We start from the raw sequence: 49735 nt of genomic DNA, 5'->3' as shown, positions 1-49735 counted from the left end.
GACGATGCGCGGCCTCATCTCGGGCGCGGTCCTGGTGGCGCTCGTCGTCATAGGATCCACGCAACTTCAGGCAGGGGACATCATGAAGACGGAGCTCAAGCCGTACAACGTCACCATCCGCGTCTTCGACCCGACCAAGGGACTGGAAAGCGGCCAGGAGTACGTGCTGCCGGTCGACAGCCCGGACGTCGAGCACGCCATCGCCTCGACCACCGCCAACGCCGCCTCGTTCACGCGGAAGGCGGAGGGCGGCAAGGCCCTGCCGGTCGCCTTCACCTGCATCAGGGTCGAGGCGCGCTGAAGCGACGATGGGCGGGGAGAAAAACGATGTCGACGGAATCGAACAAGGATCTCGTGCGGGCGTACTTCGTCGCGTTCCGCGACCGCGATGAGGCGTGGTGGGACCGCTTCATCGCCCCGGACTTCGTCCGACACGACCCCGGCCTCGACTTCGAGGTCCGCGGGCCGGCCGGCGTCGCCAAGCTCGGCGAGGTGCTGCATGGCGGCCTCTCGAACATCGAGATGCCCATCGACGAGGTCATCGCCGAGGGGGACCGCGTGCTTGCCCGTCTGCGCTTCCAGGGCCGGCACACCGGTGAGTTCCAGGGCGTGCCGGCGTCCGGCAAGGCGGTCGACATCGTGGTGATGGACTACTTCCGTGTCGCGGACGGCAGGCTAGCCGAGCACTGGGCGCTCATGGACAACTTGACGATGCTCAAACAGATCGGCGCGGTCGCCGCCTGAGGCCGCCTGAGGCCGCCTGCCCCACGAGACCACGAACCGTTACGAGGGAACGACGCATGATCAAGGCCCTGGGTTACGCCACCAAGCATTCCTTCACCGGGCTGAAGCCGCTGGCGTTCGAGCGTGAGGAGGCGGGGCCGAGCGAGGTCGAGATCGAGGTCCTGTACTGCGGCGTCTGCCACTCCGACATTCACCAGGCCGAGAACGACTGGGGCAACACCGTCTACCCGTGCATGCCCGGTCACGAGGTCGTCGGACGGGTCACGAAGGCAGGGTCGAGCGTCACGCGACACAAGGTCGGCGACCTCGTCGGCGTCGGCTGCATGATCGACAGCTGCCGCGAGTGCGAGCCGTGCACGGACGGCGAGGAGCACTACTGCCAGGGACCGAACAGCTGGCTCGCGACCTACAACGGTCCGATGAAGCCCGCCGCCCAGGCCCCGGATGGGAAGAACTCGTACGGTCGCGACAACACCTTCGGCGGCTACTCCAACGTCGTCGTGGTGAAGGAGGATTTCGTCCTCAAGATCCCGGCGACGCTCCCCGTCGAGGCGGCGGCACCGATCCTGTGCGCGGGTGTCACGACCTACTCGCCGCTCAAGCACTGGGGGGTGAAGGCCGGCAGCGTCGTTGGCGTCGTTGGGTTCGGCGGCCTCGGCGACATGGCCGTGAAGCTGGCCAAAGCGATGGGTGCGGAGGTGACCGTATTCACCACCTCCAAGGAGAAGGTCGCGGACGCCGAGAAGCTTGGCGCCAAGGGCGTCGTCGAAGGCGATAAGGACGCCTACGCCGCGCTGGCCAACACCTTCGACTTCATCCTCTCCACCATCCCCGAGAAGCACAAGGTTGACCCCTTCGTGCCGCTCCTGAAGCGCGACGCCACCTACTGCGCCGTCGGGGCGCTCACGCAGATCCCCGGTTACAACAACATGCAGCTGGTCATGCAGCGCAAGAGCCTCGCTGGCTCGCTGATCGGATCCATCGCCGAGACGCAGGAGGTGCTCGACCTCTGCGCCGAGCACGGCATCGCCCCGGACGTCCAGGTGATCCCGATCCAGGAGATCAACCAGGCCTACAAGCAGGTGAAGGAAGGCGACGTGCGCTTCCGCTACGTCATCGACATGGCCAGCTTGAAGCAAGAGATGGAAGCCGCCTGAGGCTGCCGGACAACGAAACCCACGCCCGTCCCGCGGGCGGGAAACGGCCATCGTTCCGGCTTCCGACGTTGCTTCCTTTCCAGACCTCGGTCTGGGGAACGGCAGGTAAGAGAGGTGGTCGGTGCGGTCGCGGGTCGAGCAGCGATCCCAATTCATCCGATTCAACACAAGGAATTTCCATGCAGGTACGCACCAAGACGCATCGCATCGCCGCGCTTCTCGCCGGCACCACCCTCCTGACGGCGTCCTCGGCCTGGGCGCAGGAGACGCCAACGATGAAGGATCGCCTCGACGGCGCCGTCTCGACGGTGACCGGGTCGCCGATGGCCGACCTCGACCTCGACATGAAGCACGTTCTCGACGCGATGAAGACGCTCGATCCGAAGCCGATCCCGAACCTGTCGCCCCAGGAGGCCCGCCAGCAGCCGAGCGCAGCCGACGGCGTCAAGGCACTCCTCAAGGAGCAGGGCAAGAGCACCGCCCCCGAGGCTGGTGTGAGCACGAAGGAACTCGCCTACGAGACCGCGGGCGGATCGCAGAAGGTCCGGATCTATACGCCCGACGGTGCCACCGGTCCGTTGCCGGTGGTGGTCTACTACCATGGCGGCGGCTTCGTGATCGCCGACATCGACACCTACGACGCGACGCCCCGCGCCATCGCCAAGGGCGCGAAGGCCGTGGTCGTCTCGGTCGAGTATCGCCACGCGCCCGAGGCCAAGTTCCCCGCCCAGCAGGAGGATGCCTTCGCCGCCTACAAATGGGCGTTGGCGAATGCCAACAGCTTCGGCGGCGACCCCTCGAAGCTCGCGTTGCTAGGCGAGTCCGCCGGCGGCAACCTCGTGACCAACGTCGCCATCGCGGCCCGCGACGGAAACGTCGAGAAGCCGCTCCGGGTCGTGGCGGTCTATCCGATGGCCGGAACCAACCTCGACACCCCATCCTACAAGGACAACGCGTCCGCCAAGCCGCTCGACAAGCCGATGATGGGCTGGTTCTACGACCAGACGGTCCGCAACGACGCCGACCGCTCGGACCCGCGCCTCGACATCGTCGGCAAGGCCGACCTGAAGGGTCTGCCGCCGTTCACGGTCGTGACCGCGCAGATCGACCCGCTCCACGACGACGGCAAGATGCTCGCCGACAAGATCAAGGCGGCCGGTGGGCAGGTGACCTATCGCGACTATCCGGGCGTCACGCACGAGTTCTTCGGGATGGGCAACGTAGTCGCAAAGGCCATGCAGGCCGAGGACGCCGTGATCGGCGACCTCAAGGCGGCCTTCGCCGGAACCGCCACGGGCACGACGGCACCTCGCTAGGTCGACGCGGAGAAAACCGGCGAGCAGGTTTGGAGGTGACATCGGGGTCTGCCTAGATGATATTCGGGCTGACCCCTCATTAAACAAACGTAAGACGCGTCTTTGCAGTGGGATGCGATCTGCGCTGATGGTCGTAAGATACATTCATGGCGATTTCCCTGAGACTGTGTCGGGGTGGCAGTTGAGTCTCGTCCTGATCATTCGGACTTGAACGGAGTTGGGTGATGGCTTCCCAGACGCCCAAGCTTCTATTGAATGACCAACTCTGCTTCGCGCTTTATGCCGCAACCAACGCGGTGGTGCGCGCCTACCGCCCCATGCTTGCAGAACTCGGCCTTACCTACCCGCAGTACCTCTTAATGCTGGCCTTGTGGCAGGATGGGAGCGGGTCGGTTCATGCACTGGCCGAACGCCTACGGCTCGGCCCCAATGCCATTACCCCGCTCGTCGACCGGCTTGAAGCAGCAGGTTTCGTGACCCGCGCGCGGGGTACCGACCGGCGTGTGGTGCTCGTCACCCTGACGAAGACCGGTATCGGGCTTGAGGCCAAGGTGTCGGTGGCGCAGCAATCTGTCGTCTGCCGTGTAGGTCTTGCCGACCGGGATCTAGCCGCCCTTCGTAAGGAATTACATGATCTGACTGACCGCCTTACCGCCACTGGCGAGGCACGCGAGAACGAGGCAACGTGACGGCAGGCTTGCACGACCGGTGCTCAGACTACGCCCTCCGGGGAGGCCATCAATCCGGAGCCCCTTGTTGACGCCCATGGCATTGGTATCCTGCTGGTTCAGAACGACACCGATGTCGGCGCCTAGGCCTCCCGCCATTGGCGGATCTGAGCTGTGATGGTCGAGATCGCCGACCAAGCGTTTGCCGAGCGTAGCGTCTATACTGCCCCGACGTTCGCCGGGTCGATCTCGCCCGACATAAGCCTATACCACCGGAACGGATGCTCGCCGCGGCGACGGCAAGAGAGAGCAATAGCCCGAGCTCCAACATGGCTTGCCCTGGTCCGCCCTGCGGCGGAACCATTCTGGGCGTCGTCACCACCCATGCCGAGGGCCGGGAATTCCAAAATGCCGGGAGGGTTGAGTTGCTCGAATATCGCATAGGTGGGACCGAGGATCCTGTTCTCCTACCCCCGACCGTCAGCTTGCCCGCCTTGTCGTCTTTCTTCTTAGGGCGTGTCGACAAATTTCCGACAGCTGCTTGTAGATGCAGGCCTCCCTTTCCTCCCCACCGCCCATCAATGCCGTCACAGTAGATCGTTGCCGCGCCGGTGCACTTGCGCGGGAGGTCTTTCTATTCGGGGGCGACGCGACGAAGGCGACGTCGAGGACAAGCGCACGTGACAAGGTTGTGTTGGCTTCGAAGGATTGATCACGGCTGTTACACACAAGCATAGAGGCCAATTAGGCGCGGACTTGCTCGTAGTATCGCGTGACGCCGCGAAAGCTGCCCATGCCCGCTTCTTCGGTCCTCTACCGTCCGGCTCCCGTGACGGCCCGGACCGGTGCGCCCACAAGGTCGACCGTCGATCCAACCGTATCTTTGAAACCGCTGCCGACGTTCGAGAGGTGCTCGCCATAGCTCTCCCGGGTCTGCGGATCTACGAGGGCAACGGGCGCCGCCACCGCCAGCGCGGCGCCCGTTGCCACTGTCGAGGCCGCGCCCGCCGCCGTGCTGACGAGCTTGTCCCCGATCCCGACCTTGCCGTCCGAGATCGGCTGGCCGTCAGCGAGCCGCTTGCCCAGGAGCGCGACCACGTCCCCGGAGGCGAACTTGCCGTGGTTCAGGGCGTCATCCGACTTCACGGAGGACAGGTTGAGGACGCCGATGTTCTCGCGCGCCAGTTCCGACTTGTACGGTTCGGCGTCCGGGTCGATGGCCCCCAAGCGAACGCTGTCGCCCCAGACGAGCCGTGAGACAGCCAATGCCTGGTCGTCGCCCGACACCATCAGCGTCAGCCTTGGGTGGTCCTTGCCCATGTCGTGGAAGGCACCCCGGGCGAGGTCCATGTCTACGTCCGGCGCCGCCAGGATGACGTTCCTGATCTTTGGCGCCACGCGCTTGTCGCGGATGGCCATCTGCCGGAGGCTTTCCAAAGTGAGCCAGTTACCCATGGAGTGGGCCAGCACGGTGATCTCGCCGACGTTCGGGTCCTTGGATAGGTCGCGCAGCAAGGTCTCCAGGCCGTTGCGGGAGAAGTTAGTGCTCTCCCGGTCGTACCCGTAGGCGAGCACCGAGCCGCGGGACGGCCAAGTGAACAGCACCGGCGCGACCTCGGCTCCAGAATCGTGCACGATCTGCGCGAACCGGAAGACGGCATCCTCGAACTTGTTGTTGAATCCGTGTACGAACACGAGGACATGGCGCTTGCCCCGCCCCCTCACAGCCCTGCCGGTCCAGGCCGCGACATTGTCGTGTTCCACCGGTTCGGCGCGTAGGGCGACGAAGTCGGTGGCGGGATTGCCAGGTAGGCGTTCAGGCCATTGCACCGTGCCGGGCTGCCGGGTGGCATCGGGCGGTATGGATACCGCCAGGTCGGTGTAGGTCACCGCCTCGCCGCGCTCGCCGGAGAACAGCACGCCGCGGTCTGTGGCGGACTTGCGGGTGGTGGCGACGAGCATGTCGACGCGGGAGGCGCCGGTAACGTGTGTCGCGTCGGCGATGGGCAGGAGTACGCCGGTCGGTCGGCCACCGCAGGCCCCAAGTCCCAAAAGGGTCCAAAGCCCAGCGCAGGCGGCCATGGACCGCCCGATACATCCGATACTATGAAGCACCCATAACCCCTAAGCACTGGCCTAGGTGGGTGACCAACTCACACTTCCCCAGGTCGGATATGTCTACGGGACAATTGCGGCGGGGAACTGACGACAGCCAGAGAAACGGTGCCCGTGAGCATTCGACGACGAGCCCTGCGATCCGGCCTCAGTTGCCGTAGGGCGAGGCGAGGACGACGCGCACCTTCTTGGCCGAAGCCGCCTGGGCGGCGGGTGCGGGAACGACGTCCACCACGGCGGCCATCCGAACCGGCTCGGGATTCCTGGGAGCGGGTTTAACTCTTAGCGTCCCGGATGCGGAGGCCGGGGCGACGATCAGCGAGGAGATGGCAAAGGCGGCGAGGACTGTCTTCACGGCGGCCGTCCAAGGCTTGACTGTTTGATCGCCCAACAACGGTCAAGCTATCGCCTGGTTCCGCCCCTATGCCGCATTGGCCGCGACGGACGTCCCACCGCCCGTCGACGAACCATCGGCCACCTTGAGGCAGGCCTCGACCGCCCCACGCAGCGACGACACGTAGGCGTCGGCCCCGACCTGCCGGCCAAGCGCGGCATCGGTCAGCACCCCCTCGCCCACGGGCCAGAGCCCGACGAGCACCGGTACGCCAGGTGCCCGCCGCTTGAGGCGTTCGAGCAGGTAGCGCAGGTGCGACGGGTTGCCGGTGATGTCGAGGTAGGAGATGCACACCATCGCCACGCCCGAGAGATCGAGGTTGCGGATGCCCTCGCGCGAGGCGGATTGGTAGGCGGTCACACGGGCCCCGAGCCCATGCTTACGCAGGAGTTGCGCCAACATCGCCGAGGAGGCTTCGTCGAGGGGGCCGCGTCCGGCAAGGCAAAGTACCGGCGCCTCGCCGCGCCACGCCTCGGGCAGCGTCTCGCGTGACGGGGCCTGGCCTGGCACGGCCTCGGTCTTCGGATGCGCGCGCTCGGCGAGCGTCGGGGTGTCGTTCGGGTTGACCGTCGTGTCGGTCCCGGCCGGCTCGACGTCGGAATGGTCCTCGAAGTCCTCGACCAGGGACCTGGCCGATGCTTGGATGTTTTCTAATTGCGCCGGTGTGACCACGCCCCGCGCATAATCGTTGGCGGCGAGCTGCAGGCCCTTGAGCGCGACCTCGTCGTAGTACGAGGACAACGAGCGCTCCTTGAGCATGGCCTCGCCCAGGTCGCGCGCCTCGTCAGGGTCGCCGGCCAACATGCGCTGGTAGAAGTTCTCCACAGGGGTCAGGGGCGGCCGGTCACCGAGCAGGATATCGAGGAATTCCAGGCTGTCGACGTGGCGGCCGAGTACCACGAGGCAGACCGTGAAGGGCGTGGCCAGGATCAGGCCGATCGGACCCCAGAGGAAGCCCCAGAACAGCGTTGAGACGATGACCGCGAAGGGTGAGAGCCCGGTGGAGTGTCCGTAAAGAAGTGGCTCGATGACCTGCCCGAAGATCGGTTCGGCGATCAGGAACAGGGCGGCGGTGGCGATGACCATGCTCCAACCCGGGTCCACCGCCGCAGCCAGGGCGACGGGCAGGATGCCGGAGATGAAGGCGCCGATGTAGGGCACGAAGCGCATCAGCGCCGAGAACACGCCCCAGAGGATCGGGTTGGGCACACCTATGAACCACAGGCCAACGCCGACGATGACGCCGAACGCGGCGTTCATGCCGAGCTGGGCCAGGAAGTAGGTCCCGAGCCGGCCGGCTGCGTCGTCCATCGCCACCGTCGTGCGGTGCAGGTCGCTCGACCCGAACAGACGGATCATGCGGTTTCGTAGGTCCTCCCTCTGAAGGAGCAGGAACACGACGACGACCAGCACGATGCCGACCGTTGTAAGCGGCTCGAAGATCGGACCGAGCACCTTCTCCGCAAGTGCGAGAGGCGAGATCTCTGGTTCCTGTACCCGGACGAGCTGCGCCTTCGGTGTGTCGCCCCCCGGACCGGTTGCCGCGGTGGTGCCGGCCGCGTCGGCCTTCTGGGTGGCGTCGTGGACCTGGTGGCTGAACTTGGCGATGACTCGGTTGGCATCGCCGAGCCAGCCTTGCTGCAGGCCGGCGAACTTCTTCGAGACCGTTGCCTGGTACTGCGGCAGGTTGCCGGCAAGCCCCGCCACCTGCGTGCCGAGGACCGCGCCGATGCCTCCGATCACTCCGAGCGCGAGCAGCACCGCGACGATCACGGAGGGCACGCGACCCAACTTGATCCGCCGCAGCAGGTTGACCACCGGGGCGAGGACGAAGCTGAGGAGCACCGCCAGCACGAGGGGAATGAACACCTCGCGCCCGAAGTACAGCGCCGCGATCAGAACGACCCCCACGGCGAGCGTGAGCAGACCGCGAAGGCCCGGCACCAGAGGCGGCGGCACCTGGGCGGGTGGACGCGGGACCACAGCATCATCGTTGGGCATACGGCATCCCTAGGCACGCTCGATTAGTGTTGCGCACCGCCCCATAACGTTGCCCGGAGCGATTGGTCCCAGGAATCCCGCATCCACTTCCGGGGAACGTCCGGCGGCTGGATGGGGACACTTCCCGTCGGGCATGTTACGCTGCCGGACCTTGGCCCGACGATGTCATCGCGCGCGATGTGTCGGTCGTGCCCCGGGGGGGGCGATCATGAAGGCCAAGGTCACCCCGCCCCTAGCGGCGCCCGAGGAACGAAGCCCCGCCGGCCACGAGGACGGAGCACCCCGGGGACGGATCGAGGGCGGCCACGGCCGCGAGAAGGGACCGGTCGCGACCGACGCCAACCGCTCCGAACTCCGGCAACTCGTCGCCGGGATGAGCGAGGGCGTGATCCTAGTCGAGCCCGACCAACGCATCGCCTGGGCCAACGACGCGGCCTTGGCCATGCACGGTGTCGCGGCCCTGTCCGACCTCGGCAACACGGTCGACGCCTACCGGGCCCGTTTCAGTTTGCGCTACCGCAACAACCAGGCACCGGGCCGTTATCCCATCGAACGCGTCGTCGACGGCGAGACCTTCCGCGACGTGGTCGTCGAGGTCCGGCACGCCGACCGCCCGGGCGTCGACTTCGTGCATTCCCTCCGAAGCCTCGTCGTCACCGACGCCGGGGGGCGCCCGACCTTCCTTGCGCTGATCATCAAGGACATCTCGGCGCAGTTCGAGGCCGAGGAACGCTTCGAAAGCGCGTTCAACGCCAATCCGGCCCCGGCCGTGATCGTGCGCCTGTCCGACCTGCGCCTGGTCCGCGTGAACACCGGCTTCCTGGAGATCACCGGGTACACACGCGACAAGCTCGTCGGTCGCAGCGTGTACGAGGTCGATCTCCTCGCCGAGGCTCACGGCCGGGAGAGGGCGCTGGAACACCTGAACGCCGGCGAGCCGATCCCTCACCGCGAGGCACTCCTGAAGCGCCCCGATGGCGGCACGCACGCGGTCATCGTCGCGGGCCAGCCCATCGCGATGGCCGACGTCGCCTGCATGCTGTTCACTTTCGCCGACCTCGAACCGCGCCGCATTGCGGAAACGGCGTTGCGCCAGAGTGAGGAGCGCTTCGCCAAGGCATTCCGGCTCACTCCGGTCCCGACCGTGCTGACCCAGGCCTGCGACCATGAACTGACCGCGGTCAACGAGGCGTTCGTCCGGGTGTTCGGCCGAACCGGGAAGGAGACCGTCGGACGGACCGTGGCGGAGACCGGGCTATGGGTCGACGACGTAGCCCGTGAACGGTTCGAGGCGACCTTGGAGCGCGAAGGGTCCGCCCTCGGCATCGAGACCTGCGTCCGCGACGGTGGCGGGGCGTCCCTCGACTGCCTGGTCTCGGCCGAGCGCATCGTCATCAACGGCGAGGATGCGGTTCTGATGGTCCTGCAGGACATCACCGAGCGAAAACGGTCGGAGCGCGAACTGTATTCAGCCATCGAGACGGTGATGACCGACGCCTCGTGGTTCAGTCGAGGCCTTGTCGAGAAGCTTTCGGTCCTGCGCAATCCCGGCGAGGCAGGGAAGCCCGCGATGCCCGACCTTACTTCCCGCGAGCGTCAGGTATTGAACCTGATCTGCCGGGGGGACAGCGACAAGGCCATCGGCCAGGCTCTCGCCCTGTCGGGCAGCACGGTACGCAACCACGCCGCCGCCCTTTACCGTAAGATCGGCGTAAACCGCCGCACCCAGGCCGTCGTCTGGGGACGCGACCACGGCTTCCCGGCGACCTAACCGCTAGACGAAAGGCCCGGACCGGTACGTAAAACGTACGAACCGGTACGTTTCGACGATGTGCGCGAGACGGAACGCAAGCCATCTTACTCAACGGCGCGCCACGGGCGTCGATTGGGGACCGAATGGCTGAGGAACCCAAGCCCACCCTGGAACAGGTCAAGGCCTCAGTGCGTGACGCGCTGAGGAAGCTCACCGGGGACCCGGGACCGGCGCCAGAGATCAAAGCGCTTAAAACGCGGAAGAAACCCTCGACAGGCCCAAATCCGAAAACTGTTCGGGACTGAATGATGCCCAATTCATCTCCCTAGAACTCAGGTTCGGATCGAAAATAAGCCGGACCGGCGATATTAATTGGCGGAATATCGCGATCCTAGGCCACTTGTCGCGCATTGGTACTGTCCGCCGAACCGATCACAACAGGCCGGTACAACGGGGTGCACCCGACGTGCCTCGACCCCGACGCCCGAGAGAAGACCGAACCCCGAAATTTCCCGCGTGGCTTCGGCACCGTCCGATCCCGCATGCCCGGAGCCCGCCTATGTCCCTCCTCGCCTGGATCGTGCTCGGCCTGATCGCCGGCTTCATTGGCTCGAAGATCGTCAACAACACCGGCCAAGGCCTGCTCGTCGACATCCTGCTCGGCGTCGTCGGCGCCGTCGTCGGCGGCTTCCTGTTCAACCAGTTCGGCCAGCCCGGCGTCTCGGGGGTGAACCTCTACAGCCTGCTCGTCGCCGTCGTCGGCGCCGTGATCGTGCTGTGGCTCTACCACGCCCTGGCCGGCCGCCGCCGGGTCCTCTGACCCGGTGCACCCCCTTCCGCCGATTCTCGGCCGAAGACCGACCCGACCACTCCCGACGAAAGAGCTTCCACGATGGCGTTGTCCCCCGATACCACCCGTCCGGCCTATGACCGCGACCTGCCGACCACCAGCCTGGCCACCCCGGCCGAGGACATGCGCACGATGGCGCTGCATTCCATCTCCTGGGGGGCTGTCATCGCCGGCGCCGTGATCGCACTGGTCGCCCAGGTCATCCTGAACATGGTCGGGCTTGGGATCGGTCTCTCGACCGTCGACCCGGCCGGCAACGGAACTCCGACGGCGGGCAGCTTGTCCTCAGGTGCCGGGATCTGGTTCGTGATCTCCGGCATCCTCGCCTCCACCGCCGGCGGCTGGCTCGCCGGGCGCCTCTCGGGCAAGCCGGCTCGGACCACCACCGCCTATCATGGGCTGATCGCCTGGGCGGTCTCGACGCTGGTCGTCGTGTACCTGCTGTCCTCGGCGGTCGGCGGCATCGTCAGCGGCGCGTCGAGCGTGGTGTCGAGCACGCTCGGTGGTGCCGGCAACCTGGTCGGTGGCTCGGTAAAGACGGCAGCCCAGGCCGCGGCCCCGTCGCTGCCGGGCATGGACAACCCGTTCTCCAACATCGAGAGCCAGGTCCGTGGCACGACCGGCAATGATCCGGAGGCCCTTAAGAACGCTGCCGTCAGCGCCATGCGCGCCGCCGTGACCGGTGACGCCGCCCAGCAGAAGGACGCGCAGGAGAAGGCCGCCCAGGCACTGGCCAAGGCTCAGGGCATCCCGGTCGATCAGGCCCGGACCCAGGTCGCCCAGTACGTGAAGCAGTTCAACGACACGGTCGCCCAGACCAAGGAGCAGGCCAAGCAGGCGGCTGACACCGCCGCCCGCGTCGGCTCGCAGGGCGCGCTCTACGGCGCCCTGGCATTGGTCCTCGGTGCACTGTCGGCCTTCTTCGCCGGGCGTGGTGCCGCCGTCGACCCGGTGCTCACCCGCACCGCCTCCGCCGTCACGACCCAGCGCCGGGTCTGACGATGAGCGACCCCGCCGCCATCGAGCCGCGTCTCCTCGGGACGCGGGACAAGCAGGCGGCGGAGGTCGCGCTCGGTGAGACCGTGACGCTTCCGCTGATCGCCGAGACCGCCCGCATCGACAGGCGGGCGGTGGAGACCGGGCGGGTGCGGGTCTCGACCCGGACCGAGACGGTCGAGGAGGTCCTGCGTGAGACCCTGCGCAGCGATCACGTCGGGGTCACCCGGGTGGCTATCAACCGGACCCTGGCCGAGGGCGAGATGCCCCCGGCAGTCCGCGAGGAGAACGGGGTGACCATCATCCCGGTCCTGGAAGAGATCCTTGTCGTCGAGAAGCGCCTCGTCCTGAAGGAGGAGGTGCACGTCCGCCAAACCACGGCGGGCGAGGACGTCGAGGTCCCGGTGACGCTGCGCAGGCAGCACGCCGTGATCGAACGCGTGTCCCCCGAGGGGCACGTCACGGCCCTGCCCCACGCACTGCCATCGGAGATCGAACCATGACCCAGACCATCACCGCCATGTACGACACCTACCCCGAGGCTACCGCCGCCAAGGCGAAGCTCGTTGCCCTTGGCATTCCCGAGGTTGGGGTTCGGATCCTGTCCGGCAGCGAGGTCGGCACGACGACCAGCGCCGCCACGACCCACGAGGGCGGCATGTGGGGCTCGCTGAAGGAGTTCTTCATGCCGGAGGAGGACCGCCACCTGCACGCCGAAGGACTGAACCGCGGTGGCACCATGCTGACTGCGACGGTCGAGGACAGTTACGCAGAGCGGACCTACGACATCCTGGAGGAGCACGGCTCGGTCGACATGGACGAGCGTGAGGCCTCCTGGCGCAAGGAGGGTTGGAGCGGACAGGCCGCCGGCGCGCCGGTCATGGCCGCCACCCCCGTCACCTCGACGGAGACCACCGGCCTCCACGCGGCGGGCGGGACCGAGACCGTCGCGGCCCGGGGGACCGCGCAGGGCACTGACTATATCCCGGTGGTCGAGGAGCGCCTCAACGTCGGCAAGCGCATGGTTGACAGCGGTCGTGTCCGGGTCCGCTCCTACGCGGTCGAGAAGGCCGTCAGCGAGAACGTCACCCTGCACGACGAGACCGTGCACGTCGACCGCCGCGTGGTCGACCGGGCGGTGACGCCGGGGGACATGGCCCTGTTCGAGGACAAGGTCATCGAGGCCACCGAGATGCGCGAGCAGGCTGTGGTGTCGAAGGAGGCGCGCGTCGTCGGCGAGGTCGGCATCCGCAAGGAGGCGTCCGACCGCGTCGAGACCGTGACCGACAAGGTGCGCCACACCGAGGTCGAGGTCACTGACGAGCGCGGCAACGTCGAGCGCACTGGCACAGCCGGCACCACCACCGGGACCGCCCCGCGCAAGCCGGTCTGATCAAGGGATCGGGAGGGGTCCCGTGGCCCCTCCTTTCCGAAGAACGAACCCCAGGCAAGCATCGAGCACGGCCCCCGCCCCATGATCCGCATCACTCGCTTCCTTTTCCTTTCCTTCGTCATGGCGGCCGGCTCCGCCGGTGCCCAGGGCAACGATGCCGCCACGGGCCATCTCCGGACGTTCTGCTCCGGGGACTATCTCAGCCTTTGCAACGGCATGGATCCGAAGGGGTCGGAGGTGGTGGCGTGCTTCCGCAGGAACATGGGCAAGCTCTCGCCCGGCTGCCGGACCGCCATCGACGAATACAAGGCGTCCAAGGGAACCGGTTCGAGGTCCTGAGCCGCCAGGAACCCGTACCTCGCACACCCGAACGGGAGAACGAACATGAGTGACGGCTTTCCCTCCATGACCGCCCTGCTCGGCCTGCTCGCCGTGCCCGGCCAGGCCGGCCTCGGGGGCCTGCTCGGCAACATCGGCGGTGCGCTCGGCGGGGCCGGCGTCGGCAACGTGCTCGGCGGGGGCCTGGGTCAGATGGTCGAGAGCTTCCGGCAGAACGGCCACGGCGCGGCCGCCGATTCCTGGGTGAACCACGGTCCCACCCACGAGATCGCCTCGCCCCAGCTGCGCCAGGCCATCGGTCCCGATGTCATGGACGCCCTGTCTCGGCAGACCGGGCTGTCGCACGACGAACTGCTTTCCAGGCTCTCCCGGGAGCTTCCCTCGGCGGTGGACCGCTACACCCCCGACGGCAGGCTGCCCGCCCTCTGAGGCGGCGCGCCTGAGGACACCCCGCACGCCGGTCGGGATCCGTCCCGTCCGGACGCGCCGGTCGACACGACCGTAACGAGCACCGTGACGGTGCCATCCGAGGAAAACCACCATGGCCAAGACCGCGCACGACGAGGCCGCCAAGCACCACGAGGCCGCCGCCAAGTCGCACAAGACCGCAGCAGAGCACCACGAGAAGGGCGACGAGGAGAAGGCCGCCAAGCACTCCAAGGAGGCCCACGGCCACTCCGAGAAGGCGCACGAGAGCTCGACCAAGGCCCACGGCAAAAGCGCCAAGAAGTAACGCGACCCCATGCAACCGCCGGACGCGCATCCCGCGCGTCCGGCCTCACTCAGGAGAACACCCATGGACGAGAACCGCATCACCGGTGCCGCGAAGGAGTTCGGCGGCAAGGTCCAGGGCGCCGTTGGCGACGTGACCGGCGACCGCGAGACGAAGGCCAAAGGCGCCGCCAATGAAGCCAAGGGTAACGTCGAGAACCTGTACGGGCAGGCTAAGGACGCCGTCCGAGACGTGGCCGACCAGGCCGGCGATCTTGCGCAGGGCGCGCTCAAGCAGGGCCGCGACGCCTTCCCCGACGCCGAGCGCGCCTACCGCCAGGGCGCCGACACGGTCACGAGCTACGCCAAGGAGTCCCCGCTGATGATGGCGGCGATGGCGGGCGCACTCGGCTACCTCCTCGCGATGGTCGTCCACGGTCGCCGCTAGGTCGGTCCCCCGTTCCAACATCGTCCCGCAGGTCCAGAGCAGCACCATGAACGATCCGACCCGATCTGTGGGACCATCACCCGCCGCCGACGGCCCTATGCAGGCGGCGCGCTCGCCGGCGGGCCTGGCAGACGCCGTGCGTGATCAGGCGAGCGGCTATGCCGACCGGCGCAGGACCGAGGCGGCCGGCTTCCTGTCCGAGCTCGCCAGGGCGCTGCGTTCAGGCAGCGACGAGCTTGACGGACAGGCGCGGGCGAAGCCCTTCGTCCACAAGGTCGCCGACAACCTCGACGCGCTCTCGGACCACGTCGCACGCCGTGGCTTGCGCGAACTCCTTCGCGACGCCGAAGCGGTGTCGCGAGGCAACCCGCTGGCGACGGCCCTGGTGGCTGGTGCGCTGGGGTATGGCACTTTCCACCTCCTGCGGTCCGGGAACGGCGATGCGCTCATGTCCCGTGGTGAGCCCAGGCAGCCCTGGGGCGGGTATCCGTGAGCGCCGTTCCCCCGCCGTCCGGCGGACTCCAGGGCCTGATGGCCGAGGCACTCCGCGGTGCCGGCGATGTCCTGCGGGGCGAGATCGCCCTGTTCCGTCAGGAGATGGCGGACAACCTGCGCCGCCTGATCGTCGGCCTCGCGTCGATGGCCGGCGCGGCCGTGTTCGCCGTCGTCGGTTTCCTGGCGTTGGTCGACGCCCTGATGAAGTGGCTCGCCACCGTCGTCGGCTCGGAGGCGCTCGCCGCCCTGATCGTCGGCACTGCCTTCCTCGTCATCGGCGTCGTCATGGCACTGATGGCCAAGAGCCGGTTCACGGTCGACGGGCTCATCCCGACGCGGACGGGCCGGCAGCTCCGGCAGGATGCCGTCGTCATCAAGGAGCACGTGACGCATGACGAGTGACGCAGATGGCTTGGAGCGTGAGATCGAAGCGAGCCGTGGCCGCCTGGACCGGACGCTGGACAGGCTGACCCAGCGCCTCACCCCCACCGGGATCGCAGAGGACGTGCTCGGCACCGTCCGGCGCGACGCGACAGGGGCCGGCCTCTACGACGGCGCGTTGGCGGCGGTCCGACGCAACCCGGTGCCGGTGCTGCTGATGTGCCTCGGTGCCGTGATGCTGCTCAAGGGCATGGGGCCGCGTGCGTCGACGACCTACCGCGCCGTGCGCGATCCCGACCGGTACGCCGCGGCGGCGGTCACCTCCACCCCGATGGACTCCCGCTGATGCGTCCCTACCTCGCGGAGTTCATCGGCACCTTCGTCCTGGTGTTCAGCGGCTGCGGCAGCGCCGTCTTGGCAGCCGACCACATCGGCTACGCCGGGGTCGCGCTGTCGTTCGGCTTCGTCTTGATGGCGATGATCTACGCGTTGGGTCCGATTTCGGGCTGCCATCTCAATCCCGCTGTCACGCTGGGCCTGACCCTGAGCCGGAAGTTCGATGCCGCGCGCCTGCCCGGCTACCTGGCCGCCCAGGTCCTCGGCGCGGTCGTCGCCGCCTCCCTCCTCTACGTCGTCGCGCAGGGCCATCCGGGCTTCGACGTCGCCTCGGGCTTCGCTGCGAACGGCGACGACACGCGCTCGCCGGGCCACTACAACATGACGGCGGCGTTCATCGTCGAGTTCGTGCTGACGGCGCTCCTCGTCCTGACCATCCTCGGGGCGACCGACCTGAAGGCGCCGGTGGGCTTCGCGGGGCTCGCCATCGGCGCCGCCCTGACCGTGATCCACCTCGTCTCGATCCCGGTGACCAACACCTCGGTCAACCCGGCCCGCAGCATCGGGCCGGCCCTGTTCGCCGGCTGGGACGCGGTGGGGCAGCTCTGGCTGTTCGTACTCGCCCCGCTCCTCGGTGGGGCGGCCGCGGCCGGGCTGTACTCGATGATGCGCGCCCTCGACCCCGTGGTGCAGATGCCCGTGCGGCAGGCGGTACAAGCCTTGCCGGCCGAGCTTGAGCAGCGCCTGGAGAAGGCCGGCATCAAGCCGACAGAGTTCTAGCGCCACCACCGGAGGGGCCCGCCGATGCCGACCATGCGAACGCAGATCCATGCCAGTGGCAACGACGACCGGTGGTTCCTCTGCCACGGCGACGACACGGCCGACGTGTTCGTCTTCCACGAGCCGAACGGACCGTCCGGGGGCTCGCCGTCCCGGATCGAGCTCACGGCCTTCCTCGCCTCCGGGAACGGATCGCCGGAGCACCGCGCTCTCCTGACGATGATCGGCTCCCTGGTCGAGGCGGCACATGCAGGCTCGGTCCCGCCCGTTCGCGGTCCCGAGCCGGGCGCCGCAGCCACCGAACCGACCCCGGGCGAGGCCGCCTCCTCGATCTGACCCCAAACCCTCCAAGCCCGCGAGACCGCAATGGCTATCGACTATCGCTCGGAACTGCGCCGACCCCTCCCGTTCAGCCTCGCCGTCATCGCCGCGGTGCTGCTTCTCTGGCTGGTCGTGGCCTCTATCGCCGGCGCCAGGCAACGCGGCGCCAGGGACCACCGCATCGGCGAGTTGGAGAGCCAGCGGACGGCCCTACAGACGGACCTCGACCAGCAGCGGTCGACTGCCGGCACTTTGGCCGCGCTCCAGGCCAGGATCGCCACGGCCCAGCAACAGGACCGGGACGCGACCCAGGCCGGCGAGCAGGCCAAGGCCAAGTCAGTGAGCCTCGTATCGGAGCGGCAGGCAGCGGAGGGCAAGGCAGTGGAGGCGAAGGCGGCATCCGAGGCGGAGGCCAGGAAGTTGGCCGACCTTCAGGCGCAGGTCACCCAGGCCGAGCAGAAGCTCGCGCCGATGAGGGAAGCCACCACCGCGGCCGAGCAGGCGGCGACGGCACGCACGAAGGAGCTCGCCGACGTCGGGCGCCGCCTGGAGGAGACGCGCCAGCAGGAGGCCAAGCTGCGTGCCGACATCGCCGCGATGTCCCAGGAGGCGACGGCCAAGACCACCGATCTCGCCAAAGCCGAGGAAAGGCAGCAGAAGGCCCGGGAAGGTTCAGCCTCGGCTCAGAAGGAATTGGCCGACGCCAGGACCGCCACCGAGCAGGCCGGGAAGCAACGGGACGACCTGGCGCAGGCCATCGCCGGCCTGAACGCCAGTAGGGACAAGCTGACCGCCGAGATCGCCCAGGTCGGGCAGCAACTGCAGCAGGCCAAGGATGGGCTGGCGTCGACCCAGGCCGATCTGGCCACCGCCGAGTCTGAGAGGGACCGGGTGATCTCCGAACGTGGGCAGGCCGAGCAGACCATCCAGAAGCTAACGACCGACCGCAACGCCGTGACCTCGGCGGTGGAGGCGCTCCGGAAGCAGCAGGCCGACGCCCAGGCGCAGCTCGCGACGTTGACCGAGACGCTCGCCGGCCGCAACAAGGAGATGGCCACCCTCGACGACCGCCTCGGGACGACCCGGCAGGAACTCTCGGCGGCGCAGGCTCAGCTCGCCGATGTGCGTCAGCGGCTTTCGGATCAGCCCCCGCCGACGACCGTGCCCCCCGCTCCGTCCCAGCCGCCGGCGCCGGCCGCCGCACCTAGGGCGAACTGAACCGCATCCGTATGACGGTATCCATCCTGGTCCTCACCACTCTTGCGGCGGTCGTGCTCGCGGTCGTGCATGTCGTGACGCCGTCCTTGCGGTTCCTGGACGGCTCGCCCAGGAGCGTCTGGCTGTCGGCGGCCGGCGGGGTCGCGGTGGCCTACGTCTTCGTGCACTTCCTGCCTGAGTTGGCCAGCGGCGAGGCCAGCGTCGGCCGCATGGCCGGCGGCACCCTCGGGGGCTTCTCGGAGCGGCATGTCTACCTGATCGCGCTCGGCGGCCTGATGGCCTTCTACGGGCTGGACAGGCTGGCCAAGGTCGACCGCTCGCGCCGTGCCGGCATCCCGGTCACCGACGCCCGGGGTTCCGACCCGACGGCCGAGGTCGGCACCGGGGCCGGGGTGTTCTGGATCCACATGGGGTCCTTCGGCCTCTACAACGCGCTCGTCGGCTACCTCCTCCTGCATCGCGAGACGACGGGCGTCGCCTCCCTGGCGTTCTTCACCGTGGCGATGGCCCTGCATTTCGTGGTCACCGACTACGGCTTGAACGACGACCACAAGGCGGCATACCGCAGGACCGGACGTTGGGTACTGGTCGCCGCCGTAGTCGCGGGGTTCCTCGTCGGCGCGGTGACGGTGGTGTCGGACGCGGCCATCGCCGCACTGACGGCCTTCCTCGGCGGCGGCGTGATCCTGAACGTCCTTAAGGACGAGGTGCCGAGCGAGCGGCAGAGCCGGTTCTGGGCCTTCGCGCTCGGGGCCGTCGGGTACGCCGCGTTGCTGCTCACGCTTTGAGCCGGTCTTCCCCGGGCTGGGCACGGCCCATGCAGGCATCGCCGGACACCGCCGAACCGAAGATGCGGCGAACCTCCCAACCACGGGGACGAACATGAGGATCAGGGCCGGATACACCATCGGCTACGACACGTTCGGGCCGACCCCACTGATCTACCAGCTCAACGTCCACCCCTCCCGCACCCACGACCTGCTGACCTCTGACACGATGCGGGTCGACCCGCAGGTGCCGACGCGGACCTACACGGACGGGTTCGGCAACACCTGCGTGCGGCTGCTCGCGCCGGGCGGTCGCGTCACGGTCTCGGCCGACTTCCTGATCGCCGACAGCGGCGAGCCCGACGCCTACGCACCCGACGCCCGGCAGATCGCCGTCCAGGACCTACCGGACGAAGTGCTCGTCTACCTGCTGGGCTCGCGCTACTGCGACACCGACAAGCTCGCCGGCACGGCCTGGTCGCTGTTCGGCAATGCCCCCGAGGGCTGGGGCCGGGTGCAGGCCATCGTCACCTGGGTGCACGAGCGCATCCGGTTCGACTACCAACTCGCCGACGCCACCCGCTCGGCCTTCGACGGGTACCGCCAACGGGTCGGCGTCTGCCGGGACTTCGCCCACCTCGCCGTCACCCTGTGCCGGTGCATGAACATCCCGGCGCGGTACTGCACGGGCTACCTCGGCGACATCGGCGTGCCCGTGGACCCCAACCCGATGGACTTCTCCGCGTGGTTCGAGGTCTACCTCGACGGCCCGCAGGGACCTCGCTGGTACACGTTCGACGCCCGGCACGACGCCAGAAGGATAGGGCGGGTCGTCATCGCCCGCGGGCGTGATGCCACCGACGTCGCCATCTCGACGAGCTTCGGCACGACGCTGCTCGCGCAGTTCGACGTCCACACCCTGGAGGTCGCCGACGACTTCGTGCTGCAGCCCCGGGGCTGACGATCGCATGCCGTGAGGTCGAAAGACCCCTGGCGGATCGGCAGGCATTGCGTGTGGGCAAGCCTCGGCGGACAGGCCCCTCATCCCGTGCTATGGGACGGTTCGTTCGGAAAGGCGATCCATGACCGACACGAACGCGACCCGAGCCATCGACGTCGAGGCATCCGTCGCTCGCTGGCACCTGACCCTCGCCAGGCTCGCGGACAACGATAACGAGCCGCGGGGCATGCGGGCCAGGGCCATGGCCACGATGCTGGGCCTGCCGCTCGCTTCGACGGCCGCCGTCGCAGCCTGCCTTCGGTTCCTACTCTAGGACGTTTGCGCGGGTCACGCCGTCGGCGTTGATCGGCAGCGACCCAGGCACCTCGGCCCGGGTCGCCCCCTCGCGTGGCTCAGTCGATGATCTCGACGATGCGGCCGCTGCCGCGCTCGACGAGCACCGTGCGGCCGTTGACGACCGTGTAGCGGCTGCCGCGGGCGCCGTATTCCTCCGGGACGTCGTAGTAGCTCACGCCCGCCGACGGCAGCACCGTGCCGACCCGGACGTCGCCGTCGTAAGCGTAGGAGGCGCGGCGCTCGCCGCGGACGTAGGTGCGGAAGCGCGGGCGGTCGTCGACGCCGAGAATGCCGTTGACGGTGCCGGTCGCCGCGCCGATGGCGCCGCCGACGATCGCCCCGATGGGACCGCCGGCCGCGCGTCCGTCGTCGGCACCTTCCTGCGCGCCGCGTACGAGACCCTGCGCCTGGGCGACGGCCGGGAGCGCGAGGGCGAGGGCCGCCGCGGCGAGAATGGACTTGGTGTTCATGGAATCCCCCTGATGCCAATCGCGGCCGCTGGATGCCGGTCCTTGCGATTGTTTCGATGCCGGGACGTACGTCCCGACCGCCCCGGGATACGTGCTACGATGCCGGCGGATTTGCGTCCGGATGGCCGCGGGACCATCGAATCTACGGATCACCGTCGTGGCTGATGGACGGTTCTCTTCACGAATGGGCGATTGCCGCGATACCGCTGTGTTTTCGTGCCATGTCCCCGCGGGAACGCACCTGGAATTCCCATGGTCCATACCGGCTACGACCCAGCCCTCGTCGCGCTTTCCATCGCCGTCGCGGTGTTCGCGTCCTACACCGCGCTCGACCTCGGTGGCCGTGTCCGCGGGGCCGCGGCCCGCCTGCGCTGGGCATGGGTCGCTGCGGCCTCGCTGGCGATGGGCGGCGGCATCTGGGCGATGCACTTCGTCGGCATGCTCGCCTTCGAGATGGGTATGCCCGCCGCGTACGACCCCGGGATCACCGTGGCCTCGCTGCTGCTCGCCATAGCCGCCACCGGCGCCGCGTTCGCCTGGGTCAGCCGTAAGGGGGCGGGACGGCGCGACGTCCTGGTCGGCGGCCCCCTGATGGGTTTCGGCGTGGCCGGGATGCACTACACCGGCATGGCCGCGATGCGGGTGCCCGGCAACCTCGCCTACAGCCCGCCCGTCGTCGCGGTCTCCGTCGTCATCGCGGTGACCGCCGCGACCGTCGCGCTGTGGCTGACCTTCCGGCAAAACGGCGTCTGGCAGAAGCTCGCGGCGGCCGCGGTCATGGGGCTCGCCGTGGCCGGGATGCACTACACCGGCATGGCGGCCGCGACCTTCACGGCCGAGGACGCCGGGGCACACGCCGCTCACGCCGTCGGCGTCGGCATCGGCCAGCAACACCTCGCGCTTTCGGTGGCGGGGGCGACCTTCATGATCCTGTTCGCGGCCATCGTCGCCGCTTCCTTCGACCAGCAGCGGGTCCAGCGGCACCTCCATGCCAGCGAGGGCCGCTTCCGGGCCGCCGCCGAGGCGGTCGGCGACATCATTTGGACCGCCGATGCGCGCGGCGCGATGACGGGCTCTCAGCCGTACTGGCAGGCCTATACCGGGCAGTCGGAGGCCGAGTGCCAGGGGGTGGGATGGGCCAGGGCCGTCCACCCCGACGACGTCGAGCCGACCAAGGATGCCTGGCGTGAAGCCGTCGCCGCGGACCGGGGCTATGAGCTCCGGCACCGCGTCCGGAACCGGGATGGCGAGTACCGCCTGTTCGCGGTCAAGGGGCGTCCGGTGCGCAACCCGGACGGGACGATCCGCGAGTGGGTCGGAGTCCACGCCGACATCACCGAACGCGAGGCGTTCGAAACGACGCTGAAGGAGGCGCGGGATGCGGCCGAGGAGCACAGCCGCGCCAAAAGCCGGTTCCTGGCCAACATGAGCCACGAGCTGCGCACGCCGCTGTCCGCGGTGATCGGCTACTCCGAAATGCTGGAGGAGGAGGCGGAGGAGCTCGGCCAGGACAGCCTCCTGAAGGACCTTGGCAAGATCAAGTCGAACGCCCAGCACCTGCTCGGCCTGATCAACGACGTGCTCGACCTGTCCAAGGTCGAGGCCGAGAAGATGGAACTCTACCCCGAGGACATCGACGTCGCCGCCTTCGTCGCGGATGCGGCTGGCACCGTGGAGGCGCTTATCGCCAAAAAGGGGAATATCCTCGCCCTGGACGTCGCCGGCGACGTGGGCCGGGCGCGCACGGACGCGACCAAGCTGCGCCAGTGCGTGTTCAACCTGCTCTCGAACGCGGCCAAGTTCACCGAGGGCGGCACCATCACGCTGACGGCGGCCCGGGAGGTCGACCGGGCCGGCGACTGGCTCCGGTTCACGGTGCGGGACACCGGCATCGGCATGAGCCCCGAGCAGGTCGGGCGCCTGTTCGAGCGCTTCACCCAGGCCGACGAGAGCACCACGCGCAACTATGGCGGCACCGGCCTCGGACTGGCTCTGAGCCGCGCCTTCGCCCAGTTGCTCGGCGGCGACATCACCGTCGACAGCGTCGAGGGCGAGGGGACGAGCTTTACCCTACGCGTCCCGGCGGCGGTCGCCGAGCAGGCCGTCGAGGCGGCACCGGCGTCTCCCGAGAACCAGATGACGGTGGGCGACCTCGTGCTGGTCATCGATGACGAGGCCAACCAACGTGAGCTGATGACCCGGTTCCTCGAACGCCAGCGCTTCGCCGTCCGCACCGCGGGGGACGGGCGCACCGGGCTCGATCTCGCCAAGTCGCTCAACCCACGGGCGATCCTGCTCGACGTGATGATGCCCGAGATGGACGGCTGGTCGGTGCTGGCTGCCTTGAAGGCAGACCCGGAGACCGCCGCCATCCCCGTGGTGATGGTGAGCTTCGTCGCCGACGCGGCGCTGAGTGCCTCGCTCGGTGCGGTCGAGGCGGTGCCGAAGCCGGTGGACTGGGTCCGGCTCCGCACGATCCTGGACCAGTTCCGGGCGGCGGACGGCGACGTGCTCGTGGTTGACGACGACGCCGACATGCGCCACCGGCTCCGGACGGTGCTGGAACGCAATGGCTGGAGTGTCCGCGAGGCCGGGGACGGCAGCGAGGCGCTCGACCAGGTCCGGCACGGCGTGCCGCGCCTCGTGCTACTCGACCTGACCATGCCGGTCATGGACGGGTTCTCGTTTCTCGACCGGCTCCGGGTCCTTCCCGGCTGCGCCGAGGTCCCCGTGGTGGTGCTGAGCGCCCGGGACATCACGGCGGCGGAGCGCGACCGTCTGTCCGGGGCAGATCAGATACTGCGCAAGGGCGACACCAGCCTGCAGGACATCGCCACGGAGCTGCGCAAGATTGATAATCGACATGTCGATGATGGAGAGGTCGGTACGGCCGGGGAAACACTCGACGTCCGGAGATAACCCGGAATCCCCGGTCCGGTCGCCGGGAAATCCCATGGTCGTGCGCCCCTTTCGGAGGTAGTCGAGATGCTTCCGGGGCGCAGCCGAGGACGTGGGCCTCCGAAGGGTTGGGAAGCCTATCGCAGGGTGGAAGACTCACCATCCTGAAGCGGGCGATCCTCGCCATCGCGTCCCCCGACCGAGACGTGGGAGTTCAGGCGGTCCAGGTGCTTGAAGACATGCTCGAAGGCGCTCGTGACGGCCTGCTCGAAAGAGCCGTCACCCTTTCCAATGGCAGACTTGAGCCCGCTTAGTAGCGCGTGGTGCTTTTCGGTATCGCTTGACATGGCGTTCCTCGTTGCCGGTCGGACGCCGGCGTCGATAGGCAAGCCCCGCTCCCGCCGAGGGTTCCGATGTCCTTGCCCGCCGCCTCCGTGGTCCGCGGAGGGGACGTATCCCTAGCATCCTGACGTGATCGTGTCGCCACCTGCCAATTGTAGGATTGTGGGCGTAGGAAACCCATGGCAGGGATAGCCCCGTCGACGACCCGCCGTCGGCTGGATTTCCCCTCCCATGTCCAGCGACCCCGGTCACCCGTTCGCGGGCAACCTGCTCCTCGCCGCGCTCGCGGCGCCCGACGTGGCCCTTCTCGCGCCGCATCTCGTCCGACGGGAGCATGCCCGGGGTGACGTGCTGTTCCGCGTCGGCGAGGACGTCGCGCACGTCACCTTTCCCCTCGACCGGACCGTCGCCACCCTGCTGGTGCCGATGGGCGGCGACCGTACCATCGAGACGGCGACGGTCGGTCGCGAGGGCGCGATGGGCGGCGTCGTCAGCCACGGCTACCTGCCCGCCTTCACCCAATGCGTGATCCAGGTCGGGGGCGCAGTCCTGCGCATGGAGGCGGACCGGCTGCGCGAGGCCAAGCGTGCCTCCCCGACGCTGAATGACCTGTTCGTGCGCTTCGCCGACTGCCTGCTCGCGCAGGTGCTGCAGTCGGTGGCCTGCAACGCGGCCCACCCCATCGAGCAGCGGGTCCTGCGCTGGCTGCTCGGCCTGCAGGACCGGGTCGGCACCGACGCCCTGCCGGTCACCCAGGTCGTGCTCGCCGGGATGCTCGGCATCGGTCGGACCTACGTCACCACGGTGCTGACCAGGCTCCAGGACCAGGGCCTGATCCATGTCGGGCGCGGCCGCATCCACATGCTCGACCGGGCGCGGACGGAAGCGGCCTGCTGCGACTGCCACGCCCGGGTGCAACGGCACTTCCGCACCGTGCTCGGGGCGATCTACGCGCCGGAGGGCGGGATCGTCGCCGTCGAGGCGACGGAGCCCGGAACGCCACCGCCGCCCCGGCCCGAAGCCATCCTTCCCGAGCTCCGGGAGGCCGGCCGATGACCGCCCAAACCGCCATCCCGTTCGAGGTCTCCCTCCCGTCCAGGCTGGCGGCGCTCGACGCCTACGGCATCCTCGACACCCCGCCCGAGAAGGGTTTCGACGACATCGTCGCCCTGGCCCGGAACGCCTGCGGCACGCCCGTGGCGCTGGTGAGCCTCGTCGCCGGCGACCGGCAATGGTTCAAGGCCCGCTCCGGGTTCGAACCCTGTGAGACCACGCTCGACAAATCGGTTTGCGCGCACGTCCTCGGGCAATCCGACCTCCTCGTCGTCCCCGACCTGAGGCAGGACCCTCGCACCCGGGACAATCCGCTGGTCACCGGCGACCCGTTCATCCGGTTCTACGCCGGCGCCCCGTTGCAGGCCGCCGACGGCGTGTGCATCGGCTCCCTATGCGTGATCGATGTCGAGCCGCGCCCCGACGGCTTGACCACGGACCAGGCCGACGCCCTCCGGGCCCTTGCCCGCCAGGTCATGGCGCAACTGGAACTGCGGCGGTCGCTCGTCGAGCGCGACGGCCTGCTCGCCGCTCAACGCGCGGCGATAACCCAGCACGAGGCCCTGCTCGAAGCCCAGGCCACCGTCATGGGATCGAGCGGACGGTTCGACGACGTGCTCGACGCGGTCGTGGGCGGGGCACTTCAGGCGCTGCCGCAGGCCGAGGGCGGCGTCGTCGAGATGCGCGAGGGCGACGAGCTCGTCTACCGACGCGCGGCCGGCAACCTCGCCCGCCATGCCGGCCTACGCCTTCCGCTCCACGGCAGCCTGGCGGGGGCGTGCCTGCTCTCGGGACGGGCGCGGGCGGTATCTGACGTCCTCGACGACCCCGACGTGAAGCGCGACCTGATCGAGGATCTCGGTTTGCGGTCATGCGTCGTGGTCCCGATCACACGCGACGGCGAGGGCATCGGCGTCCTCAAACTCCAGTCCAGCCTGATCGGCGCCTTCTCGCAGCGCGACGTCGAGGTCGCGGGATTATTCGCCGGCTCCGTCGCCGCCGGGCTCTATCGGGTCGGCGAGGCCGAGGCCCGGCGCAGGGCCAAGGCTACCGAGGACCGCTACGAGGCGGTGTTCAACAGCGCCATCGACTACGCGATCATCGTGATGGGCCTCGACGGGCGCGTCGACGACTGGAACGAGGGCGCCACCCGCATCCTCGGGTGGTCGCCGGCGGAGATGGTCAAGCGGCCGGCCGACGTGTTCTTCACCCCCGAGGACCGGGCGAACGGCATCGCCGAAAAGGAGATGCGGGCCGCGCTCGACCACGGGCGCGGCGTCGATGAGCGCTGGCACATCCGCAAGGACGGCACGCGGTTCTGGGCCAACGGAGAGATGATGACCCTGCGCGACGACGCCGGCGCCGCCATCGGCTTCCTCAAGATCCTGCGCGACCGCACAGAGCAGCGCGATGCCGCCGCCCGGCTGCAGGAGAGCGAGGGCTTCCTGCGCAGCGTGCTCGATTCCTCCGCCGACTGCATCAAGGTGCTCGATCTCGACGCCCGGCTCGAATTCATGAGCGAGGGCGGCCGGACGGTCATGGAGGTCGACGACTTCGATGGCATCGCCGGGGCGGACTGGACCGGGTTCTGGGACGCGGCCGGCAAGGCCGAGGCCCGGGCGGCCGTCGATGCCGCCTCGGCGGGCGGCGTCGGGCGCTTCACCGGGCCGGCCTGTACGATGAAGGGCACCCCGAAGTGGTGGGACGTCCAGGTTACGCCGATCCGCGACGGCAGCGGGACAGTCACCAAGCTGCTGGCGGTCTCACGCGACGTCACCGCGAACCGAAAGGCCGAGGAGGCGCTGCTTGCCAGCGAGACCCGCTACCGCGACCTGTACGAGAGCATCGACGCGGGCTTCTGCGTCATCGAGGTCAAGCTCGACGCGACCGAGCGTCCGCTCGACTACCGCTTCCTGGAGGTGAACCCGGCGTTCGAGCGCCAGTCGGGACTCAAGGGCGTCCTCGGCCAATGGATGCGGGGTCTCGCCGACGGCCACGAGGAGCATTGGTTCGAGATCTACGATCGCATCGCCCGCGGCGGCGCGCCGGAGCGGTTCGAACACGTCGCGAACGCGCTCGGCGACCGCTGGTTCGAGGTCTACGCCTATCCCTTCGGCGAGCCGGGATCGCGCCAGGTCGCGGTCCTGTTCAACGACATCACCGCGCGCAAGCGCACCGAGGACGCGCTCCGGGCGAGCGAGGCGAGCCAGCGCTCGATCCTGGCGACCGTGCCGGTGGGCATCCTGTTCGCCGAGGCGCCCTCGGGCCGCGTGGTCGGCGGCAACGCCTTCATGGAGACGGTGATCGGCCGGCCGACCATCGAATCGAAGGACGTCGAGAGCTACGGCGAGTGGGTTGCCTACCATGCCGACGGGCGCCGGGTCGGGCCGACCGAGTTCCCGGTCGCACGGGTCATCCGCGAGGGGCTGGACCGCTCCGAGCTAGAGGTCGAGTTCGAGCGTCCGGACGGCAGCCGCGTGTGGTCGCAGATCGTCGCCACGCCGGTCCGGGACGCGGCCGGGACCGTCAACGGGGTGGTCGCGGCCATCTCCGACATCGACGCGCGGCGGCGGGCCGAGGAGCAGCGTGAGTTGCTGAGCTCCGAGCTCAGTCACCGGATGAAGAACCTCCTGGCGATGGTACAGGCCATCGCCTCGAACACCCTGCGCGGGGCCACCGACATCGAGGTCGCCAAGGAGGTCCTCGCCGACCGCCTGATCACCCTGGGCAAGGCGCACGATCTCCTGCTGGGCGGCGCCGCCGAGCACGCCCCCATCGAGCCGGTCATCCGCGGCGGGGTCGGCTTGCAGGACGACGGCTCGGACCGCGTTCGCTACCGGGGGCCGTCGGTGGAGATCGGCGGCAAGGCCGCGCTCGCCCTCGCGCTGATGACGCACGAGCTCGCCACCAACGCCGCCAAGTACGGTGCCCTCTCGACGCCGGAAGGCCGCGTCGAGATCGACTGGACGCTGCGCGAGGAAGGTTCGGGACCGCTGCTTACAATATCCTGGCGCGAACGCGGCGGGCCAGCGGTGGTGCCACCATCGCGAAAAGGGTTCGGGTCCCGCCTGATCGAGCGCGGCCTCGTCGGCGCGGTCGACGGCCGGATTGCGCTGACGTACCCGTCCGAGGGGGTGTGCTGTGTTGTCGAGGCACCACTTCGTAACTTCCAGGATGTCCTGTGAGGCCGCGCCGCAACACGGGACGCGTCCCGCGGTTGTCGCTCCGGCCCCAATTTCCAGGACGGCCAAGAACCCTTCCGCATGCTCGCTGAACCGACGTCACGGACCTATGCCTTCCCGCGCAACGGCGGCGAGACCGGCGCCCTCATGCGGGCCCACGATTGGGAGCGCACCGCCCTGGGGTCGCCGTCGGGATGGCCTGCCGCGCTGAAGGTGGCGGTCAACCTGATCCTGGGCTCCCCCGAGAGCATGTTCCTGGCATGGGGGCCGGACCTCGCGTTCCTGTTCAACGACACCTACCGTCCGATCCTCGGACCGAGGCTTTCGCATGCCCTGGGCGCACCGATGCGCGAACTCTGGTCGGACGTCTGGGAGCAGGTCCGGCCGATGGTCGAGCTGGCGTTGACCGGCTCCGCGAGCCGATACGACGACCTGCCCCTGACCATGGCCCGGCACGGGGTCGAGGAACAAACCTGGTGGTCGTTCTCGTACTCGCCGCTGTTCGACGAGGGCGGCGCGGTCGTGGGGTTGTTCTGCGTCAGCAACGAGACCACGCAACGCGTGCTGTCCGAACGCGCCCTGCGCGCCCGCGAGGCGGAGCTCCTGCTCGTCACAGACACCTTGCCGCTACTGATCGCCTTCATCGACCGAGACCTCACCTACCGGTTCGCGAACAGGGCCTACGAGGACTGGTTCTACAGGCGCCCCGAGGACGTGGTCGGGTGCCATGTCAGCGACCTTCTGGACAACGAGGGCCTCGCGGCGCGCCGGGCCGCCTTCGAGGCCGCCTTGGCAGGGGATCAAGTACGGCTCGAACTCGACTGGCCGCATCGAGACGGGCGTCCCCGCATCGCCGATATCCGCTACCTCCCGCGTCGGGCGGAGGACGGCCTCGTCGACGGCTTCTACGTCTTCGTCCTCGACGTTACCGACCGCAAGCAGGTGGAGCGCCTGCTGCGGGAGACCAACGAGACCCTCGAACGGCGGGTCGCGGAACGGACGTCGGACCGCAATTCCCTGTGGCAGCTCTCCTCCGACATCATGCTCCGCTGCGGCTTCGACGGGACCATCGTCGCCGTGAACCCGGCCTGGACGAGCGTGCTCGGATGGTCGGAGGAAGAGCTCGTCGGACGCAACCTGTTCGAGCTGATTCATCCCGACGACGTCGAGCATACCATCGAGGGGGCGCAATCGTCCTCCGAGGGACAGTCGCTCGCGCGCTTCGACAACCGCTACCGACACAAGGACGGCGGCTACCGCTGGATCTCCTGGTCAACCCGGCCGGATGCCGGGGTGATCAATGCCGTCGGCCGGGATTTCACGGTCGAGCGGGAGCGTTCGGAGGCGCTCAAGGTCGCAGAGGATTCGTTGCGCCAAGCCCAAAAAATGGAGGCCATCGGACAGCTCACCGGCGGCGTCGCGCATGATTTCAACAACCTGCTGACCGTGATCAAGTCCTCGACCGACCTGCTTAAGCGACCCGACCTGCCGGACGCGCGCCGGCTCCGTTACGTCGGCGCGATCTCGGACACGGTCGAGCGGGCAGCGAAGCTGACGGGGCAGTTGCTGGCCTTCGCCCGCCGGCAGGCGCTCAAGCCGGAAGTGTTCGAGGTCGGGCAGAGCCTCACCTCGGTCGGCGACATGGTGGGAACGCTCACCGGCTCGCGCATCGCCGTCGACGTCCGCGTGTCGAATGCCGCCGGCTTCGTGAACGCCGACCCGAGCCAGTTCGACACGGCGGTCGTCAACATGGTGATCAACGCCCGCGACGCGATGGGCGGCGAAGGCTGCCTGGCCATCGAGATGTCGGAGGTCGCGGAAATCCCGGGCCTCCGCGGGCACGACCCCGTGGCGGGCGCCTTCGTGGCGGTCGCCATCACCGACACGGGAGTCGGTATCGCGGAGTGCGACATCGAGCGGATCTTCGAGCCTTTCTTCACGACGAAGGGCGTCGGGCACGGCACGGGCCTGGGCCTCAGCCAAGTGTTTGGCTTCGCCAAGCAATCGGGTGGGGACGTCGCGGTCGAGAGCGAGGTCGGACGCGGAACCACCTTCACCCTGTACCTGCCCCGCGTGCCCGACCCGGAGACGTCCACCGCCGAGGATGCCGAGCCGGAGCCGCTCGTCGACGGTCACGGCACCTGCGTCCTGGTGGTCGAGGACAACGTCGACGTCGGTGCCTTCGCCACCCAGTCCTTGGCCGAGCTCGGCTACGTCACGGTCTGGGCCGAGAACGCCGACCAGGCGCTTGCCGAGCTTGCGAGGGACGCGGGCCGCTTCGACGTGGTGTTCTCGGACGTGGTCATGCCGGGCATGAACGGGATCGACCTCGGCCACGAGATCCGCCGGCGCCACCATGACCTGCCGGTGGTGCTGACCTCGGGCTACAGCCACGTGTTGGCCAAGAACGGCACCTACGGATTCGAACTCCTCCACAAGCCGTATTCCGTCGAGGAACTTTCCCGCATCCTGCGCAAGGTTGGGACCTGGCGTCGGCGCAAGGGTCTGCTCGGCGCCTGACCCAGGCATTCGCCTTTCGAAACAGGCCTCGGATAGGCGACGGCGGATCGTCCGTGGCGTCGTCGAAGCCGACGGATCGATGAGGTCCAGGATCCGGCGCCGTCCTATTCCACCGCCTCCCTGCGGCGGCGGGGCTTGGAGGCGGCCCGGCGCAGGATGCGCGACAGGGCCTAGACTGAGTATGGCTTCTGCAGGAGCTCGAAACCGTGGTCGTTCTCCTGCGCGAGGACGTGGCTGTAGCCGCTGGTGAGCACCACCGGCAGGCCGGGGTACAGCCGACGGACCTCGCGGCCGAGCTCGACCCCGTTCTTGCCCGGCATGACCACGTCCGAGAAAACCACGTCGTAGCGGGAGGAACTTTCGGCCAGGGTCGTCAGCGCCTCGTCGGCGTTCGTGACCCTGTGCGTGCCGTACCCGGGTTCCTGGAGGGTCTGGGTCGAGAACGTGCCGACCCCCCGGTTATCCTCGACCACCAGCACGAAGGTGCCGCGCCCGTCGACCACGGCATCGACCTGTGCCGCCGCCTCTCCCTCGACGGCGCCCGCGTCCGCCCGCGGGAGGTGGAGCGCGAACGTGGTGCCGCGCCCGACCTCGCTCTCGACGAGGACCTCGCCCCCCGATTGCTTGGCGAAGCCGAAGACCTGGGAGAGGCCCAATCCCGTGCCCTGCCCGACGCCCTTGGTCGTGAAGAACGGCTCGAAGATCCGGTCGATGGCGTCGGCAGGGATGCCGGATCCCGTGTCCGACAGCGCGATCCGGACGAAGTCGCCGACCTGCGCGGGATGGGACCGCATCGCCGGCACGACGCCCACGGCCTCGACCGCGATGTCGAGCCGACCCTCGCCGTCCATCGCGTCGCGTGCGTTGACCGCCATGTTCACCAGCGCCGTGTCGAACTGGCTCGGGTCGGCGCGGATGTGGCACGGCTCGTCGCCGACGTTGATCGACACCGCGATCCGGGCGCCGGTGAGCGTGCCGACCATCTCGCCGATGGTCCTCACGCTCCGACCGGCGTCGAACACCTCCGGCCGCAACGCCTGCCGCCGTGCGAAGGCCAGGAGCTGGCCCGTCAGCTTGGCGGCCCTGTCGACCGTGTCGGAGATCGCGCCGATGTACCGCCCCCGCCGTTCCTCGGAGAGGTCCGGGCGCTTGAGCAGGTCGGTCGACGACTTGATCACGGTCAGCAGGTTGTTGAAGTCGTGCGCGACGCCCCCGGTCAGCTGACCGACGGCCTCCAGCTTCTGCGATTGCCGCAGGGCCTCCTCGGCCTGGAGCAGGCTGGCGGCGCGCTCCTTCTCCAGCGTGACGTCGCGGGAGACGCAATAGAGGAGACCCTCGACCGGGACGGCCGTCCAGGACAGCGTTCGGTAGCCGCCGTCGCGTGCGCGGAACCGGTTCTCGAAGGCGAGCGTCAGGCCACCGGCGGCGAGGCGGGCGACCTCGGCCCGGGTCTTTTCCCGGTCGTCGGGGTGTTCGAGCCACTCCGAGGTCTTCCCGATGATCTCGTGGGCCTCCCACCCCAGGATGCGCCGCCAGGCCGGGTTGATGCTGACCCAGACGCCGTCCGCGTCGGCGACCCCGAGCATGTCCTGGCTCACCTGCCAGATCCGGTCGCGCTCCTTGGTGCGCTCTGCGACCTGGGCCGCCAGCGTCTCGTTTAACGCCCGCAGCGCACCCTGCGCCCGCACGCGCTCGACCGCGTCCCAGATCCGGGCCGAGACCTCGCCGACCAGCGAGACCTCGTCGGACGTCCAGTCCCGCGGCTCGCGGTGGTTGACGTACACGACCGAGCGAAGGCGTCCCTCGTGGACCTGGGGGACGGCGACGATGGCGGCGATGCCGAAGGCGCCCATCCCCAGGCCGGCGGTGTCCGGATCGGCCTCGACGTCCGCGTAGACCGACGTCCGCCCCTTCCTGAGGTTGGCGATGTTGCCGGGACCGAACGCGTCGAGGGGGTAGGTGCCGGCCAGCGTCGCCACGCCGTCGACGTACTCGGTGCCGAGGGCGACGGACACGCCGTCCTCCTCGACGAAGCCGTATCCGACACGGCTGACCCCGAGGTAGCGCCCGAGGGCGTCCACCGCCGCCTGCATCCGACCGCGCGGGCCGCCCTGATCGCGCAGCGTGTCGGTCAGGTCGAGCAGGAAGCGCTGACGCGCCTCGGCGGCGTGCCGCTCGGCGACGCGGCGCTCCAGTTCGGCGTTCATCTCCCGGAGGCGACGTTCGTCCTGCCGGCGGTCGGTGACGTCGGAGACCGTGAGCACGGCCCCCACGAGCTGGCCGCCCCCGAACACGGGCGCGTTCGAGCAGACCACCTCGATGGGCGTTCCGTCACGGCGGAAGAACGTGCCGTCGCGCCTGCGAAGGGTCTCCCCCTTTCGGATGGCGTGCACGAAGTCGCATTCCGACGACGGGAACGGGCGACCGTCGGGATGGTGGTGATGGGCGGCCTCGTGCAGGTCCTGTCCGACCAGGGTTCCCTCATCCCAGCCCAGCAGGGCATGCGCCGTCAGATTGGCGAAGGTGACGACCCCGTGGAGGTCGAGCTGGAACACCGCCTCGCTGACGTGATCGGTGACGGTCCGGAGCAGGTCCGTCTGGCGCTGCAGCGCCTCTGCCGCCAAGCGCTGGCCGGTCCGGTCCCGCAGGATCTTGAGGTAGCCGACGTGCCCGCCGTCGTCGGCGTGCAGCGGCATCATCTCGCCGAGCGCGAAGAACCGCGAGCCGTCCTTACGCCGGTGCCAGCGCTCGTCGTTGCCGCGACCTTCCTCGCGGGCGCCCCTCATCTCGCGCTCGGGGATGCCGGCGGCGACGTCCTCCTCGGTGAAGAAGACGTGCGCCGGCTTGCCGCGCATCTCGGCCTCGGACCAGCCGAGGATCGCCTCGGCCCCGGCGCTCCAGCCGGTCACCAGCCCGTCGAGATCCAGGGTCACCATCGCGTAGTCGACGGCGCTGTCGAGGATCTGGCGATGCCGGGCGTTCGCCTCCCGGACGTTTCGAAGCGCGTCGTCGCGGGCGGCCGTCGACCGGCGCAGTTCCATCTGCGCCATGACCTGGCGGGCCAGCGCCTTCAGTGCCTCGGCCTGTTCGGGCGTCAGTCCCTCGGGGCGTGGCTTCCCGTCGATCACGCACAGCGTCCCTAGCGCGACGCCCTCTGGCGTCTCCAGGCGGGCGCCGGCATAGAACCGCAGGTGGGGCTCCCCGGTGACCAGGGCGTTGTCCCGGGTGCGCGGGTCGAGCGTCAGGTCCGGGATCACCAACAGGCCGGGCTGCCGCAGGGCATGCGCGCAGACAGATTGCGATAGCGGGGTCTGGCACGGATCAAACCCGACCCGGGCCTTGAACCATTGGCTGTCGCCCGCGACGAGGCTGACCAGCGCGACCGGCGTCGCACAGATCCGCGAGGCGAGCAGGACGATGTCGTCGAAGCCCTGCTCCGCCTGCGTGTCGAGGATGCCGTAATCGTCGAGGGCCGCCAAGCGCACCGGATCGCGGGCGTCGTTCTCAGGCTCGGTCACGGACGGCCTCGGCGTTCGCGGCCCCGCGATGGACCTTGGCATCGTCGCGCTCAATCAGCAGGCGCAGCGTCGTCCTGACGATCTCGCTGATCGAGGTGTACTCGCCCTTGGCGACCTGGGCCTCGACGTACGCGATCAGCGGTTCGGTCAAGGCGATGTGTCGGGAGTGCTTCGCGGCCATCCGGAGCCCGTAGCAACTCACGAAACCGGTGTCGCACCCGCGACACCCTCCTCACGCAGTCGTGTCGTCGCAGTCCGCGGCACCCGGTCGACCCGGAATTCCCGGTTCACGCCACGTGGTCGATGGCGCCGAGCACCTGGGACAGGCTGTAGGGTTTGGGTACGAACAGGCCGTGGTCCGGAACCTCGCGGTCGGCGAGCCGCTGCCGACCGGAGGTGAGGATCAGCCTGATCCCCGGCCATGCCGCATGCACGCGTTCGGCCAAGGTCACGCCGTCCATGGAGCCCGGCATGTCGATGTCCGTGAACAGAACGCCGACGTCGGACCGGTCCAGAAGGATGGCCCAGGCTGCGTCCGCGTCCTTCGCCTCGACGACCGAGAAACCCGCGTCGACGAGCATCTCCGCCGCGCACATCCGTACGAACCCGTCGTCCTCGACGAGAAGCACGACCGAGTCCGGGAGGGGGCGCTGCTGCGACATCCCTGACAGACTTGCGGATCACCTTACGGTTTCATCGACCTGGGCGACTGTGGTTCGAAGCACCTCGCATCCCTCGAAGGCACGCCCCCTCTCGACTTCGCAAGAAGTTACCGGCGCCGCTTGCCGCCCCTCGCGTAGCATCGGGCCGCCGGCGATGCCGGCGTCCCACGGCCCGAGGCGTCTCAGGCGTTCAGGTCATCGGAGCCGCGTCCCCGTCCATCCGACGAAAGGACCCGGGCCGGATCCCCTTCCGTTCAGTGCGCATAGGTAGCGAGAAGCGTCCTGTCGCCGGACCGCGCCACCGAGGGCGATGCCTCGGGCTCGCGGCTCGACATCATCATGGACGCACCCACCGACACGAGGCCGGCCATGGCCCGCAGGTCGTCTGGCTGACGCGGATCGCGCGAGATCGCATCGGCCTCATGCTGGAGGCGGAGATTGCATGCCTTGGTGGCGAGGGCGCCGTCCGGGGTGCAGGCGTCGTGACGGGCGCACGCCGCATCGAGTGCGTCGATGGGGGCCGCCGGCGCGTTGTTTCCCGGTCCGCAATAGTTGCCGTGGATCAACGCGACCGGCGCCTGCTCGACCGGAATGGACTGGGCGAGGGCCGGGCCGGAAAGACCGATTGCCAGGGCGACCAATACGAAGAACGTCTTCATCATCAAAACCATGACCTGCTGCGGGCTTGCCCCTCGGGGTGCCGACCTGGATTTTCCGGCGGGAGAAGCCTCGTCCCCGGCCACGGTTCCGGGATGGCTGGCATGTCGGGACGGCCCTGGTCGCCGTGGGTTTGCGCGCCCGTCAGCATTGAGGCACCGGTCGCCAACCCCGCGATGTGATCCTGTCGCCTGCCCAAAAGGAACGGCGGCTCGATGCGGCTCACCACCTGGATCGTGGTCAGGTCACCACGGTGTTCGGTCTGCGGCAACGAACCGCCGCGCGTCGCGTTGAGGCCCGCATTCAACGGAACCGCTATGACCCTCCTCGCTCTTCTCGTCGCCGCCAACCTCGCTATCGCGGGGACCTTCTCCTTCGCCGCGCTGGCTGCGGACTGACGGAACCTGGGACGTGACCGACCACGCCCCGCCGGCTGGTCTGCTCTGGGCCATGCGATTCGATACGGACGGCCAGGGGCATTCCGTTCCCTCGGTCGAGGCGTCGTCCGATCTCGACGCGTTCGGCGGCAGCTTTCTTTGGCTCCACTTCGACCTGACGCAGGCCGACCTCCAAGGGCTGATCGACCGGGACCGCCTCGGGCCGGCATCGCTCGCCATGGCCGTGTTCGGCACCGACGACCACCAGCGCGTCACGGTCGAGGGCGACCATGTCGGGGGTGTCGTGGCCGACCTCGCCCGTCCCGGCGCCAAGCCCGACGTGGCCGGGCGCCTGCACTTCGTCCTCGGACCGCGCTCGCTGGTCAGCGGCAGGCGCCGGCCGGTCGAGAGCCCCGACGCTACCCGCACCGCCGCCGAGAAGGGAGCCACCATCGCCTCGCCGGCGCTGCTGTTGGAGACCCTCGTCGGGCATGTCGTCGCCGCGATGGCCGCGACCGGGGAGCGGCTTTCGGACGAGGTCGACGGGATCGAGGACCACATCCTCGACGGCCGCGTCCGAGACGACCGTCGCAGGCTGGGACCGGTCCGTCGCAGCGCCGTACGCCTTCATCGGCAACTGCTCGGCCTGTCCGCGGTGTTCCACCGGCTGGAGCGGGACGGGGCCGACTTGGAGGTCCATGGACCGGCCGTGGCCGCCGCAGGCCGTCTCGCCCAGCGCCTCGACGCGCTCGACCGTGACATGGGGCTTCTGGCCGACCGGGCGCGCCTGCTCCAGGAGGAGTTATCCGAGCGCGTGGCCGAGGAGACCAATCGCCAACTCTACACCCTCTCGATCCTGTCGGCGCTATTCCTGCCGCCGACCTTCGTCACCGGGCTGTTCGGCATGAACGTGAAGGGACTGCCCTTCGCCGAGGACGCGAACGGGTTCCTCGTCGTGGCCGGCTTGGCCGCGCTCTCCTCCGTGGCCGCGTACGTAGCGATCCGGCTGCTCGGCATCCGCAAGCCCAAGGGCTAATCCCGTCCGGTTCGCAGACGCCTACCTGGGGGACGATGCCCCGGCGTGACGCTCGGCCGAGGATACCACCAGGATGGCGAGGCCGACGGCGGCGGCGTCCTTGGCGAGGCCCTTGGCGCGGCCGGGCGATGTGCGCGAGTCGGGACCGCGGGCGGCCCTGCCGAGGAGCGTGCCGGCGATTGCGCCCGCCATGCCGGCCAATGCCCCGGTCTCCGGCGAGGCGCGGCGACCGGCCAGCGCCCATCTGCCGACCGCGCCGACGGCGAGCCGGAACGCGAAGGACGCCGGGATGCGGCGGTCGGGGGCGAACGGCATCTTGTCCCCCGCCATCTCGGCGACCGCCGCGGCCGTCGCGAGCGTGCGGGCACCGGGGCCGCCCGGGATGAGGTTTCCGCGTGTCCGGCCCTCCGAGGCCGCCCAGGCCAAGGCGGCGCAGGCCGTCATGTTGCGCATCCCGGCGACGAAGCCGAGACCGAACGAGGTTGCGTAGCCCTGCATCTTGGACGCCTTTCCACGCGGGACGTGCCCCGCCTTGGGCAAGGCGGCGCCCCCTGCCGCTGTTCCGGCCACGTCAGCCGAGCCGTGCGTTGGCTTGCTGGTCGAGGCGCTACGCCATTGGGTATGAGGTCGCTACCGGGCTCCGCGCGCTTTCGCAGCTGCGAGAACGCCTCGCACGCCGAGGTTGGGCCTATCCGTAAGCGCCGCCGTCGCCTCGTCGGCGGCCTTTTGCCCGCTGTTGTGGGCCCCGTGGGCGGTCGTGAAGTCGAAGGGGTGCGTCGCCTCGTCCGCGAAGAAGAGCCGGTCCTCAAAGGGTTGAGCCAGCCGTACCTGCGCCTGGGATCGGGCCGGCAATGCGCAACTGTAGGCACCGCCGATGGAAGCCGTCCGGCTCCACGAGGTTGTCGTGAGGGGTCAGATCGCCGAGGCCACATCGCTGCCCGACGATTGGCGGAGGGTTGTGGTGTCCCCGTCTTTCAGGTGGCGAACCTCGTTGGCGTGCCACGCCGGCGAAGCTGAAAGGCCCAGGTCCGCTTGAGAAGGGGGGCCAGGTTCCACTTGCCACGCGGTAGGGCGTTCTTCGTGGGTGCAAAGCGTCGGATCTTTAGCGGGATTCGAGGTAGCTGGACCCGACTCGACGTCCGGTGCGTTCGTGCCTGGCACCGACCTCGTTGCGGGGCGGTCACAACCATCGTCCGTCGTTCAGGAGTTTACGAATGGCCAAGGAGGACCACGAAGCGACCTACAAGGAGTTCAAGGAGGTCGTGAACATGACGGCCTCGGCGTTGGAGAAGCACCTAAAGGGCGACGACAGCCAGTCCGTCGGCCAGAAGAAGGACGGTGGCGAGGCGACCGGCCACCAGGAAGGCCGGCGCATCGTCGAGATGCTGAACGGGAAGAAGGCCGACCTGTCGGATGACGACTACGACCACATGCGCAAGGTCGTCGGTTACGTCCATCGGCACCTCAAGCAGGGTGGCCCGAAGGACGAGGACGAAGTGAAGGACTCGCCCTGGCGGCTGTCGCTCATGAATTGGGGCCACGACCCCTTGAAGTGAACGGGAGTCGGGAGCGATGGCTCGTCCCCGAGGGCGATGCCCTGGGTCGGCGTCTGCCGCCCAGGGTCGCGCGTCGTTCACGTCGGATGTGTCAGCCAATCCGTTGGGCGTGACGTGACCTATGCGGTGCCGTTGCCTCCCGTGGCGCCATAGACCTCCCCGGTGACGAAGCTCGCCTCCTGGGACGCCAGGAAGACGTAGATCGGCGCGAGCTCGACGGGCTGGCCGGGGCGGCCGAGCGGCACCTCAGACCCGAACTTTTCGACCGCCTCTTGCGGTTGCCCGCCCGAGGGCTGCAGCGCGGTCCAGAACGGTCCCGGCGCCACCGCGTTCACGCGGATGCCTTTCTCGATGGACTGCTTGGCCAGAGCCTTGGTGAACGCGATGATGCCGGCCTTGGTGGTGGCGTAGTCGACCAGGATCTTCGGCGGGTTGTAGGCAACCACGGACGCGGTGTTGATGATGGACGCACCCGCCGGGAGCAGCGGCATCGCCGCCTTGGTGATCCAGAACATCGCGTAGAGATTGGTCTTCAACGTCCGGTCGAACTGCTCGTCCGTGATGTCCCCGATGTCCATCTGATTGGTCTGCTTGCCGGCGTTGTTCACCAGGATGTCGAGACCGCCGAGTTCGACCACGGCCTTGTGCACCAGGGTCTCGCAGAACGCCTTGTCGGTGATGTCCCCGGGCAGCAGCACCGCCTTGCGACCCTCGGCCTCGATCAGCTTGGCCACCGCCTGCGCGTCCGGCATCTCGGCCTCGACGAAGCTCAGGGCGACGTCCGCCCCTTCGCGGGCGAAGGCGATAGCCGCGGCCCGACCGACACCGCTGTCGGCCCCGGTCACCAGGGCCCTGCGGCCGGCGAGGCGACCGTGGCCGACATAGCTCGTCTCGCCGTGGTCGGGCTTCGGGTCCATCGCCCCGGCGAGGCCCGGCGCCTCCTGCGGCTGACGCCTGAACGGTGGCTGCGGGTACTGCGTACGGGGGTCCTGCATCGCCACGCGATGGTTCCGTGCGTCTGTCATCAACATATCCTGGGGAGGGTGATCCATGCCGGGCCATGACCGCGGCCGACGCGGGCTTGGTCGGGCCCGGTCGCTGTCCAAATCCCATCCGGACGAGACGCGTTCCAATTCGCGAGCGCGAGCAATGGTCACCCCGACGTTTCCGATGGTCGGCGTCCCGCCCCGAACCACTCGCCCCTGGCTGCGATGAACTAGTTGGGAATCCCGGTGCTGCGCCAGGGTCATCCGGAGGCGGAGAAGTTTCACCCCATCCGGATCAGGCACGCGCGTCGGACATTACCTCCCTGGTGGTAGCGGTGGGGGTCATCCTGTCGGCACACCCTGAACCAGGAGCGTCACCGGATGAAAGCACTCACATGGCAGAGCCGAGGCAAGATCTCGTGCGAGACCGTGCCGGACCCAAAGATCGAGCATGGGCGTGACGTCATCATCAAGGTGACCGCATGCGCGATCTGCGGCTCCGACCTCCACCTCATGGGCGGCTTCATGCCCACGATGGAGTGCGGCGACGTCCTCGGCCACGAGACGATGGGTGAGGTCATTGAGGTCGGAAAGGATAACCAGAAGCTCAAGGTCGGCGACCGCATCGTGGTGCCCTTCACCATCTGCTGCGGCGAGTGCCGGCAGTGCAAGTGGGGCAACTGGAGCTGCTGCGAGCGCACCAACCCGAACGGCAAGCTGCAGGCCGAGACCTACGGCTACCCGCTCGCCGGCCTGTTCGGCTTCTCGCACATCACCGGCGGGTTCGCCGGCGGCCAGGCCGAGTACCTCCGGGTGCCCTACGCCGACGTCGGTCCCATCGTCGTGCCAGAAGGTCTCACCGACGAGCAGGTGCTGTTCCTCAGCGACATCTTCCCGACCGCCTACCAAGCCGCCGAGCATTGCGACATCGGCCCGGAGGACACGGTGGCGATCTGGGGCTGCGGCCCCGTTGGGGTGCTCGCGGTGAAGTGCTGCCTGATGCTGGGCGCCAAGCGCGTCATTTCCATCGACAGCGTTCCCGAGCGCCTCGCACTGGCCCGCGAGGCCGGTGCCGAGACCATCGACCTGGCTACCGAGAACATCCAGGACACCCTGATGGAGATGACCCACGGGCTCGGTCCGGACTCGGTCATCGAGGCGGTCGGCATGGAGTCCCATGGGGCAGATACCACCCTGCAGAAGGTGTCCTCCGCCATCATGGAGCACACCGTCAGCCTGGAGCGTCCCTTCGCTCTTAACCAAGCGATCCTGGCCTGCCGTCCCGGCGGCAACGTCTCGATGCCCGGCGTCTTCGCGGGCCCGGTCGGTCCCGTCGCCCTCGGCGTCCTGATGAACAAGGGCCTGACCCTGAAGACCGGCCAGACCCACATGGTTCGCTACATGAAGCCGCTGATGGAACGCATCCAGAACGGCGACATCGACCCGTCCTTCATCATCAGCCACCGCTCCACCAACCTGGAGGATGGCCCGGCGCTGTACGACATGTTCCGGGACAAGAAGGACAACTGCACTAAGGTCGTGTTCAAGCCGCACGGTTGACGCCGACACGTCTAAGGGACCGGGAGGAGGGCGCCGACGCGGCTCTCGCGAGGGGCTCTTTCCCGGGTCCGAGATGTCCCGAGATGCCCCTGAACACGCCGGCCGGTTCATACGCTGGTAGGCCACCCCAAGCCGAAAGTCGGAATGTCCGGAAAACCGCGCGATCTCGCCCTCGTCTTCGCCGGCGGGAACGCCGTCGGCGCCTACCATGCCGGCGTCTACGAGGCGTTGCACGATCACGGGCTTCGACCCGACTGGGTCGTGGGTGCGTCCATGGGTGCGGTGACGGCCGCCATCATCGCGGGCAACGCGCCCGAGGACAGGATCACCAAACTCCGCACGTTCTGGCACGAGGCCACCCAAAAGACCGGTCCGGACCCGACAGGGCTGCTCAAGCCGCGCCAGGTCTACAACGGCCTGCATGCCCTCATGACGCTTGCCTGGGGGCGCCCGAACATCTTCGGCCATCGCCTGCCCGGGCTGTGGTCGGCCCTGCCATGGGTGCCGAACGACGTCGCGCTCTTCGACAACGCCCCCCTTCTCCGGACCCTGAAGCGTCTCGTCGACTTCGAGCGGCTGAACCGGGGCGGTACGCGCCTGACGGTAGGCTGCGTCGACATCGAGACCGGCGAGGAGGTCTACTTCGACACCTCCCGCGAGGAGGTCCGGGCCGAGCATATCCTCGCCAGCACGGCCATCCCGCCCGCCTTCCCGCCGGTCGAGATCGAGGGCCGCGTCCTGTGCGACGCCGGCTTCACCAACAACCTTCCGCTCGACCCGATCTTTGCATCCGAGCCAGAGAGGGATCTCCTATGCATAGCCTCGGACCTGTTCAGCCTGAAGGCGCCGCGTCCCAAATCCCTGGACGCCGTGCTCGAACGGGCGAACGACCTTATCTTCGCCAGCGCGCCGCGCCGGGCGATTGCGGGCCTAAGGCGCGAGTACGAACTGCGGGACAGGCTCGATCCAACCGGGCCGACGGTGACGCTCCTCCACCTCGTCTACCAAGCCGGCGCTGGCGAACTCGCCGCCAAGAGCTTCGACTTCTCGCCCTCCTCGATCCGCGACCGATGGAAAGCGGGCGGACGGGACGCGGTGCAGGGCGTGGGGCTTTTGGCAATGGCCAAGAGCGCGAACGGACGCTTCGACTATCGTACACTGCCTGACGGCCTTATTTCCTCGGAGGATGCAGGAACTGGGACGACATCCGCAGGGCATAGCTTCGGCAGCGCTCTGGCCCGGGCAGGGAGGCTCCGACGCGCGTCCGGGCCCGGATGATCGTCGAACGTATTGCACATGAAGCCAAGGTGAGGTCTGCGGACACGGCTCCCAAAATGGATGCCTGTGTCTCATCGCAGGTCGTCGGGACACCGCGGGACTCAATGGGCCTCAGGCGGCGATCCCGCCGTCCTCCGGCCTGCGCCTCCGATAGCGTCCGGCGCCCTCGCTCACGAAATACCGGTTGCGGTACATCCGCTCGTCGATGGCCCCCCTGACCGTCTGAACGCTCCAGACCTGCACGTGCTCGCCGGCCTCTTGGACAAGGTCCGCGTCGATCATCTGGGTGATGCCGCTCACGTGCAGCGGCTCGCCCTCCGGCAGGATCTTCCGGATCTCCTGGATGACGCGAAGCCAGAAAGCCCCCGCCTTCACCGTCCGCAGGTGCTCCTTCTGTCGTTCGAGAGAACTCGAGAGATCCGCGCGCCGGTTCAGAGCTTCGTCGGAGCCCTCAGAGCGGACATAGTTCGCAAGCCCTCAGCCAACGCTACCGATCGTGGGCATTTACCGAGTTCAATTCGCGACACGTTCGCAACGGACACCGAATCCTCCGCGTGCTACGCTGATCAGCATATCAGCTTGACGGGAGCACGGGCATGCCAGAGACGTTTGGATCCTTTATTTTGGGGACACGAAAGGAAAAAGGAATAAGTCAGAAGGAACTAGCGGCGATGATATTAAGAGAAGAAGATGGCAAGCCAATATCGCCTCAATATCTTAACGATATAGAAAAAAATCGTCGCAATCCGAGCTCGGATCATATAATCGAGCAATTTGCAAAAGCACTGAATGTAAGATCCGAATATCTTTTCTATCTTGCCGGAACATTTCCTGAAGATATCCGTTCGTCTGGAGCCGATCAAGACGCAGTCGTTCAGCTATTCAATGCCTTTCGTAAGACAACGAGGTAGCGATGGTTCAGTGGGTGCCGGATGCGACGAAGCGGTTTCCCAAACGCCCTCACTTCGAACCCATGGAGATCGATCGCGAGTGCGAGGCGCTGACAGCCGCCTTTCTCCTTAAGCACCGCGGCAAGATCTCGTACCCGATCACAACCGACGATCTCTGCCTCATGATCGAACAGCATGTCGTTCATCTCGACGTCTATTCGGATCTCTCCGCGGATGGGATGGACGTCGAAGGCGTAACCCGCATCCAGATCGGCAAGTCCCCGATCATCGAAATCACGGAAAGCCTGTCGACGGAGGATCGACGCGCAAACCGGTATCGGACGACGTTGGCACACGAGCTCGGCCACGTCCGCCTGCATGACAGGTTGTTTCAGTCTCATTTCTCGTCCGGCGAACTCCTTCCTGCACCGGACGAACTTCGGATCGTCTGCAAACGCGATGGCATCCTCGATGCCCCTTCCACGGATTGGATGGAGTGGCAGGCCGGCTATGCCTCGGGCGCCTATCTCATGCCCCGCTTCGCATTGCGGGATCTTCTTCGTCCAACCCTCGACACGATCGGCGCGTTGTCCCCGTTCCATGTTGTGGATGCGGCGGCGACGTCGCTGATGGACCTGGTGATGCAGACTTTCCAGGTCTCGCGCGACGCCGCTCGCGTTCGCTTGCTCAAGCTCGGATACCTCACCGCTCGACCGGTGGAGCCGACGCTGTTCGGGTGACGGTAGCATGGGCTGCTTGACTCCCGGAGAAACGCGAATATGCTAATTAGCGTATTAGCTGATTTGCGGGTAGCGCAATGGTCGAGGATGACAAACCGCAGGCATTAACGCCGAGGCCATACAGGGTCCTGAGCCTCGATGGCGGGGGCATGCGCGGCATCTACACCGCTGCGTTCCTCGATCGCCTGGTCACGCATTTCGCGCTCACGAGGAAGAAGGATGCCCTTGATCTCGGAGGGGGGTTCGATCTCATCACGGGAACGAGCACTGGTGCCATCGTTGCGTGCGCCCTGGCCGTCGGCAAGCCGCTCGGCGACGTGATGGCCCTCTACGAGAAGCATGGTGCGGCCATATTCCCGCACCGGATTAAGGGAACGGGCAGCGCGATCTACCGGGCCTTCAGGGGACGGACCTTCGTCCGCGCCGGGGACCGCGCCCTCAGGAATGCCCTTCACGGTGTCCTGGGGGACGTCACCATGCTCGACGTCTTCGAACGTCGCGGCATCTCGCTCTCGATCCCCAGCGTCCTGATGAAGACGCATCGTGCCTGGGTCTTCAAGAAGACGCCCAAAAGCGGCGTCCGCGATGACAAATACCCCCTGGCCGACGTCTGCCTCGCTTCGAGCGCGGCGCCGATCTATCGCTCCCTCGCGAGCATCGACGATCCGATGGCGACGCATGGACTGAAGCAGGTCTTCGCCGACGGCGGACTCTGGGCCAACAACCCGATCCTGGTCGGCCTTATCGATGCGCTCATGGTCGCCGAGCGCGACCAGCCGATCGAGATCTTCTCCCTCGGCACCTGTTCCAGGCCCGAAGGCGAGCACATCGATGGGGCGCATGCCCATCGATCCATGCTCGGATGGAAGCTCGGCGCGGACGTGGCCCCGTTGAGCATCTCTGCGCAGGAATTCGCCTACGATAACATGGCGAGGCTCCTCTCGAACGTCCTCACGGACCTGGGCCGGCCGGTGCGCACGCTTCGCTTCCCGAAGAAGGACGTCCCGGCCGAGATGATGCCGTTCCTCGCCTTGGACGACACGCGGAAGGGAGCCATCGCGCGGCTTGTTCAGCAGGCCTGCTCGGATGCGGACATCACGAAGAGCTCCTGCGACGATCCCCGCAATCCCGACGGCCAGATGGTCCGGTCGCTCATGATGGATTTGCCAACGATGCCGGTGGACGGCCTGACCTGGGAGAGCAAGTGATGAGGAACACCAACGCAGAGGTCCGCGGCTTCCACAAGGAGCGGGTGCGGATGGACGACGACGGTCGCTCGGACATTCTGTCCAAGGCCAAGGCCAACCGCAAGCGACTCCGCCGCGGTCTGATCCGGGATGATGAGCCGGCGCCGTTCGGTTCGCAGACCCAAGGGTCCTACTCCATGCGGACCATGATCCAGGATGGGGACGGAGACTTCGATATCGACGACGGAGCCTACTTCGAGAAGGCGGCGCTCGTCGGCGACCGCGGTGCCGACAGATCCGCGCTCAACGTCCGCAAGATGGTCTGTGCGGCCCTGCAGGACGATTTCTTCAACGACAAGCCGGAGGTGCGGACGAACTGCGTCCGCGTTTACTACAGCGGCGGTTATCACGTGGACGTCCCGGTCTACCGTCGGACCCGGACGAAGGATCAATGGACCGGCGTCGTCACCGAAACCTTCGAACTCGCCGGGGCGGACTGGAAGCCGTCAGACGCCCTCAATGTCACCAAATGGTTTAAGCGCCGCAACAATGAACTGTACGGCGATGCCTCGGCAAACGGCGATCGCGGGCAGTTCGTCAGGGTGGTGCGGCTGGTCAAGGCCTTCGCCCGCAGCCGGCCGCATTGGAAGGGAAAGATCGCCAGCGGCTTCGCGCTCTCGCGGTTGGTGAGCGATCATTTCGTCGAGCGTCTTGAACGGGACGACGAGGCCCTTAGGGACGTTCTCGTCGCCATTCGCGATCGGCTCGCCTGGAATAGCGCGGTCGACCATCCGACGCTGAACGAACGCATCGCCGAGGCCGGGGACGCTAAGACGGAGTTCCTGCGCAATAAGATCACCGAGAAGCTCGCCCACCTCAGCGTCGTCGACGATCCCGATTGTACCCATCAAGAGGCGATGAATGCCTGGGACAGGTTCTTCCGTTCCGACTTCTTCGGTCTTCAACCCGATCCCGACGACGAGAAGGACCTCGACGGGAAAACCAGCGGGCCCGCGGTCATCAAATCCGGCGGGCATGGCTACGCGTGACGGTACATGTTCCCCCGGTCGTGACCGAGCCCCACGACGCCATCGATGCCTGGTTCCGGGGGTTGGGGCGTCACTATCTCGGTCGCGTCCGGCCTGACGACCCGATCCTCCGCGGAGGCGCCGGCTCCGCGGGCTGGCGCCTCCGCACCCTCGGCCTTGAGATCGTATTGGTGGTCGACCGCCTTTTCCCATACTCGAAGCCGACGGTCCATCTGGCCGGCGAGACCGAGCGCATGCCGCACGTTGAACGTGACGGGAAGCTTTGCCTGCGCAACCCGGAAGTCCCGTCCGATCCCGTCATGGCGGTGGCTTCGGCTTTGGGCGAAGCCCGGCAACTACTCCGTGACGTCGCAGCCGGTGGCGAGCGAGACGACTTCGAGGAGGATTTCGGTCTGTACTGGGCACAGGACGCTGCAGCCGATCACGCGGCGGCGCTCCTGCTGCCGCCCGGCCACGGCACTGCACCCGCGGCATGGACCGGAAACAGGAAGATGACCTACGTCTTCGCATCGGGCGGCGAGGCACGGAGATGGTGGCGACATCGGAATGGTGTGGACCCCGTGCATCTCCGTCGAACGGCCGCTATCGAACTGAACGCCCTACCTCGTCCCGACCGATACCCGGAGAGCGGTGCGGAACTCTGGAGCCTCATCGAGGAACGTTCCGCCGAGGGATGCGGGATCCTGGGCGAACTGCTCCGACAGATGCCCAAAGTGCTTCCGCTGGTGCTGACTGGCGCGGCGCCGTCTGGCCGACGGCATGCGGTTGCGGTCCTGCTGTCGCATCCACCCGACCTGAAGCGATCAACGGTGCACCGCAAGGTCATGGAGCGGGATTACCCTCGCGGTGAGGTTCCTGCCTCTGTCCTTTGCTCACGCTACGATCTCAGGCGTCTCAGATGCGAAGCCCTCAATGCGGCTAACACCCGGCTGCCCTACGCGGAACGCGATGTCCTAGCGGGCAAGCGCGTAGGTATCATCGGATGCGGGGCCCTCGGGTCGGGTGTCGCACGGCTCATCGTCAAGTCCGGCGTCGGCCATCTCGTCCTCGTCGATCCGGAGACGCTCGGTTGGGAAAACATCCGGCGCCATCAATTGGGAGCCGGTGACGTCCATCGCTTGAAGGCCACAACCCTCGCTCAAGCGCTCGTTCGCGAGAATCCTGATATCGGCTCGATCAAGGCATTCGATACCACTTTGCAGGCCTTTCTGTCGTCCGATCCAACGGCCCTGGCGGACCTCGACCTCGTCATTGCCTGCACGGGGTCGTGGGCGGCGAACGCTTTCCTCGATCATCACCTGTTGTCCCCGAGGAACGGTATTCCCGCGGTGTACGGATGGATGGAAGCTCATGCGCTTGCGTCCCATGCCGCATTGCTGATGCCCGGCACCTCGTTTGCCGCCGGATATGACGCGGCGGGCAACGCGCGCATGGTTGCATCCGAAAGCAGAAAACCTCGGCCGGTCGAATGCGGCGCACTCACATCCCCGTTCGGTGCGATCGATCTCGCCCAAGCCGAAGCACTCACCAGCCGCCTTGTACTGGATTTCCTTAGGGGCAAGCAGACCGAGAGCGCCTGGCGATCCTGGCTGGTCGATGCGTCGGCACTGGCCGATGCCGAGGGATCGTGGACGCCGATGTGGCTTGCGACGCGCGGAACTCCCGACCCTCTAGGGGGAATGGCAACGGGCCCATGGTGGCAGGCATAATGAACGCGCTGACGCTGCAGACAGGCAAGATCCGGGTGCGCATTACCGCGGAGGCCCTGACAACATTCGCCGGGCATCGGCAGAAGCGATGCTATCATCGGGAAGCTGGTGGCCAACTGTTCGGATCGATCCGTCCGTCGATCTGGACGGTCCTTGAAGCGACCGGGCCGCGGAAGGGCGATCGACGGGGCCGCTACGGATTCTGGCCGGATCGGGCTTCCGAACAACGGGACATCCATTCCTTTCATGCCCGTGGCCTCGAATATCTCGGCGACTGGCACACCCATCCGGAGGACCGGCCAACCCCTTCCGGCAAGGACATGACGAGCATTGCATCCATCGTGCGGGAGTCGACCCATCATCTGCCGGGCTTCCTGCTTTGTATCGTAGGGCGTCTTTCGTTTCCGGATGGCCTATGGCTGTCCCTTCACACGCGACGTGGCGAGGCGACCCGGGGCATTGTCACCGAGCCAGTCCCATCAGGTTCGGTGCCCGCAATGCACGCAGCCAGACAGGACGGACGTTCACCTCGACCTTGAAGCGCGCATTTTTAGAATGGGGTTCATGCGAGGTTCCGCTAGCTTCTCCATGAATGTCGTCGTCGACATCTGGAGTCCACGAATAGCAACCTTCGCCATTGTTCATTGCTCCCAAGCAAAGGTTGCTACGGATTCACCGCCGAGATCGCCTCGCTCGATGGCGGCGACCGGGACGCGTTCTGCCGCCGGGTCAAGGCGGCCGTCGCCTCGGCCAAGCCGAGCCGGATGGCGAAGCCGGCCTACCCGGTCGGCATGCGAGACTCCCACGTCCGGACCGACATAAGGGCCGGGGACGTCTCGGCATGGGGGTGGGAGAGACTTTGCGCCGTCGCCGCCAGCCTCGAACAGACCGTCCACGTCACGCTCGTGCCACCCGGGATGCGGGCGGTCGTCTCCTACGTGCCGGCCTGAAATCCGAGGCCCGACCTCGGCCCGACGCCGTGCCGAATTGTGCGCACAGGGTAAGGCACAAGTGACGGGCCGTGACGCGCCGCGATGGTGCAATGACACGTCATGCGGTTTCATGCACGGGGCCGTGGCATCATCGCTCCATGAACAGCTTCATCCCCACCCCCGACCTCGACGCCGGCCCCGGGCGCATCGCGCCCCCCTACCGAGGCACTGCGGCCGCGCGTCGAGAGCGTCTGCGAAAGATGAACGCGGGGCACCAGCGCCTCGTGCGCGAGCGGCGTCGCGAGGCCGGCGAGCCGGATCCCGGCCTGCTCGATCGGGCGATCGTCGACGCGCTCCGGTCCGTCCTCCTGCGGTGCGAGAACAGCGTCTCGCGGCCCATCGATCCGCGGCTCGTCCTCGCCCTTACGCGGGAGCATCTGCTCCAACGTTGCGCGCGGGCGCGCGAGGCCGATCCAGAGGCCCCGGTCTACGACGGAGCGGCTGTCGCCAACGCTGTGATTAGGCGTGGAATAAGGACCCCGTTCTCGGGGTGATCGGCGTCCAAACGGGACCCCCAGGACAAGTCATCCACAATGCCTTCCGGCTCGAACGGGAGGCTTGCGCGGGATGTTGGTCGTGGAGACGGTCGCAAA

The 49735-nt window shown here is 67.8% G+C and carries 52 protein-coding genes; 40 read left to right on the top strand and 12 right to left on the bottom strand.

The annotated features are described in order from the left end of the window. From MKL11_RS19125 to MKL11_RS19105, 5 genes are all read left to right on the top strand, one after another. On the top strand, positions 1-301 hold a 301-nt coding region (locus tag MKL11_RS19125; RefSeq protein WP_313900764.1), incomplete at its 5' end, for a hypothetical protein. A 26-nt stretch (positions 302-327) separates the two neighbouring features. Then, a complete protein-coding gene (locus MKL11_RS19120; RefSeq protein ID WP_243946302.1) occupies positions 328-744 on the top strand; it encodes an ester cyclase in 417 nt (138 codons plus the stop codon). Between the two features lie 56 nt (positions 745-800). After that, positions 801-1901 (top strand): NAD(P)-dependent alcohol dehydrogenase, encoded by a 1101-nt coding sequence (locus tag MKL11_RS19115; protein WP_243946296.1) that lies wholly within the window; start codon positions 801-803, stop codon positions 1899-1901. Positions 1902-2080: 179 nt separating this feature from the next. After that, a complete protein-coding gene (locus MKL11_RS19110; RefSeq protein ID WP_243946294.1) occupies positions 2081-3217 on the top strand; it encodes an alpha/beta hydrolase in 1137 nt (378 codons plus the stop codon). A 224-nt stretch (positions 3218-3441) separates the two neighbouring features. Further along, positions 3442-3906 (top strand): MarR family winged helix-turn-helix transcriptional regulator, encoded by a 465-nt coding sequence (locus MKL11_RS19105; protein WP_243946292.1) that lies wholly within the window; start codon positions 3442-3444, stop codon positions 3904-3906. A 792-nt stretch (positions 3907-4698) separates the two neighbouring features. Here the strand turns inward: MKL11_RS19105 and MKL11_RS19100 are convergent. The 3 genes from MKL11_RS19100 to MKL11_RS19090 form a co-directional block, all read right to left on the bottom strand. Next, positions 4699-5967 (bottom strand): alpha/beta hydrolase, encoded by a 1269-nt coding sequence (locus MKL11_RS19100; protein ID WP_243946290.1) that lies wholly within the window; start codon positions 5965-5967, stop codon positions 4699-4701. Positions 5968-6148: 181 nt separating this feature from the next. Beyond that, entirely contained in the window at positions 6149-6355 is a 207-nt protein-coding gene (locus tag MKL11_RS19095) for a hypothetical protein (RefSeq protein WP_243946288.1), read from the bottom strand. A 66-nt stretch (positions 6356-6421) separates the two neighbouring features. After that, a complete protein-coding gene (locus MKL11_RS19090) occupies positions 6422-8395 on the bottom strand; it encodes an AI-2E family transporter (protein ID WP_243946286.1) in 1974 nt (657 codons plus the stop codon). A gap of 208 nt (positions 8396-8603) precedes the next feature. Between MKL11_RS19090 and MKL11_RS19085 the strand changes: the two genes are divergently transcribed. From MKL11_RS19085 to MKL11_RS19000, 18 genes are all read left to right on the top strand, one after another. Further along, positions 8604-10166 carry a helix-turn-helix transcriptional regulator gene (locus MKL11_RS19085; protein WP_279600590.1) on the top strand — a complete coding sequence of 521 codons (1563 nt, stop codon included), beginning with the start codon at positions 8604-8606 and terminating at the stop codon, positions 10164-10166. 541 nt (positions 10167-10707) lie between these two features. Next, complete coding sequence (locus MKL11_RS19080) at positions 10708-10968, top strand: GlsB/YeaQ/YmgE family stress response membrane protein (RefSeq protein ID WP_243946284.1); 261 nt, start codon at positions 10708-10710, stop codon at positions 10966-10968. 72 nt (positions 10969-11040) lie between these two features. Next, the gene (locus MKL11_RS19075) at positions 11041-11997 is read left to right on the top strand and encodes a PhnA-like protein (RefSeq protein WP_243946282.1); all 957 of its coding nucleotides are present in this window, start codon (positions 11041-11043) and stop codon (positions 11995-11997) included. A 2-nt stretch (positions 11998-11999) separates the two neighbouring features. Then, the gene (locus tag MKL11_RS19070) at positions 12000-12497 is read left to right on the top strand and encodes a YsnF/AvaK domain-containing protein (RefSeq protein WP_243946280.1); all 498 of its coding nucleotides are present in this window, start codon (positions 12000-12002) and stop codon (positions 12495-12497) included. After that, positions 12494-13387: a YsnF/AvaK domain-containing protein gene (locus MKL11_RS19065; protein WP_243946278.1), complete on the top strand. Its 894-nt coding sequence runs from the start codon at positions 12494-12496 to the stop codon at positions 13385-13387. Before MKL11_RS19070 ends, MKL11_RS19065 begins: the two co-directional genes overlap by 4 nt. 81 nt (positions 13388-13468) lie before the next feature. Next, positions 13469-13726 carry a 3',5'-cyclic-nucleotide phosphodiesterase gene (locus tag MKL11_RS19060; RefSeq protein ID WP_243946276.1) on the top strand — a complete coding sequence of 86 codons (258 nt, stop codon included), beginning with the start codon at positions 13469-13471 and terminating at the stop codon, positions 13724-13726. 45 nt (positions 13727-13771) lie between these two features. Continuing rightward, positions 13772-14155 carry a YidB family protein gene (locus tag MKL11_RS19055; RefSeq protein ID WP_243946274.1) on the top strand — a complete coding sequence of 128 codons (384 nt, stop codon included), beginning with the start codon at positions 13772-13774 and terminating at the stop codon, positions 14153-14155. 112 nt (positions 14156-14267) lie between these two features. Continuing rightward, positions 14268-14459 (top strand): hypothetical protein, encoded by a 192-nt coding sequence (locus tag MKL11_RS19050; RefSeq protein WP_091713696.1) that lies wholly within the window; start codon positions 14268-14270, stop codon positions 14457-14459. 63 nt (positions 14460-14522) lie between these two features. Then, a complete protein-coding gene (locus tag MKL11_RS19045) occupies positions 14523-14885 on the top strand; it encodes a CsbD family protein (protein ID WP_243946271.1) in 363 nt (120 codons plus the stop codon). A 46-nt stretch (positions 14886-14931) separates the two neighbouring features. Beyond that, positions 14932-15378, top strand: coding sequence for a hypothetical protein (locus MKL11_RS19040; protein ID WP_243946269.1), 447 nt, complete (start codon positions 14932-14934; stop codon positions 15376-15378). After that, entirely contained in the window at positions 15375-15782 is a 408-nt protein-coding gene (locus tag MKL11_RS19035; RefSeq protein WP_313900763.1) for a phage holin family protein, read from the top strand. Before MKL11_RS19040 ends, MKL11_RS19035 begins: the two co-directional genes overlap by 4 nt. Then, the gene (locus MKL11_RS19030; RefSeq protein WP_243946267.1) at positions 15772-16107 is read left to right on the top strand and encodes a DUF3618 domain-containing protein; all 336 of its coding nucleotides are present in this window, start codon (positions 15772-15774) and stop codon (positions 16105-16107) included. Before MKL11_RS19035 ends, MKL11_RS19030 begins: the two co-directional genes overlap by 11 nt. Then, on the top strand, positions 16107-16877 hold the full coding sequence (gene aqpZ / locus MKL11_RS19025) for an aquaporin Z (RefSeq protein ID WP_243946265.1): 771 nt from the start codon (positions 16107-16109) through the stop codon (positions 16875-16877). Before MKL11_RS19030 ends, aqpZ begins: the two co-directional genes overlap by 1 nt. Before the next feature lie 24 nt (positions 16878-16901). After that, the gene (locus MKL11_RS19020) at positions 16902-17213 is read left to right on the top strand and encodes a hypothetical protein (protein ID WP_243946262.1); all 312 of its coding nucleotides are present in this window, start codon (positions 16902-16904) and stop codon (positions 17211-17213) included. A 30-nt stretch (positions 17214-17243) separates the two neighbouring features. Further along, complete coding sequence (locus MKL11_RS19015; protein ID WP_243946260.1) at positions 17244-18416, top strand: chromosome partitioning protein ParA; 1173 nt, start codon at positions 17244-17246, stop codon at positions 18414-18416. An 11-nt stretch (positions 18417-18427) separates the two neighbouring features. Beyond that, a complete protein-coding gene (locus MKL11_RS19010; protein WP_243946258.1) occupies positions 18428-19204 on the top strand; it encodes a hypothetical protein in 777 nt (258 codons plus the stop codon). A 94-nt stretch (positions 19205-19298) separates the two neighbouring features. After that, on the top strand, positions 19299-20144 hold the full coding sequence (locus MKL11_RS19005; protein ID WP_243946256.1) for a transglutaminase-like domain-containing protein: 846 nt from the start codon (positions 19299-19301) through the stop codon (positions 20142-20144). A 121-nt stretch (positions 20145-20265) separates the two neighbouring features. Further along, the gene (locus MKL11_RS19000; RefSeq protein ID WP_243946254.1) at positions 20266-20457 is read left to right on the top strand and encodes a hypothetical protein; all 192 of its coding nucleotides are present in this window, start codon (positions 20266-20268) and stop codon (positions 20455-20457) included. 79 nt (positions 20458-20536) lie between these two features. On the opposite strand, the gene MKL11_RS18995 is transcribed toward MKL11_RS19000, so the two are convergent. Continuing rightward, positions 20537-20950: a DUF1236 domain-containing protein gene (locus MKL11_RS18995; protein WP_243946252.1), complete on the bottom strand. Its 414-nt coding sequence runs from the start codon at positions 20948-20950 to the stop codon at positions 20537-20539. 252 nt (positions 20951-21202) lie between these two features. On the opposite strand from MKL11_RS18995, the gene MKL11_RS18990 reads away from it, so the two are divergent. After that, positions 21203-23869, top strand: a complete 2667-nt coding sequence (locus MKL11_RS18990) for an MHYT domain-containing protein (protein ID WP_243946250.1) — start codon at positions 21203-21205, stop codon at positions 23867-23869. Positions 23870-23985: 116 nt separating this feature from the next. Here the strand turns inward: MKL11_RS18990 and MKL11_RS18985 are convergent, their stop codons facing one another. After that, complete coding sequence (locus tag MKL11_RS18985; protein WP_243946248.1) at positions 23986-24195, bottom strand: hypothetical protein; 210 nt, start codon at positions 24193-24195, stop codon at positions 23986-23988. A gap of 226 nt (positions 24196-24421) precedes the next feature. Here MKL11_RS18985 and MKL11_RS18980 point away from each other — a divergent pair, with 226 nt between their 5' ends. The 3 genes from MKL11_RS18980 to MKL11_RS18970 all read left to right on the top strand — a co-directional run bounded on the left by MKL11_RS18980 (position 24422) and on the right by MKL11_RS18970 (position 30945). Further along, entirely contained in the window at positions 24422-25246 is an 825-nt protein-coding gene (locus tag MKL11_RS18980; RefSeq protein WP_243946246.1) for a Crp/Fnr family transcriptional regulator, read from the top strand. After that, positions 25243-28428, top strand: a complete 3186-nt coding sequence (locus MKL11_RS18975; protein WP_243946244.1) for a PAS domain S-box protein — start codon at positions 25243-25245, stop codon at positions 28426-28428. Before MKL11_RS18980 ends, MKL11_RS18975 begins: the two co-directional genes overlap by 4 nt. A gap of 78 nt (positions 28429-28506) precedes the next feature. Further along, entirely contained in the window at positions 28507-30945 is a 2439-nt protein-coding gene (locus tag MKL11_RS18970) for a PAS domain-containing protein (RefSeq protein ID WP_243946242.1), read from the top strand. A 170-nt stretch (positions 30946-31115) separates the two neighbouring features. On the opposite strand, the gene MKL11_RS18965 is transcribed toward MKL11_RS18970, so the two are convergent. The 4 genes from MKL11_RS18965 to MKL11_RS18950 all read right to left on the bottom strand — a co-directional run bounded on the left by MKL11_RS18965 (position 31116) and on the right by MKL11_RS18950 (position 35787). Beyond that, positions 31116-34463 carry a PAS domain S-box protein gene (locus MKL11_RS18965; RefSeq protein ID WP_243946240.1) on the bottom strand — a complete coding sequence of 1116 codons (3348 nt, stop codon included), beginning with the start codon at positions 34461-34463 and terminating at the stop codon, positions 31116-31118. Beyond that, positions 34450-34614, bottom strand: coding sequence for a type II toxin-antitoxin system ParD family antitoxin (locus MKL11_RS18960; protein ID WP_243946231.1), 165 nt, complete (start codon positions 34612-34614; stop codon positions 34450-34452). Before MKL11_RS18960 ends, MKL11_RS18965 begins: the two co-directional genes overlap by 14 nt. 136 nt (positions 34615-34750) lie before the next feature. Then, complete coding sequence (locus tag MKL11_RS18955) at positions 34751-35125, bottom strand: response regulator (RefSeq protein ID WP_243946221.1); 375 nt, start codon at positions 35123-35125, stop codon at positions 34751-34753. Between the two features lie 254 nt (positions 35126-35379). Next, positions 35380-35787, bottom strand: a complete 408-nt coding sequence (locus MKL11_RS18950; protein WP_243946304.1) for a hypothetical protein — start codon at positions 35785-35787, stop codon at positions 35380-35382. Positions 35788-35997: 210 nt separating this feature from the next. Here MKL11_RS18950 and MKL11_RS18945 point away from each other — a divergent pair, with 210 nt between their 5' ends. Together MKL11_RS18945 and MKL11_RS18940 are read left to right on the top strand one after the other, a co-directional pair. Continuing rightward, positions 35998-36180: a hypothetical protein gene (locus MKL11_RS18945; RefSeq protein WP_243946213.1), complete on the top strand. Its 183-nt coding sequence runs from the start codon at positions 35998-36000 to the stop codon at positions 36178-36180. Positions 36181-36193: 13 nt separating this feature from the next. Further along, positions 36194-37195 carry a CorA family divalent cation transporter gene (locus MKL11_RS18940; protein ID WP_243946204.1) on the top strand — a complete coding sequence of 334 codons (1002 nt, stop codon included), beginning with the start codon at positions 36194-36196 and terminating at the stop codon, positions 37193-37195. 21 nt (positions 37196-37216) lie between these two features. Here MKL11_RS18940 and MKL11_RS18935 read toward each other — a convergent pair whose 3' ends face one another. Then, positions 37217-37693, bottom strand: a complete 477-nt coding sequence (locus MKL11_RS18935) for a hypothetical protein (protein ID WP_243946202.1) — start codon at positions 37691-37693, stop codon at positions 37217-37219. 716 nt (positions 37694-38409) lie between these two features. Between MKL11_RS18935 and MKL11_RS18925 the strand changes: the two genes are divergently transcribed. Beyond that, a complete protein-coding gene (locus tag MKL11_RS18925) occupies positions 38410-38751 on the top strand; it encodes a DUF3140 domain-containing protein (RefSeq protein ID WP_243946198.1) in 342 nt (113 codons plus the stop codon). A gap of 119 nt (positions 38752-38870) precedes the next feature. Here MKL11_RS18925 and MKL11_RS18920 read toward each other — a convergent pair whose 3' ends face one another. Next, positions 38871-39776 carry an SDR family oxidoreductase gene (locus tag MKL11_RS18920; protein WP_243946196.1) on the bottom strand — a complete coding sequence of 302 codons (906 nt, stop codon included), beginning with the start codon at positions 39774-39776 and terminating at the stop codon, positions 38871-38873. A gap of 342 nt (positions 39777-40118) precedes the next feature. On the opposite strand from MKL11_RS18920, the gene MKL11_RS18915 reads away from it, so the two are divergent. Both MKL11_RS18915 and MKL11_RS18910 read left to right on the top strand, forming a co-directional pair. Next, positions 40119-41297 (top strand): zinc-dependent alcohol dehydrogenase, encoded by a 1179-nt coding sequence (locus tag MKL11_RS18915; RefSeq protein WP_243946194.1) that lies wholly within the window; start codon positions 40119-40121, stop codon positions 41295-41297. Between the two features lie 144 nt (positions 41298-41441). Next, positions 41442-42575, top strand: coding sequence for a patatin-like phospholipase family protein (locus MKL11_RS18910; RefSeq protein ID WP_243946192.1), 1134 nt, complete (start codon positions 41442-41444; stop codon positions 42573-42575). A gap of 111 nt (positions 42576-42686) precedes the next feature. On the opposite strand, the gene MKL11_RS18905 is transcribed toward MKL11_RS18910, so the two are convergent. Further along, complete coding sequence (locus MKL11_RS18905) at positions 42687-42950, bottom strand: hypothetical protein (protein WP_243946190.1); 264 nt, start codon at positions 42948-42950, stop codon at positions 42687-42689. 221 nt (positions 42951-43171) lie between these two features. Between MKL11_RS18905 and MKL11_RS18900 the strand changes: the two genes are divergently transcribed. From MKL11_RS18900 to MKL11_RS18865, 8 genes are all read left to right on the top strand, one after another. Next, positions 43172-43486, top strand: a complete 315-nt coding sequence (locus tag MKL11_RS18900; protein WP_243946188.1) for a helix-turn-helix transcriptional regulator — start codon at positions 43172-43174, stop codon at positions 43484-43486. A gap of 2 nt (positions 43487-43488) precedes the next feature. Further along, a complete protein-coding gene (locus MKL11_RS18895; RefSeq protein WP_243946179.1) occupies positions 43489-44205 on the top strand; it encodes an ImmA/IrrE family metallo-endopeptidase in 717 nt (238 codons plus the stop codon). A gap of 77 nt (positions 44206-44282) precedes the next feature. After that, positions 44283-45413: a patatin-like phospholipase family protein gene (locus MKL11_RS18890; protein WP_243946177.1), complete on the top strand. Its 1131-nt coding sequence runs from the start codon at positions 44283-44285 to the stop codon at positions 45411-45413. Next, positions 45413-46441 carry a cyclic GMP-AMP synthase DncV-like nucleotidyltransferase gene (locus tag MKL11_RS18885; protein WP_243946175.1) on the top strand — a complete coding sequence of 343 codons (1029 nt, stop codon included), beginning with the start codon at positions 45413-45415 and terminating at the stop codon, positions 46439-46441. Before MKL11_RS18890 ends, MKL11_RS18885 begins: the two co-directional genes overlap by 1 nt. Before the next feature lie 20 nt (positions 46442-46461). Further along, the gene (locus tag MKL11_RS18880; protein ID WP_243946173.1) at positions 46462-48150 is read left to right on the top strand and encodes a ThiF family adenylyltransferase; all 1689 of its coding nucleotides are present in this window, start codon (positions 46462-46464) and stop codon (positions 48148-48150) included. Further along, a complete protein-coding gene (locus MKL11_RS18875) occupies positions 48150-48689 on the top strand; it encodes a Mov34/MPN/PAD-1 family protein (protein ID WP_243946172.1) in 540 nt (179 codons plus the stop codon). Before MKL11_RS18880 ends, MKL11_RS18875 begins: the two co-directional genes overlap by 1 nt. A 105-nt stretch (positions 48690-48794) precedes the next feature. Next, positions 48795-49100, top strand: a complete 306-nt coding sequence (locus MKL11_RS18870; RefSeq protein WP_243946170.1) for a hypothetical protein — start codon at positions 48795-48797, stop codon at positions 49098-49100. A 140-nt stretch (positions 49101-49240) separates the two neighbouring features. Continuing rightward, positions 49241-49636, top strand: coding sequence for a hypothetical protein (locus tag MKL11_RS18865; RefSeq protein ID WP_243946168.1), 396 nt, complete (start codon positions 49241-49243; stop codon positions 49634-49636). Positions 49637-49735 lie beyond the last annotated feature (99 nt).

Origin of the sequence: Methylobacterium sp. J-077, from assembly GCF_022829365.1 — a bacterium.
Classification (GTDB): Bacteria; Pseudomonadota; Alphaproteobacteria; order Rhizobiales; family Beijerinckiaceae; genus Methylobacterium.
Note: the sequence above shows the minus strand (reverse complement) of the source record. Positions and strands in the feature narration are given on the sequence as shown.

Excerpts from the sequence above, each read along its gene's own strand:
- MKL11_RS19000 (WP_243946254.1), top strand. The coding sequence starts at position 20,266 with ATGACCGACACGAACGCGACCCGAGCCATCGACGTCGAGGCATCCGTC.
- MKL11_RS18985 (WP_243946248.1), bottom strand. The coding sequence starts at position 24,195 with ATGTCAAGCGATACCGAAAAGCACCACGCGCTACTAAGCGGGCTCAAG.
- MKL11_RS18935 (WP_243946202.1), bottom strand. The coding sequence starts at position 37,693 with ATGCAGGGCTACGCAACCTCGTTCGGTCTCGGCTTCGTCGCCGGGATG.
- MKL11_RS19090 (WP_243946286.1), bottom strand. The coding sequence starts at position 8,395 with ATGCCCAACGATGATGCTGTGGTCCCGCGTCCACCCGCCCAGGTGCCG.
- MKL11_RS19105 (WP_243946292.1), top strand. The coding sequence starts at position 3,442 with ATGGCTTCCCAGACGCCCAAGCTTCTATTGAATGACCAACTCTGCTTC.
- MKL11_RS19055 (WP_243946274.1), top strand. The coding sequence starts at position 13,772 with ATGAGTGACGGCTTTCCCTCCATGACCGCCCTGCTCGGCCTGCTCGCC.
- MKL11_RS19010 (WP_243946258.1), top strand. The coding sequence starts at position 18,428 with ATGACGGTATCCATCCTGGTCCTCACCACTCTTGCGGCGGTCGTGCTC.
- MKL11_RS19030 (WP_243946267.1), top strand. The coding sequence starts at position 15,772 with ATGACGAGTGACGCAGATGGCTTGGAGCGTGAGATCGAAGCGAGCCGT.
- MKL11_RS19115 (WP_243946296.1), top strand. The coding sequence starts at position 801 with ATGATCAAGGCCCTGGGTTACGCCACCAAGCATTCCTTCACCGGGCTG.
- MKL11_RS19045 (WP_243946271.1), top strand. The coding sequence starts at position 14,523 with ATGGACGAGAACCGCATCACCGGTGCCGCGAAGGAGTTCGGCGGCAAG.
- MKL11_RS18890 (WP_243946177.1), top strand. The coding sequence starts at position 44,283 with ATGGTCGAGGATGACAAACCGCAGGCATTAACGCCGAGGCCATACAGG.
- MKL11_RS19060 (WP_243946276.1), top strand. The coding sequence starts at position 13,469 with ATGATCCGCATCACTCGCTTCCTTTTCCTTTCCTTCGTCATGGCGGCC.
- MKL11_RS18910 (WP_243946192.1), top strand. The coding sequence starts at position 41,442 with ATGTCCGGAAAACCGCGCGATCTCGCCCTCGTCTTCGCCGGCGGGAAC.
- MKL11_RS19100 (WP_243946290.1), bottom strand. The coding sequence starts at position 5,967 with ATGGCCGCCTGCGCTGGGCTTTGGACCCTTTTGGGACTTGGGGCCTGC.
- MKL11_RS18980 (WP_243946246.1), top strand. The coding sequence starts at position 24,422 with ATGTCCAGCGACCCCGGTCACCCGTTCGCGGGCAACCTGCTCCTCGCC.
- MKL11_RS19050 (WP_091713696.1), top strand. The coding sequence starts at position 14,268 with ATGGCCAAGACCGCGCACGACGAGGCCGCCAAGCACCACGAGGCCGCC.
- MKL11_RS19070 (WP_243946280.1), top strand. The coding sequence starts at position 12,000 with ATGAGCGACCCCGCCGCCATCGAGCCGCGTCTCCTCGGGACGCGGGAC.
- MKL11_RS18945 (WP_243946213.1), top strand. The coding sequence starts at position 35,998 with ATGCGGCTCACCACCTGGATCGTGGTCAGGTCACCACGGTGTTCGGTC.
- MKL11_RS18970 (WP_243946242.1), top strand. The coding sequence starts at position 28,507 with ATGCTCGCTGAACCGACGTCACGGACCTATGCCTTCCCGCGCAACGGC.
- MKL11_RS19040 (WP_243946269.1), top strand. The coding sequence starts at position 14,932 with ATGAACGATCCGACCCGATCTGTGGGACCATCACCCGCCGCCGACGGC.
- MKL11_RS19065 (WP_243946278.1), top strand. The coding sequence starts at position 12,494 with ATGACCCAGACCATCACCGCCATGTACGACACCTACCCCGAGGCTACC.
- aqpZ (WP_243946265.1), top strand. The coding sequence starts at position 16,107 with ATGCGTCCCTACCTCGCGGAGTTCATCGGCACCTTCGTCCTGGTGTTC.
- MKL11_RS19075 (WP_243946282.1), top strand. The coding sequence starts at position 11,041 with ATGGCGTTGTCCCCCGATACCACCCGTCCGGCCTATGACCGCGACCTG.
- MKL11_RS18975 (WP_243946244.1), top strand. The coding sequence starts at position 25,243 with ATGACCGCCCAAACCGCCATCCCGTTCGAGGTCTCCCTCCCGTCCAGG.
- MKL11_RS19005 (WP_243946256.1), top strand. The coding sequence starts at position 19,299 with ATGAGGATCAGGGCCGGATACACCATCGGCTACGACACGTTCGGGCCG.
- MKL11_RS19120 (WP_243946302.1), top strand. The coding sequence starts at position 328 with ATGTCGACGGAATCGAACAAGGATCTCGTGCGGGCGTACTTCGTCGCG.
- MKL11_RS19020 (WP_243946262.1), top strand. The coding sequence starts at position 16,902 with ATGCCGACCATGCGAACGCAGATCCATGCCAGTGGCAACGACGACCGG.
- MKL11_RS18920 (WP_243946196.1), bottom strand. The coding sequence starts at position 39,776 with ATGACAGACGCACGGAACCATCGCGTGGCGATGCAGGACCCCCGTACG.
- MKL11_RS18885 (WP_243946175.1), top strand. The coding sequence starts at position 45,413 with ATGAGGAACACCAACGCAGAGGTCCGCGGCTTCCACAAGGAGCGGGTG.
- MKL11_RS18955 (WP_243946221.1), bottom strand. The coding sequence starts at position 35,125 with ATGTCGCAGCAGCGCCCCCTCCCGGACTCGGTCGTGCTTCTCGTCGAG.
- MKL11_RS18865 (WP_243946168.1), top strand. The coding sequence starts at position 49,241 with ATGAACAGCTTCATCCCCACCCCCGACCTCGACGCCGGCCCCGGGCGC.
- MKL11_RS18950 (WP_243946304.1), bottom strand. The coding sequence starts at position 35,787 with ATGATGAAGACGTTCTTCGTATTGGTCGCCCTGGCAATCGGTCTTTCC.
- MKL11_RS18925 (WP_243946198.1), top strand. The coding sequence starts at position 38,410 with ATGGCCAAGGAGGACCACGAAGCGACCTACAAGGAGTTCAAGGAGGTC.
- MKL11_RS19085 (WP_279600590.1), top strand. The coding sequence starts at position 8,604 with ATGAAGGCCAAGGTCACCCCGCCCCTAGCGGCGCCCGAGGAACGAAGC.
- MKL11_RS18915 (WP_243946194.1), top strand. The coding sequence starts at position 40,119 with ATGAAAGCACTCACATGGCAGAGCCGAGGCAAGATCTCGTGCGAGACC.
- MKL11_RS18990 (WP_243946250.1), top strand. The coding sequence starts at position 21,203 with ATGGTCCATACCGGCTACGACCCAGCCCTCGTCGCGCTTTCCATCGCC.
- MKL11_RS19015 (WP_243946260.1), top strand. The coding sequence starts at position 17,244 with ATGGCTATCGACTATCGCTCGGAACTGCGCCGACCCCTCCCGTTCAGC.
- MKL11_RS18995 (WP_243946252.1), bottom strand. The coding sequence starts at position 20,950 with ATGAACACCAAGTCCATTCTCGCCGCGGCGGCCCTCGCCCTCGCGCTC.
- MKL11_RS18895 (WP_243946179.1), top strand. The coding sequence starts at position 43,489 with ATGGTTCAGTGGGTGCCGGATGCGACGAAGCGGTTTCCCAAACGCCCT.
- MKL11_RS19080 (WP_243946284.1), top strand. The coding sequence starts at position 10,708 with ATGTCCCTCCTCGCCTGGATCGTGCTCGGCCTGATCGCCGGCTTCATT.
- MKL11_RS18900 (WP_243946188.1), top strand. The coding sequence starts at position 43,172 with ATGCCAGAGACGTTTGGATCCTTTATTTTGGGGACACGAAAGGAAAAA.
- MKL11_RS18875 (WP_243946172.1), top strand. The coding sequence starts at position 48,150 with ATGAACGCGCTGACGCTGCAGACAGGCAAGATCCGGGTGCGCATTACC.
- MKL11_RS19110 (WP_243946294.1), top strand. The coding sequence starts at position 2,081 with ATGCAGGTACGCACCAAGACGCATCGCATCGCCGCGCTTCTCGCCGGC.